The 54,042-nt window shown below is 35.8% G+C and carries 72 protein-coding genes, 3 pseudogenes and 1 riboswitch (1 of these 76 only partly in view); of the genes and pseudogenes, 49 read left to right on the plus strand and 26 right to left on the minus strand.

Annotation, left to right across the window (positions count from 1 at the left end):
* From AC4NPH_RS16685 to AC4NPH_RS16715, 7 genes are all read left to right on the plus strand, one after another.
* On the plus strand, window positions 1-486 hold the final stretch of the coding sequence (locus AC4NPH_RS16685; protein ID WP_098196844.1) for a putative polysaccharide biosynthesis protein. It extends 1,125 nt beyond the left edge of the window; 486 of the gene's 1,611 nt are visible here — the last part of the coding sequence; its start codon lies off the left edge, out of view; the stop codon is at window positions 484-486.
* A gap of 13 nt (window positions 487-499) precedes the next feature.
* Complete coding sequence (locus AC4NPH_RS16690; RefSeq protein WP_098196843.1) at window positions 500-868, plus strand: hypothetical protein; 369 nt, start codon at window positions 500-502, stop codon at window positions 866-868.
* 147 nt (window positions 869-1,015) lie between these two features.
* Window positions 1,016-1,122, plus strand: a riboswitch (SAM riboswitch).
* A 74-nt stretch (window positions 1,123-1,196) separates the two neighbouring features.
* Window positions 1,197-2,207 (plus strand): BMP family lipoprotein, encoded by a 1,011-nt coding sequence (locus AC4NPH_RS16695; RefSeq protein ID WP_029323627.1) that lies wholly within the window; start codon window positions 1,197-1,199, stop codon window positions 2,205-2,207.
* A gap of 82 nt (window positions 2,208-2,289) precedes the next feature.
* Window positions 2,290-3,822 (plus strand): ABC transporter ATP-binding protein, encoded by a 1,533-nt coding sequence (locus AC4NPH_RS16700; RefSeq protein ID WP_013058480.1) that lies wholly within the window; start codon window positions 2,290-2,292, stop codon window positions 3,820-3,822.
* A complete protein-coding gene (locus tag AC4NPH_RS16705) occupies window positions 3,797-4,864 on the plus strand; it encodes an ABC transporter permease (RefSeq protein ID WP_041816608.1) in 1,068 nt (355 codons plus the stop codon). The genes AC4NPH_RS16700 and AC4NPH_RS16705 overlap by 26 nt, the downstream gene beginning before the upstream one ends.
* Complete coding sequence (locus AC4NPH_RS16710) at window positions 4,851-5,768, plus strand: ABC transporter permease (protein WP_097812705.1); 918 nt, start codon at window positions 4,851-4,853, stop codon at window positions 5,766-5,768. Before AC4NPH_RS16705 ends, AC4NPH_RS16710 begins: the two co-directional genes overlap by 14 nt.
* Before the next feature lie 24 nt (window positions 5,769-5,792).
* The gene (locus tag AC4NPH_RS16715) at window positions 5,793-6,455 is read left to right on the plus strand and encodes a sulfite oxidase-like oxidoreductase (protein WP_055990560.1); all 663 of its coding nucleotides are present in this window, start codon (window positions 5,793-5,795) and stop codon (window positions 6,453-6,455) included.
* A gap of 33 nt (window positions 6,456-6,488) precedes the next feature.
* Here the strand turns inward: AC4NPH_RS16715 and AC4NPH_RS16720 are convergent, their stop codons facing one another.
* Both AC4NPH_RS16720 and moaC read right to left on the minus strand, forming a co-directional pair.
* On the minus strand, window positions 6,489-7,001 hold the full coding sequence (locus tag AC4NPH_RS16720; protein ID WP_491938822.1) for a MogA/MoaB family molybdenum cofactor biosynthesis protein: 513 nt from the start codon (window positions 6,999-7,001) through the stop codon (window positions 6,489-6,491).
* 12 nt (window positions 7,002-7,013) lie between these two features.
* Window positions 7,014-7,502, minus strand: coding sequence for a cyclic pyranopterin monophosphate synthase MoaC (moaC, locus tag AC4NPH_RS16725; protein WP_013058475.1), 489 nt, complete (start codon window positions 7,500-7,502; stop codon window positions 7,014-7,016).
* A 114-nt stretch (window positions 7,503-7,616) separates the two neighbouring features.
* Here moaC and AC4NPH_RS16730 point away from each other — a divergent pair, with 114 nt between their 5' ends.
* Window positions 7,617-8,882, plus strand: coding sequence for a molybdopterin molybdotransferase MoeA (locus AC4NPH_RS16730; protein ID WP_053487630.1), 1,266 nt, complete (start codon window positions 7,617-7,619; stop codon window positions 8,880-8,882).
* A 12-nt stretch (window positions 8,883-8,894) separates the two neighbouring features.
* Here the strand turns inward: AC4NPH_RS16730 and AC4NPH_RS16735 are convergent, their stop codons facing one another.
* Window positions 8,895-9,035, minus strand: a complete 141-nt coding sequence (locus AC4NPH_RS16735; protein WP_013058473.1) for a YvrJ family protein — start codon at window positions 9,033-9,035, stop codon at window positions 8,895-8,897.
* A 431-nt stretch (window positions 9,036-9,466) separates the two neighbouring features.
* A complete protein-coding gene (locus AC4NPH_RS16740; RefSeq protein ID WP_013058472.1) occupies window positions 9,467-9,898 on the minus strand; it encodes a hypothetical protein in 432 nt (143 codons plus the stop codon).
* 151 nt (window positions 9,899-10,049) lie between these two features.
* Between AC4NPH_RS16740 and AC4NPH_RS16745 the strand changes: the two genes are divergently transcribed.
* The 3 genes from AC4NPH_RS16745 to AC4NPH_RS16755 all read left to right on the plus strand — a co-directional run bounded on the left by AC4NPH_RS16745 (window position 10,050) and on the right by AC4NPH_RS16755 (window position 11,579).
* Entirely contained in the window at window positions 10,050-10,571 is a 522-nt protein-coding gene (locus tag AC4NPH_RS16745; RefSeq protein ID WP_097812706.1) for a GNAT family N-acetyltransferase, read from the plus strand.
* A 91-nt stretch (window positions 10,572-10,662) separates the two neighbouring features.
* Window positions 10,663-11,136, plus strand: coding sequence for a GNAT family N-acetyltransferase (locus tag AC4NPH_RS16750; protein WP_308334026.1), 474 nt, complete (start codon window positions 10,663-10,665; stop codon window positions 11,134-11,136).
* Window positions 11,137-11,393: 257 nt separating this feature from the next.
* Window positions 11,394-11,579: a hypothetical protein gene (locus AC4NPH_RS16755; RefSeq protein ID WP_013058469.1), complete on the plus strand. Its 186-nt coding sequence runs from the start codon at window positions 11,394-11,396 to the stop codon at window positions 11,577-11,579.
* Window positions 11,580-11,703: 124 nt separating this feature from the next.
* Here AC4NPH_RS16755 and AC4NPH_RS16760 read toward each other — a convergent pair whose 3' ends face one another.
* The gene (locus AC4NPH_RS16760; RefSeq protein WP_029323601.1) at window positions 11,704-12,081 is read right to left on the minus strand and encodes a winged helix-turn-helix transcriptional regulator; all 378 of its coding nucleotides are present in this window, start codon (window positions 12,079-12,081) and stop codon (window positions 11,704-11,706) included.
* A gap of 119 nt (window positions 12,082-12,200) precedes the next feature.
* Here AC4NPH_RS16760 and AC4NPH_RS16765 point away from each other — a divergent pair, with 119 nt between their 5' ends.
* The 6 genes from AC4NPH_RS16765 (at window position 12,201) to AC4NPH_RS16790 (ending at window position 16,890) form a co-directional block, all read left to right on the plus strand.
* Window positions 12,201-12,794, plus strand: coding sequence for an NAD(P)H-dependent oxidoreductase (locus tag AC4NPH_RS16765; RefSeq protein ID WP_098314763.1), 594 nt, complete (start codon window positions 12,201-12,203; stop codon window positions 12,792-12,794).
* A gap of 160 nt (window positions 12,795-12,954) precedes the next feature.
* A complete protein-coding gene (locus AC4NPH_RS16770; RefSeq protein WP_013058466.1) occupies window positions 12,955-13,146 on the plus strand; it encodes a hypothetical protein in 192 nt (63 codons plus the stop codon).
* Between the two features lie 119 nt (window positions 13,147-13,265).
* Window positions 13,266-14,132: a pentapeptide repeat-containing protein gene (locus AC4NPH_RS16775; RefSeq protein WP_255286313.1), complete on the plus strand. Its 867-nt coding sequence runs from the start codon at window positions 13,266-13,268 to the stop codon at window positions 14,130-14,132.
* Window positions 14,133-14,282: 150 nt separating this feature from the next.
* Complete coding sequence (locus AC4NPH_RS16780; RefSeq protein WP_013058464.1) at window positions 14,283-14,741, plus strand: AraC family transcriptional regulator; 459 nt, start codon at window positions 14,283-14,285, stop codon at window positions 14,739-14,741.
* A gap of 445 nt (window positions 14,742-15,186) precedes the next feature.
* Window positions 15,187-15,756, plus strand: a complete 570-nt coding sequence (locus AC4NPH_RS16785) for an MEDS domain-containing protein (RefSeq protein WP_064472004.1) — start codon at window positions 15,187-15,189, stop codon at window positions 15,754-15,756.
* A 261-nt stretch (window positions 15,757-16,017) separates the two neighbouring features.
* Window positions 16,018-16,890, plus strand: a complete 873-nt coding sequence (locus tag AC4NPH_RS16790) for an AraC family transcriptional regulator (RefSeq protein WP_013058462.1) — start codon at window positions 16,018-16,020, stop codon at window positions 16,888-16,890.
* A 236-nt stretch (window positions 16,891-17,126) separates the two neighbouring features.
* Here AC4NPH_RS16790 and AC4NPH_RS16795 read toward each other — a convergent pair whose 3' ends face one another.
* Entirely contained in the window at window positions 17,127-17,471 is a 345-nt protein-coding gene (locus tag AC4NPH_RS16795) for an SPW repeat domain-containing protein (protein WP_098314762.1), read from the minus strand.
* A gap of 190 nt (window positions 17,472-17,661) precedes the next feature.
* On the opposite strand from AC4NPH_RS16795, the gene AC4NPH_RS16800 reads away from it, so the two are divergent.
* The gene (locus AC4NPH_RS16800) at window positions 17,662-17,928 is read left to right on the plus strand and encodes a DUF3973 domain-containing protein (RefSeq protein ID WP_097812707.1); all 267 of its coding nucleotides are present in this window, start codon (window positions 17,662-17,664) and stop codon (window positions 17,926-17,928) included.
* Between the two features lie 43 nt (window positions 17,929-17,971).
* Here the strand turns inward: AC4NPH_RS16800 and AC4NPH_RS16805 are convergent, their stop codons facing one another.
* The gene (locus AC4NPH_RS16805; protein ID WP_013058460.1) at window positions 17,972-18,613 is read right to left on the minus strand and encodes a DUF1232 domain-containing protein; all 642 of its coding nucleotides are present in this window, start codon (window positions 18,611-18,613) and stop codon (window positions 17,972-17,974) included.
* Between the two features lie 119 nt (window positions 18,614-18,732).
* On the opposite strand from AC4NPH_RS16805, the pseudogene AC4NPH_RS16810 reads away from it, so the two are divergent.
* A pseudogene (locus tag AC4NPH_RS16810) lies at window positions 18,733-18,861 on the plus strand (sporulation membrane protein YtaF); the annotation flags it as partial.
* A 101-nt stretch (window positions 18,862-18,962) separates the two neighbouring features.
* Window positions 18,963-19,460 carry an ankyrin repeat domain-containing protein gene (locus AC4NPH_RS16815; RefSeq protein WP_097812708.1) on the plus strand — a complete coding sequence of 166 codons (498 nt, stop codon included), beginning with the start codon at window positions 18,963-18,965 and terminating at the stop codon, window positions 19,458-19,460.
* Window positions 19,461-19,536: 76 nt separating this feature from the next.
* Here the strand turns inward: AC4NPH_RS16815 and AC4NPH_RS16820 are convergent, their stop codons facing one another.
* Complete coding sequence (locus tag AC4NPH_RS16820; protein ID WP_098314761.1) at window positions 19,537-19,764, minus strand: hypothetical protein; 228 nt, start codon at window positions 19,762-19,764, stop codon at window positions 19,537-19,539.
* 280 nt (window positions 19,765-20,044) lie between these two features.
* Between AC4NPH_RS16820 and AC4NPH_RS16825 the strand changes: the two genes are divergently transcribed.
* Together AC4NPH_RS16825 and AC4NPH_RS16830 are read left to right on the plus strand one after the other, a co-directional pair.
* Window positions 20,045-20,563, plus strand: a complete 519-nt coding sequence (locus tag AC4NPH_RS16825) for a YfiT family bacillithiol transferase (protein ID WP_013058457.1) — start codon at window positions 20,045-20,047, stop codon at window positions 20,561-20,563.
* Window positions 20,564-20,879: 316 nt separating this feature from the next.
* Window positions 20,880-21,284, plus strand: coding sequence for a hypothetical protein (locus AC4NPH_RS16830; RefSeq protein WP_098314760.1), 405 nt, complete (start codon window positions 20,880-20,882; stop codon window positions 21,282-21,284).
* A gap of 479 nt (window positions 21,285-21,763) precedes the next feature.
* Here the strand turns inward: AC4NPH_RS16830 and AC4NPH_RS16835 are convergent, their stop codons facing one another.
* The 4 genes from AC4NPH_RS16835 to AC4NPH_RS16850 form a co-directional block, all read right to left on the minus strand.
* The gene (locus AC4NPH_RS16835) at window positions 21,764-22,234 is read right to left on the minus strand and encodes a hypothetical protein (RefSeq protein ID WP_098196837.1); all 471 of its coding nucleotides are present in this window, start codon (window positions 22,232-22,234) and stop codon (window positions 21,764-21,766) included.
* Between the two features lie 4 nt (window positions 22,235-22,238).
* A complete protein-coding gene (locus tag AC4NPH_RS16840) occupies window positions 22,239-23,027 on the minus strand; it encodes a hypothetical protein (protein ID WP_013058454.1) in 789 nt (262 codons plus the stop codon).
* Between the two features lie 549 nt (window positions 23,028-23,576).
* Window positions 23,577-24,089, minus strand: a complete 513-nt coding sequence (locus AC4NPH_RS16845; RefSeq protein WP_013058453.1) for a DUF3231 family protein — start codon at window positions 24,087-24,089, stop codon at window positions 23,577-23,579.
* A gap of 331 nt (window positions 24,090-24,420) precedes the next feature.
* Window positions 24,421-24,630 carry an alpha/beta-type small acid-soluble spore protein gene (locus AC4NPH_RS16850; RefSeq protein ID WP_013058452.1) on the minus strand — a complete coding sequence of 70 codons (210 nt, stop codon included), beginning with the start codon at window positions 24,628-24,630 and terminating at the stop codon, window positions 24,421-24,423.
* Between the two features lie 596 nt (window positions 24,631-25,226).
* On the opposite strand from AC4NPH_RS16850, the gene AC4NPH_RS16855 reads away from it, so the two are divergent.
* The 4 genes from AC4NPH_RS16855 (at window position 25,227) to AC4NPH_RS16870 (ending at window position 28,112) form a co-directional block, all read left to right on the plus strand.
* Entirely contained in the window at window positions 25,227-25,490 is a 264-nt protein-coding gene (locus AC4NPH_RS16855) for a DUF1292 domain-containing protein (RefSeq protein WP_013058451.1), read from the plus strand.
* An 18-nt stretch (window positions 25,491-25,508) separates the two neighbouring features.
* Window positions 25,509-25,895, plus strand: coding sequence for a hypothetical protein (locus AC4NPH_RS16860; RefSeq protein WP_013058450.1), 387 nt, complete (start codon window positions 25,509-25,511; stop codon window positions 25,893-25,895).
* Window positions 25,896-26,062: 167 nt separating this feature from the next.
* Entirely contained in the window at window positions 26,063-27,058 is a 996-nt protein-coding gene (locus tag AC4NPH_RS16865) for a DUF3231 family protein (RefSeq protein ID WP_231101769.1), read from the plus strand.
* A gap of 421 nt (window positions 27,059-27,479) precedes the next feature.
* Entirely contained in the window at window positions 27,480-28,112 is a 633-nt protein-coding gene (locus AC4NPH_RS16870) for an esterase/lipase family protein (RefSeq protein WP_013058448.1), read from the plus strand.
* 220 nt (window positions 28,113-28,332) lie between these two features.
* Here AC4NPH_RS16870 and AC4NPH_RS16875 read toward each other — a convergent pair whose 3' ends face one another.
* The 4 genes from AC4NPH_RS16875 to AC4NPH_RS16890 all read right to left on the minus strand — a co-directional run bounded on the left by AC4NPH_RS16875 (window position 28,333) and on the right by AC4NPH_RS16890 (window position 29,512).
* Window positions 28,333-28,491 (minus strand): hypothetical protein, encoded by a 159-nt coding sequence (locus tag AC4NPH_RS16875; RefSeq protein ID WP_013058447.1) that lies wholly within the window; start codon window positions 28,489-28,491, stop codon window positions 28,333-28,335.
* Window positions 28,492-28,574: 83 nt separating this feature from the next.
* Complete coding sequence (locus AC4NPH_RS16880) at window positions 28,575-28,784, minus strand: alpha/beta-type small acid-soluble spore protein (RefSeq protein WP_013058452.1); 210 nt, start codon at window positions 28,782-28,784, stop codon at window positions 28,575-28,577.
* A 314-nt stretch (window positions 28,785-29,098) separates the two neighbouring features.
* Window positions 29,099-29,290 carry a hypothetical protein gene (locus tag AC4NPH_RS16885; RefSeq protein WP_035439093.1) on the minus strand — a complete coding sequence of 64 codons (192 nt, stop codon included), beginning with the start codon at window positions 29,288-29,290 and terminating at the stop codon, window positions 29,099-29,101.
* A gap of 57 nt (window positions 29,291-29,347) precedes the next feature.
* Entirely contained in the window at window positions 29,348-29,512 is a 165-nt protein-coding gene (locus AC4NPH_RS16890) for a hypothetical protein (RefSeq protein WP_013058444.1), read from the minus strand.
* Between the two features lie 186 nt (window positions 29,513-29,698).
* Here AC4NPH_RS16890 and AC4NPH_RS16895 point away from each other — a divergent pair, with 186 nt between their 5' ends.
* The 8 genes from AC4NPH_RS16895 to AC4NPH_RS16930 all read left to right on the plus strand — a co-directional run bounded on the left by AC4NPH_RS16895 (window position 29,699) and on the right by AC4NPH_RS16930 (window position 33,555).
* A complete protein-coding gene (locus AC4NPH_RS16895; protein ID WP_013058443.1) occupies window positions 29,699-29,905 on the plus strand; it encodes a hypothetical protein in 207 nt (68 codons plus the stop codon).
* Between the two features lie 132 nt (window positions 29,906-30,037).
* The gene (locus AC4NPH_RS16900) at window positions 30,038-30,220 is read left to right on the plus strand and encodes a hypothetical protein (RefSeq protein WP_098239091.1); all 183 of its coding nucleotides are present in this window, start codon (window positions 30,038-30,040) and stop codon (window positions 30,218-30,220) included.
* A 223-nt stretch (window positions 30,221-30,443) separates the two neighbouring features.
* A complete protein-coding gene (locus AC4NPH_RS16905) occupies window positions 30,444-31,187 on the plus strand; it encodes an HAD family hydrolase (RefSeq protein ID WP_098399917.1) in 744 nt (247 codons plus the stop codon).
* Window positions 31,188-31,324: 137 nt separating this feature from the next.
* Window positions 31,325-31,513, plus strand: a complete 189-nt coding sequence (locus AC4NPH_RS16910) for a hypothetical protein (protein ID WP_013058440.1) — start codon at window positions 31,325-31,327, stop codon at window positions 31,511-31,513.
* A gap of 182 nt (window positions 31,514-31,695) precedes the next feature.
* Window positions 31,696-32,034: a CotD family spore coat protein gene (locus AC4NPH_RS16915; protein ID WP_055990533.1), complete on the plus strand. Its 339-nt coding sequence runs from the start codon at window positions 31,696-31,698 to the stop codon at window positions 32,032-32,034.
* Between the two features lie 201 nt (window positions 32,035-32,235).
* Window positions 32,236-32,343, plus strand: coding sequence for a YjcZ family sporulation protein (locus AC4NPH_RS16920; RefSeq protein WP_016766356.1), 108 nt, complete (start codon window positions 32,236-32,238; stop codon window positions 32,341-32,343).
* Window positions 32,344-32,629: 286 nt separating this feature from the next.
* A complete protein-coding gene (locus AC4NPH_RS16925; RefSeq protein WP_013058439.1) occupies window positions 32,630-32,782 on the plus strand; it encodes a YjcZ family sporulation protein in 153 nt (50 codons plus the stop codon).
* A gap of 302 nt (window positions 32,783-33,084) precedes the next feature.
* Window positions 33,085-33,555, plus strand: a complete 471-nt coding sequence (locus tag AC4NPH_RS16930) for a DinB family protein (protein WP_013058438.1) — start codon at window positions 33,085-33,087, stop codon at window positions 33,553-33,555.
* Window positions 33,556-33,731: 176 nt separating this feature from the next.
* Here the strand turns inward: AC4NPH_RS16930 and AC4NPH_RS16935 are convergent, their stop codons facing one another.
* Both AC4NPH_RS16935 and AC4NPH_RS16940 read right to left on the minus strand, forming a co-directional pair.
* Window positions 33,732-33,899 (minus strand): hypothetical protein, encoded by a 168-nt coding sequence (locus tag AC4NPH_RS16935; RefSeq protein ID WP_013058437.1) that lies wholly within the window; start codon window positions 33,897-33,899, stop codon window positions 33,732-33,734.
* A 31-nt stretch (window positions 33,900-33,930) separates the two neighbouring features.
* Window positions 33,931-35,121, minus strand: a complete 1,191-nt coding sequence (locus AC4NPH_RS16940) for a DHH family phosphoesterase (RefSeq protein ID WP_491938823.1) — start codon at window positions 35,119-35,121, stop codon at window positions 33,931-33,933.
* A gap of 331 nt (window positions 35,122-35,452) precedes the next feature.
* On the opposite strand from AC4NPH_RS16940, the gene AC4NPH_RS16945 reads away from it, so the two are divergent.
* Window positions 35,453-37,168, plus strand: coding sequence for an NAD-dependent malic enzyme (locus AC4NPH_RS16945; protein WP_055990530.1), 1,716 nt, complete (start codon window positions 35,453-35,455; stop codon window positions 37,166-37,168).
* A gap of 236 nt (window positions 37,169-37,404) precedes the next feature.
* On the opposite strand, the gene AC4NPH_RS16950 is transcribed toward AC4NPH_RS16945, so the two are convergent.
* On the minus strand, window positions 37,405-37,815 hold the full coding sequence (locus AC4NPH_RS16950; protein WP_013058434.1) for a DUF2512 family protein: 411 nt from the start codon (window positions 37,813-37,815) through the stop codon (window positions 37,405-37,407).
* Window positions 37,816-38,052: 237 nt separating this feature from the next.
* On the opposite strand from AC4NPH_RS16950, the gene AC4NPH_RS16955 reads away from it, so the two are divergent.
* The gene (locus tag AC4NPH_RS16955; protein WP_041816603.1) at window positions 38,053-38,466 is read left to right on the plus strand and encodes a general stress protein; all 414 of its coding nucleotides are present in this window, start codon (window positions 38,053-38,055) and stop codon (window positions 38,464-38,466) included.
* Window positions 38,467-38,566: 100 nt separating this feature from the next.
* Here the strand turns inward: AC4NPH_RS16955 and AC4NPH_RS16960 are convergent, their stop codons facing one another.
* The 3 genes from AC4NPH_RS16960 to AC4NPH_RS16970 all read right to left on the minus strand — a co-directional run bounded on the left by AC4NPH_RS16960 (window position 38,567) and on the right by AC4NPH_RS16970 (window position 40,670).
* Entirely contained in the window at window positions 38,567-38,806 is a 240-nt protein-coding gene (locus AC4NPH_RS16960; protein WP_229754550.1) for a YrhK family protein, read from the minus strand.
* A gap of 97 nt (window positions 38,807-38,903) precedes the next feature.
* Entirely contained in the window at window positions 38,904-40,073 is a 1,170-nt protein-coding gene (locus AC4NPH_RS16965; RefSeq protein ID WP_063672447.1) for an MFS transporter, read from the minus strand.
* Window positions 40,074-40,154: 81 nt separating this feature from the next.
* The gene (locus tag AC4NPH_RS16970) at window positions 40,155-40,670 is read right to left on the minus strand and encodes a cyclophilin-like fold protein (protein WP_063672445.1); all 516 of its coding nucleotides are present in this window, start codon (window positions 40,668-40,670) and stop codon (window positions 40,155-40,157) included.
* Between the two features lie 178 nt (window positions 40,671-40,848).
* Here AC4NPH_RS16970 and AC4NPH_RS16975 point away from each other — a divergent pair, with 178 nt between their 5' ends.
* On the plus strand, window positions 40,849-41,751 hold the full coding sequence (locus tag AC4NPH_RS16975) for a LysR family transcriptional regulator (protein ID WP_491938824.1): 903 nt from the start codon (window positions 40,849-40,851) through the stop codon (window positions 41,749-41,751).
* Window positions 41,752-41,900: 149 nt separating this feature from the next.
* Here the strand turns inward: AC4NPH_RS16975 and AC4NPH_RS16980 are convergent, their stop codons facing one another.
* Window positions 41,901-42,329: a MerR family transcriptional regulator gene (locus tag AC4NPH_RS16980; RefSeq protein WP_491938825.1), complete on the minus strand. Its 429-nt coding sequence runs from the start codon at window positions 42,327-42,329 to the stop codon at window positions 41,901-41,903.
* A 319-nt stretch (window positions 42,330-42,648) separates the two neighbouring features.
* Here AC4NPH_RS16980 and AC4NPH_RS16985 point away from each other — a divergent pair, with 319 nt between their 5' ends.
* The 6 genes from AC4NPH_RS16985 (at window position 42,649) to AC4NPH_RS17010 (ending at window position 46,712) form a co-directional block, all read left to right on the plus strand.
* A complete protein-coding gene (locus AC4NPH_RS16985) occupies window positions 42,649-43,500 on the plus strand; it encodes an aldo/keto reductase (protein ID WP_491938826.1) in 852 nt (283 codons plus the stop codon).
* Between the two features lie 321 nt (window positions 43,501-43,821).
* Window positions 43,822-43,977, plus strand: a complete 156-nt coding sequence (locus AC4NPH_RS16990; protein ID WP_013058429.1) for a hypothetical protein — start codon at window positions 43,822-43,824, stop codon at window positions 43,975-43,977.
* A gap of 274 nt (window positions 43,978-44,251) precedes the next feature.
* Window positions 44,252-44,581: a PadR family transcriptional regulator gene (locus AC4NPH_RS16995; RefSeq protein ID WP_013058428.1), complete on the plus strand. Its 330-nt coding sequence runs from the start codon at window positions 44,252-44,254 to the stop codon at window positions 44,579-44,581.
* Window positions 44,568-45,131, plus strand: a complete 564-nt coding sequence (locus AC4NPH_RS17000; protein ID WP_013058427.1) for an HAAS signaling domain-containing protein — start codon at window positions 44,568-44,570, stop codon at window positions 45,129-45,131. The genes AC4NPH_RS16995 and AC4NPH_RS17000 overlap by 14 nt, the downstream gene beginning before the upstream one ends.
* Complete coding sequence (locus AC4NPH_RS17005) at window positions 45,121-45,984, plus strand: DUF4097 family beta strand repeat-containing protein (RefSeq protein WP_491938827.1); 864 nt, start codon at window positions 45,121-45,123, stop codon at window positions 45,982-45,984. The genes AC4NPH_RS17000 and AC4NPH_RS17005 overlap by 11 nt, the downstream gene beginning before the upstream one ends.
* A gap of 341 nt (window positions 45,985-46,325) precedes the next feature.
* Entirely contained in the window at window positions 46,326-46,712 is a 387-nt protein-coding gene (locus AC4NPH_RS17010) for a hypothetical protein (protein WP_013058424.1), read from the plus strand.
* A gap of 152 nt (window positions 46,713-46,864) precedes the next feature.
* On the opposite strand, the gene AC4NPH_RS17015 is transcribed toward AC4NPH_RS17010, so the two are convergent.
* Window positions 46,865-47,977, minus strand: coding sequence for a type II asparaginase (locus tag AC4NPH_RS17015; RefSeq protein WP_013058423.1), 1,113 nt, complete (start codon window positions 47,975-47,977; stop codon window positions 46,865-46,867).
* A 290-nt stretch (window positions 47,978-48,267) separates the two neighbouring features.
* On the opposite strand from AC4NPH_RS17015, the pseudogene AC4NPH_RS17020 reads away from it, so the two are divergent.
* Both AC4NPH_RS17020 and AC4NPH_RS17025 read left to right on the plus strand, forming a co-directional pair.
* Window positions 48,268-48,538, plus strand: a pseudogene (locus tag AC4NPH_RS17020) (hypothetical protein).
* A 19-nt stretch (window positions 48,539-48,557) separates the two neighbouring features.
* The gene (locus tag AC4NPH_RS17025) at window positions 48,558-49,091 is read left to right on the plus strand and encodes an SMI1/KNR4 family protein (RefSeq protein WP_098196911.1); all 534 of its coding nucleotides are present in this window, start codon (window positions 48,558-48,560) and stop codon (window positions 49,089-49,091) included.
* A gap of 135 nt (window positions 49,092-49,226) precedes the next feature.
* On the opposite strand, the gene AC4NPH_RS17030 is transcribed toward AC4NPH_RS17025, so the two are convergent.
* Window positions 49,227-49,445 carry a hypothetical protein gene (locus AC4NPH_RS17030; RefSeq protein WP_013058420.1) on the minus strand — a complete coding sequence of 73 codons (219 nt, stop codon included), beginning with the start codon at window positions 49,443-49,445 and terminating at the stop codon, window positions 49,227-49,229.
* A 951-nt stretch (window positions 49,446-50,396) separates the two neighbouring features.
* Here AC4NPH_RS17030 and AC4NPH_RS17035 point away from each other — a divergent pair.
* Together AC4NPH_RS17035 and AC4NPH_RS17040 are read left to right on the plus strand one after the other, a co-directional pair.
* Entirely contained in the window at window positions 50,397-51,317 is a 921-nt protein-coding gene (locus tag AC4NPH_RS17035) for a CPBP family intramembrane glutamic endopeptidase (RefSeq protein ID WP_013058418.1), read from the plus strand.
* Window positions 51,318-51,360: 43 nt separating this feature from the next.
* Window positions 51,361-51,507: a hypothetical protein gene (locus AC4NPH_RS17040; RefSeq protein ID WP_014458831.1), complete on the plus strand. Its 147-nt coding sequence runs from the start codon at window positions 51,361-51,363 to the stop codon at window positions 51,505-51,507.
* A 50-nt stretch (window positions 51,508-51,557) separates the two neighbouring features.
* On the opposite strand, the gene AC4NPH_RS17045 is transcribed toward AC4NPH_RS17040, so the two are convergent.
* Window positions 51,558-52,271, minus strand: coding sequence for a hypothetical protein (locus AC4NPH_RS17045; RefSeq protein ID WP_098314747.1), 714 nt, complete (start codon window positions 52,269-52,271; stop codon window positions 51,558-51,560).
* 226 nt (window positions 52,272-52,497) lie between these two features.
* On the opposite strand from AC4NPH_RS17045, the pseudogene AC4NPH_RS17050 reads away from it, so the two are divergent.
* Together AC4NPH_RS17050 and AC4NPH_RS17055 are read left to right on the plus strand one after the other, a co-directional pair.
* Window positions 52,498-53,099 (plus strand): annotated as a pseudogene (locus tag AC4NPH_RS17050) (type 1 glutamine amidotransferase family protein).
* A 307-nt stretch (window positions 53,100-53,406) separates the two neighbouring features.
* Window positions 53,407-53,580 (plus strand): hypothetical protein, encoded by a 174-nt coding sequence (locus AC4NPH_RS17055; protein ID WP_255286315.1) that lies wholly within the window; start codon window positions 53,407-53,409, stop codon window positions 53,578-53,580.
* Window positions 53,581-54,042: the final 462 nt, after the last annotated feature.

Genomic DNA, 54,042 nt, shown 5'->3' on the forward strand with positions numbered 1-54,042 from the left:
CAATGGTATGCGCCTGCTGCGATTCTCTTTGCTCTTTTTACCGTAACAGCCGCGATTCTTCAAGGAATTAATCAGCAAAAGAAATTAATTTTGGGCTTGGGCTTAGGAATTGTTGTGAAGATAGTATTAAACGTACTGTTGGTTTCAAGCTTAAAAGAAATTGGACCTGTTGTCGCGACGTACGGAGGATATGGTGTATCGGTTATCTATAACTTTTATTTAATTGAAAAATCCATTTCTTACCGAGTTCAATCACTGGGAAAAGCCGCGTTGACGCCTGTTTTATTAGTAAGTGTGATGTCAGCCGCTGTGCTTATTGGCAATTATGCTTCTCACTATTTTCTAGAAAATAAGCTGTCTGCATCTTCACTTGCGATTAGCACATCTTGTATTTCAATTGCTTTAGGTGCTGCTGTGTATCTAGGACTAGGCGTAAAAACAAGTTTAGGGCAATCTGTTGTATTAAATAGAAGAAAAAGAATGTAAAGGAGAGAAAGAAGTGTCAAAACGATTTGTACTAACCGTAGCCGCTGGAGGATGTATCATAATTTTCGGCGCGCTGCTGCTACTAAACTGGGAAAAGGTGTTTGGAGACTACCGTCCCATTCAAACAGCAAAAGCTGTCTTTAAATTAGAAGTGGGAAGTCAAGATGTAGCAAAGACTACGGATTCAGATAATGTTCTTTACTATATGGTGAAAAAAGGACATCTAGATGAATATATTCAACTGATGAATGAAAAGGGATACGTGTTAAAAGAGAAAGATATCGATCATAACCGACTTGTTTTTAACGATGGACAAGAGGATGAGCAAATTTACTACAAGCGCTTTGCTAGGAAGTATACGATGATTGATGGAGAAGGGTAAAGGCCTTCACTTGTATTTTAGTAGACTAAAACCGTATAATCCTATCTGTTTTTAAAGTTTTTTTGTATGAAAAAGAAAAATAATATTGACAATTGTTAAAAAACTATTAATATTGACTATATTACATAAAACAAATAGCTATTGTTTTCCTTATCAAGAGAGGTGGAGGGACTGGCCCTGTGAAACCCGGCAACCGCTGTCTATGACAGAATGGTGCCAAATCCTTAAGAACAGTATGTTCTTGAAGATGAGGAAGAGACGTTTGGTTAACGAGCTCTTCCTTTATATAAAGGAAGAGCTTTTTTATATTATGGGGGGAGTAAGTCAAATGAAGAGATTTCTTGTTTTAGCAGTTGCGCTTGTACTACTCGTAACTGGCTGTCAGTCAAAAAGCACAAAAAGCAGTGGAAGCGAAGAGAAAGGAAAGAAGCGAATAGCTCTTGTTTTACCTGAAAAGATTGGAGTTAACCCGTTTTTTCAACAAATGGATGATGGAGCAAAACGCGCTGGGAAGAAGTATAACATTGATGTAAAAACAATTGAGTCTACGGATCAAGCAGCCATTGAAAGTAACTTGCGTGCTGCCGTAGCAGAAAACTATGACTTGATTATTACATCTTCTTTTGAATCCGAAGATGCGTTGAAAAAAGTAGCTCAAGAAAACCCGCAGCGTCAATTTGCGATTATTGATACAGTGGTCGATTTACCAAATGTAAGAAGCGTTGTATTCCGTGAACAAGAAGCTTCATATTTATTAGGAGCAGCGGCAGGATTGGTTACAAAAACGAATAAAGTAGGAATGGTTGCAGCTGATGATATTCCATTATTAAAAAAATGGACCGTAAGTTTTAAAGAAGGATTACAATCAACAAATCCAAAAGCAGAATTTCTAGTAAACTATGTTGGAAGCTTCTCCGATCCAGCTAAAGCAAAAGAACTTGCTATTTTACAGGCTTCAAAAGGAGCTGACTTTATCGCCGGAGCTTCAGCGGTAGGCGACTTGGGTGTATTTGAAGCAGCAAAAGAAAAGGGTTTTTATACGGCAGGCCAAGATATTGACCGTACGGAAGTAGATCCTGAGCATATCGTTTTATCGCAGTTGAAAGGATCTGATGCGGCTGCTTATGAAACGGTAGAAGCACTCGCAAATGACAAATTTAAATCCGGTGTAGTGACATACGGCTTAAAAGAAAAAGGTGTTGGGTTAACGTATGTGACTCAAGACAGCAAGACGCCTCTTAATGACTTTGTAGGGCAAGATGTAATTGATCAATTAAAAGAAATTAAAGATTCGATTATTGATGGAAAAACAGTGGTAAAAGATCCGTTAGCAAAGTGAGTTGAAAAGAGAAGTCGAGTAAGGCTGGCTTCTCTTTCTTATTTTTGAAAAAATCCTAATGGGGAAAGGAGCAATGAATAGAATGAGTGAGCTGCTGCAGTTAACGAATTTGACGAAGAAATACGGTTCATTTTTAGCAAATAATAACGTGTCCTTTAAACTGAAAAAAGGCGAGGTCCACGCGCTGGTTGGAGAAAATGGCGCTGGAAAAACAACGTTGATGAGGATGCTTTACGGAATGGAAAAGCCGAGTTCAGGAAATATTCAGCTACATGGGAAAACCATCTCGTTTTCATCTCCTGCAGATGCGATCAAAAATGGAATAGGCATGGTGCATCAGCATTTTATGGTTTTTCCTCATTTTACAGTGGCTGAAAACATTGTCTTGGGGCATGAGCCAAAGAAAGGTCTCTTTTTTAATAGAAGGCAGGCGAAAGCAGATGTACAGCAATTAACCCAAACCTATCAAATTTCAGTAGATGTTCATAAGAAAGTAAAACATTGCTCAATTGGAGAACAGCAAAAAATTGAAATTTTAAAAGTGCTGTATCAAGGAGCAGAAATTATTATTTTAGACGAGCCTACCGCCGTTCTTACTCCTCATGAAGTGAAGGAACTATTAAAAACAATCCGTTTTTTAGCTTCTCAAGGTAAAAGTATCATTATTATTACACATAAGCTGCAAGAAGTGATGGAAGTAGCGGACCGCATTACGGTTCTTCGAAATGGTAAAGTAGCCGGCGTCACAAGTAAAGAAGATACCAATGCTCACCACCTAGCCAGGCTGATGGTAGGGCGAGAATTAAAAGAGCGTCCTGCAAGAATACCATCACAAGGTACCTCTCATTTAAACGTACAAAATCTCTTTTTAAAAGGAAAAGGACAAAAAAACGTATTGCAAAATGTGTCTCTTCACGTTTCTGCAGGCGAAATTGTCGGTATTGCAGGCGTTTCGGGAAATGGACAATCGGAGCTGCTTCAAACAATTTCTGGATTAGTAGAAACAGGTAGCGGAAGTATTAAACTTGGAGATGAAGATCTTACAGGGCGATCTGTGCGTGAAAGAAGAGAGGCAGGAATCGCTCATATTCCAGAAGACCGCTATATGTGGGGAGCCTCTAAGGACGATACGATCGAAGAAAATGCACTAATGGGCTATCAGTATAAAGCTTCTTACTCGAAGATGGGCTGGCTGAAAAGAAAGATATTCAAGTCGAGCGTGGAGGAATGGATAAATGAATTTTCGATTAAAGCCACTTCATCTAAGCAAAAAGCTGGAGAACTGTCAGGGGGAAATCTGCAAAAATTGATTGTTGCCAGAGAGCTTGGGCAAAACACTTCTTTTCTACTTGCTGCTGAACCAACGCGAGGAGTGGATATTGGGGCAATGGAACGTATTCATGATGCCTTGATTCAAAAACGGAATAATGGCTCCGCTATTTTACTTGTGTCTTCGGAACTGTCGGAGATTATCTCACTATCAGATCGAATTTTAGTTATGTACGAAGGCAGTATTGTTGGAGAGCTTACAAGGGAAGAAGCAACAGAAGAGAAACTAAGCATATTAATGGCAGGAGGAACGGTAGAAGGTGATACAGTTGCAGAAACTTCTTAAATCATTAATCCAGCCGGTTATTGCAGTCATTTTTGGCTTAGCAATAGGAGGCATTATTATTTCCTTAACTGGTGGTTCGGTTCTTCAAACATATACAGAGCTCTGGAATGGAGCGTTTGGTAATTTTTATTTCTTCAGCACTACGCTGGCTCGCGCTACGCCTATTCTTTTAATTGCGTTAGGTGTCGGGTTTGCTTTTAGAGCAGGTGTGTTTAATTTAGGGGGAGAAGGGCAGATGGTCGTTGGAGCTATCAGTGCAGCGATTGTTGCTTATTACCTGCCGGCTCCAGGGATAGTCAAGCTGATAGCAGCGATTGCCGCTGCTGTTGTGGCAGGAGGTTTGCTTTCCGTTTTAGCAGGATGGATGGAAGCCGCGTTTAAAATTCAGCTTGTCATTTCGACGCTTTTATTGAATTATATCGCTGTTTTATTTGCAAGTTATTTAGCAGGTCACCCGTTTCAAGATAAAACAGGCTCAGCAGCTCTCGCTCAAACGCCTATGATTGAGCAAGGGGCGTGGCTTGGAAAACTGTTTCAAGGAATGCCTCTTCATATCGGATTTATCATTGCTTTAATCGGTGCGCTGCTGCTATGGACGGTGCTTCGCTACTCTGTGTTTGGCTATGAAGTAAACGCATCCGGGAAAAATCCGTTGTTCGGAGCGTACGGAGGTATTCATCAAGTAAAAGTCATGCTGTTCAGTATGTTTATTAGCGGGAGCTTGGCTGGATTAGCAGGAGGGTTTGAAGTGCTTGGTTCACAGTACCGATTTGTAGACGGTGCGCTCACCGTTCCTGGATATGCGTGGACTGGGGTGATGGCTGCTCTGTTAGCAAATTCAAATCCAATCGGTATTATTTTTACGTCTCTTTTACTTGCCGCTTTGCAAACAGGAGCGATGGGGCTAGAGCGTAATACAGACATTCCGTTAGAAATTGCGAGTATTATGCAAGCTGTACTCATTCTATTTATCTCAGCAAAGTTCACAAAGCAGTGGTGGAAAGCCAAAAAGAAAGGAGCTGATATTCGTGGAGCTGCTTGATTGGTCACTGTTAAATGCAACGCTGCGAATGGTTGCGCCTATATTATTAGCGGCCCTTGGCGGAATGCTTTGCGCGCGCGTAGGCATATTTAATGTAGGGCTAGAAGGTCTGATTTTGATTGGAGCTTTTAGCGGAATTGCGGGCAACTATTATACTCACAATGTCTTTTTTGCGATCGTGATTGCGGCTGGAGCAAGCTTACTTTTTGCGTTGCTTTTTGGAATGATGGTCGTGGTGTTTAAAGCAAATGAAATTGTTGTTGGGGTGTCTATTAATTTTTTAGCACTGGGCTTAACGACATTTTTACTCCGGACTATTTTTCATACAAAAGGTGCCTATTACGATAAAAATATGCAGGGAATAGGCACATGGGATATTCCTTTGATCAAAGATATACCTGTCATAGGCGACATTGTTTCCGGGCAGTCACCGCTTGTCTATTTTGCATTTTTAGCAGCTATTGCTTTTTATATCTTTTTTTATCGAACGATTTTTGGTTTTCGTCTTCTAGCAGTAGGCTACAATCAAGTAGCAGCGAGTACGCTTGGGTTAAAAGCAATAAGATATCAGCTGTTTGCGATTGCAGCATGCGGAATCCTGTGTGGGATTGCCGGAGCACAGCTTTCATTAGGACAAGTCACGATGTTCTCAGAAGGCATGACTTCAGGACGTGGATTTATCGCACTTGTGGCGATGATGCTTGGTCAGTCTCATCCGCTTGGTATTTTAGCATCAAGTATACTTTTCGGCTTAATGGATGCTGTGAGTACACGGCTGCAAGGTTTTTCAATACCGACCGAGTTTACGATGATGGTCCCTTACGTGCTGACATTAGCAGCGATGTTTTTCCTGCGAGATAAAGGAGTCGAAACGAATCAAACAAGTCAGCAAAGTGCACGCTGATAAAAAAATAAAGAGGTGGTACCTATGAACAAAGCAGACCGTATTAAACGAATGAAAACACCAGAAATTGATCCAAAGTACGAAGGACGAGTGCCTCCGGGTCAGGTAGTAACAGAGCGCTTTCCTATTTTACATGAAGGAGACGTGCCGGAGTATAACCTAGGGGAGTGGACGCTTCGCGTATTTGGATTAGTAGACAAGGAAGTGACCCTTTCATATCAAGAGATATTGGACATGCCGCAAACGACGGTGAAATGTGATATTCACTGCGTAACGAGATGGACAAGACTTGATAATGAATTTACGGGCGTGCTGTTTACAGACTTTTTAAAAGCAATCGGCGTAGAGTTAAAAAGTAAATACATCATGCTGCACGGAGACAATGACTATACGTCAAACATTGAGGTAGAAGATTTACTGAGAGACGATATTCTTCTTGCTCATTCCTTTAACGGAGAGCCGCTTACAGCTAAGCATGGATATCCGCTACGATTGGTTGTTCCGCATTTGTACTTTTGGAAAAGTGTTAAATGGCTTCGAGGCTTTGAAGTCATTGATGAAAATCATCCTGGCTTTTGGGAGCAAAACGGCTTTCATCTTAGAGGAGATCCGTTTAAAGAAGAGCGTTTTTCTGGAGAAGATTTAGGCATTCCAGAAGATGAGTGGGTACATAAAGACTATGATTAATGAAAATGCCTATGCGCGCGCATAGGCATTTTGTTAGCGCTGGCGTTTTAATTCCCACACAACGTGGCGAAGCTCAGGTAAAATCAGCTTGGTCATGGCTAGACGAACAGCACCGCTTGATCCCGGTGTAGAGAAAACGGCTTTTTCGTTAATCGTCCCGGCAATTGCCCGGCTCATAATTGCTGCGCTGCCAATGTCTTCGATGTAGCTCAGCATGCGAAACAGCTCACCAAATCCAACGATTTCTTTATGAATCAGCGCTTGAACGGCTTCAATTGTGACGTCTCGTTTTGTGATGCCTGTCCCTCCATTTGTCAGAACAACGTCGATGCCATCATCACTGCATCCGGCAAGTATCGCTTGTTGAATCGACGTTTGATTGTCTTTTACAATTTCATAGGAGGCGACTTGCATGTCATGTTCTTTCAGAAGTTCCATCATCAGCGCGCCGCTTTTATCGGTTTCTTTTGTACGCGTGTCTGATACCGTAATAACTTTGCAGCGAACAGGCTGCGTTGCTTTGGATTTATGTTCGTGTACGCTCATTATGTACCTCCTTTACGCTTCTGTGCGTTTGTAGTCACCGTTTTTGCCGCCTGATTTTTCAAGCAAATATGTTTCGCCGATAATCATTCCTTTATCAATGGCTTTGCACATATCATAAACGGTTAGTGCACAGGCGGAAGCAGCGGTTAAAGCTTCCATTTCAACACCCGTTGAGCCTTCGGTTTTAACCGTTGCTTCTATTAATAAACGGTACTGATCATTGCTTGTGTCCCAGTCGAATGAAAGGTTTACGCCTTTTAATAGAAGAGGGTGACACATCGGAATAATGTCAGACGTACGTTTTGCTGCCATGATTCCCGCTACTTGCGCGACAGCAAGTACGTCGCCTTTTCCGATTTTATGTTCTACAATGGCTTCGTGAATTTCTTTGTTAACAAGTATACTTGAACGAGCTGTTGCAACGCGGCGAGTAATAGATTTTTCGCTAATATCGACCATATTGGCACGGCCTTGGTCATTAAAATGTGTAAAAGAAGACATCGGTGTTTTCATCCTTTTTCAGTAAATTTTGTTGTATGATAGAAATAGTGAGATATGCTATGATTTTACACCATAGCGTAAAAAGTGAACAGACATAAAGGAAGTGAAGAATGTATGTTAGAAAGCAGAACACCTATTTCAATTCCTGAAGCAATTGAAAAAGTTATGACATATAAAAGAAAAGGCAGCATTGAACGCGTATCAATCACCGAAAGCTACGGACGCTATTTAGGAGAAGATATTATCGCCGACCAAAACGTTCCTCATTTTAATAAATCGCTTTATGACGGCTTTGCAATTCGAGCGCAAGACTGTGTAGAAGTCTCAAGTGAACATCCTGTCGAGTTCGAAGTAGTAGGTGAAATTGGCGCCGGCTCTGTTTTTGAAGGAGAAGTAAAGCCGTTTCAAGCGGTGCGCATTATGACAGGAGCGCAGGTGCCTCATTCATGTGATGCGGTTGTAATGCTTGAAGTAACGAAGTCTTATGAAAAAGAAGGAAAGACGTATATGGCGTTAAGCCGGCGGGCTTCAAAGTGGGAGCACATTGCATTAAAAGGAGAAGAAACGAAAAAAGGAGACGTGCTTGTTTCAAAAGGGACGCGAATCAATCCGGGCGTCACGGCTTTTTTAGCTACGTTTGGCTATGCCGATGTCGCTGTCGTGAAGCAGCCGGTTGTTGGGGTTTTAACAACGGGCAGCGAACTGCTTGATGTGAACGAGCCGTTAGAACCAGGAAAAATCCGCAACAGCAACTCCTATATGGCACTCGCGCAAATTATAAGAAGCGGCGGGGTTCCGAAATACTTAGGAAAGCTTGAAGACGACTTTGACCGCTGCTATGAAGCGGTAGAAAAAGCGCTCGAAGAAGTGGATATTTTACTGACAACCGGTGGGGTATCCGTTGGGGACTATGATTATTTGCCGGCTATTTATGAAAAGCTTGGTGCGAATGTGCTGTTTAACAAAATTGCGATGCGGCCGGGAAGCGTCACAACAGTCGCAGAACGAAACGGGCAGCTGCTGTTTGGACTATCAGGAAACCCATCTGCTTGCTATGTCGGGTTCGAACTGTTTGTTCGTCCAATTGTTCGCAGCTTTTTGCATTCACCGGCGCCCCATTTACATAAAACAAAAGCGGTGTTAAACGGACGTTTTAAAGAGCCTAATGCATTTACGAGAATGGTGCGAGGAGAAATTACAGACGAAGGCGGAAGGCTTGTTGTAACTCCAGTTGGAATGGACAAGTCAGGCGCTATTTCGTCATTAGCTGCAGCAAATGCGCTGGTTGTTCTTCCAGGTGGAGAGCATGGGTATGATAAAGGAACAGAAGTGAACGTGCTGCATCTTGAAAACGAAGGCACGAGTTCGCTTTGGGTATAAATAGCAGTCTGCTTATTGCTTGTCCTTTTTTTCAATAAGAACTTGAAGCAGCTCTGTAATTCGATCTAATTTGCTTTCAATGCGAACAAGTAAGTAAAAAGATAGGGCAATTGGAAAGCCTAAATCTTTAATATAGCTAACTAAGTTTTCCATAATAGCATACCTCCTTCACTTAGAAGATATATTATAATATGTGATTTCTAAGTATTTGTTCGCGGGGCAGACGTCCATTTTTAAGACAAAAGTCCTTAAAAAATAAGAAAAAGCAGCCTCGGCATTGGCAAGCGAGGCTGCTTTTTTGTAAGGGTTCATTTATACGTATTCAAGTATGAACGATTATTGGAATTAAACTATAACATATTTTTAAATATAAATAATACTTTTGATGTGTTCTAACATATGAATAAGAGGTGCACTTTTGATTCATCGATTTAATTGGTCCTCCTAATGAAAAACCAACTAAATTAAGGATGTATAAAAAGCTGCATATTCTATAAAAGTGACTTTTTCAGAACTCTTACTTCCCTAAGGGTTCTCTTTTTTGCTGTGTGTCTAAGAGAGTGGTTGTGTACACAGTTTATATTTTAATCCTGAGATAAATAAATCCAGTTCATTTCATCAAATTCTTCAATACTATAATTTGAACCTATATTCTTTAACATTTTATTGAAGAATTTTAGATTAACCTCATGATCATACAAATCTTCTTGAATGTATTCCTTAATAATAAAGTTTGTTAAATTTGTATTATTAACAAAGTCTGAAAAGAACGACGTTATAAGGTCTGAATCTTCTTCGTTTAATTTTTCATCATTAATGATCGAAATCCTAAAAACGTTTAAAATCGCGTCAATATCTTCTGCATCCATATAACATAATGGATCTAGTTTTTTATCTTCTTCTGTAAATGGATTTCGAGTGTCTTCAATAACTACATAAGATATAATTCTTCCATTCCTTGATACATGGAAGATTTCTAAATCACGCAATTTTAAAATTCTATGAAGCGATATCATAAGTTCCTCCTATTAAAGTGTTGATTTACGATATTTTAATAAATTAGATAATGTTAAATCTAAAGAGTATAGTATTCAGTTTACAGTAAAATAATCTTGTGTGGTATTAATTAACAAATATATAAACGTAAAAAGAGAAGAGGATACGTATATGAGAGAGTATTTCTTGAAAACGGAAAGGTTAGGATTTTCCATTTGGCATAGTGATGATGTTAAATATGCAAACTCTCTTTGGGGAGATGAAAACGTAACGAAATTTATTGTGGCAAATGGAAAAATGTCTGTGGAGGAAGTGCAAAATAGACTTGATAGAGAAATAGATATGTATCGTCAACATAACATTCAGTACTGGCCTGTTTTTTTACTCCAGACGAACGAACATGTAGGTTGCTGTGGTGTGCGACCTTACAATATTCAAGGTAAAACTCTGGAGTTTGGCATACACTTAAAACGTGCTTATTGGGGAAAGGGAATAGCTCAAGAAGCAAGTCAAGCAGTCATAGATTACTCTTTTACTAACCTTGAGGTAAGCAGTTTATTTGCGGGGCATAACCCTAAAAATAGAGACTCTGCAAAATTACTTAATAAATTAGGGTTTAAATACACACATGATGAGCTTTATAAACCTACGGGGTTGCAACATCCTTCTTATTTACTTACTAAAGAAGGATAGCGGCAGTTAATTTTTTAAATAGCCTATGACATGTTTTGTGTTAACTAGAAAGAAATAGATAAACAAATACTTTATTAAGGAGGGAGATCAAATGCATTGTTTAGAACCAAAAGATTATCATAAGATACACAACATTTTAAAAGCATCATTTAAGACTCCTACATTTGCTTTTTCTGTTGTTAATCGTTTGATTCAAGGGTCTGTGTACGTAAATGATAGTATGAAGCCAACGTCAGGATTTCTTAGAATACGTGCAGGCGACTATTATGTATTTGGTCAAGGAAATGACTTAGTGTTTAATAATTCTCTCTATCGTTACTTCGTTGAGAAGGTTTATGGCAAGGAAAAACGTTTTACTGTTTTTACTCCATCGACCGATTGGGAGGCTCTTTTTGACGAGACTTTCAAACCGTACGTAAAGAAAATGATACGTTCTAAGTATAGATTTGTTCCTCCAAAAGTTCCTTCTAAGTATAACCTTCCCGATCTTTATGAGTTAAAAGATTTTAACTCTGATTTTTTAAGGGGAAGTGAGAATTTCAATGAATCATATTATATGTGTTAAAATGAAAAGCCCTAAAAGTAGGGCTTTTTTGTACCGGTTATACTTTTAAAGCAACAAAGTCTAGATAGAATAAGCATGTGTAAGCACTGTTCTAAAAGTATGTTACAATGTAATTATAAGGAATAAGAGGGGGATATAGGGATGTTAACGGCAGCAGTTGTAACTGTTTCAATTTTATCTTTAGCTTGGATTGTTGGGCAAAAAGAGCAGACAGAAAAACAATAATTTAGAAGAAAAAGCAGGTGAGGGGGGCATATATGCAAAGACAGCAAAGCATTACTGTACTTTTATTAATGCTAGGAATAGCAGCCATTTCTTTAGGGCTGGCTTTGAAAGATGTATTCGAGCACTCTCCTACGGTGGGCTGGCTTCTAGGAACCGCAATATTAATAGGTAATTCTATTTATACAGGTGTACAAATTAAAAAGAAAAGTCATACATAATTAATTTTTAAAGTGCTTGGATAATATTTATCCAAGCACTTTTTTAGCTTATTACATTACAGTAACTACTCGTGTATAGGCCATATCTAAAGTGCACTAATCTATTAATAAATATAATTTATATTTAAATTTCTTCTTTTTCCATTGCTCTCGCATTAATAATTCTGTTCTTATGCGTTTCTCCCCAGTCTTTCATAAGCAAAATGATTGGTTCGAGAGATCTTCCGAATTCGGTTAGGGAGTACTCTACTTTTGGGGGGATTTCTTTATAGATTTCACGGTGAACAATCCCGTCTTTTTCTAACTCTCTTAATTGTAAAGTCAGCATGCGCTGTGTAATGGCAGGATATAGTTTTCGGAACTCATTAAAACGCTTCTTTCCATCAATGAGATGATAAAGTATAATTCCTTTCCATTTTCCACCTATTACGTCTAATGTGGTTTCGACCGGGCACCCGACTTTACTGGGGGAATAATCGAAGCCTACTTTTTGGTTTCTCATCCATTTTCACTCCCTGTAGTATACAGTTTTATACTATGTTTAATTAATGTGCGTACTTCCTCTAATTTATTACAAAATATACAATATAATCATACCAAAAATAACAAGGAGGTCTATATATGAAAACATTAGTACTCATTGCACATCCACATATTGAATCTTCTCGAGTAAATAAAAAATGGAAGGAATCAGCTTTGAATCAAACGGATGTAACGGTTCATGATCTTTATGAAACATATTGTGATCAACCCATTGATGTGAAAGTTGAACAGCAGCTGCTTCTTGCTCATGATCGTATTGTTTTTCAGTTTCCATTATACTGGTACAGCAGCCCGCCACTTTTAAAACAGTGGTTTGATGAAGTGTTTACCTTTGGGTGGGCTCATGGCCGTGGCGGAACGAAGCTTACGGGAAAGGAGTGGGTGTTGGCTATTTCCATCGGTTCGCCTGAACATTCTTATCAAGCGGGTGGGTATAATTTATTTTCAGTAAGCGAAATAACAAAGCCATTCCAGGCATCTGCTAGTTTAGTTGGCATGACCTACCTTCCTCCTTTTATTGAATATCGTTCAAATAAAATCAGTGACTATGATATCACTCAAAGTTCAATTGGCTATGTAAAGCATATTACAAATACAGAATTAAATCCGAAAATTCGTTTTCGTAATTATTTAAAACAGCTAGACGAAAGTACCTTGTCTGTTAATGAATAAACAAAGGGAAAAAGAAAGAGCATCTAATGTGGTAATTAGATGCTCTTTTTAATACTTAGAAGCAGCATATGGCATACATTCTATTTTCTGAATAATTGAAGGTTTTGAGAGGACATAATCGTATAAATATCGAACTTAGTAGTAAGTCACTGCCTGTTATATGATTAAAGATTCTTGGTTTACAGTGCAAACGATTGATGATAAAACTTATGCCATTAGCGAATGTGGGCATTGGGAAAAAGTCCATTCTTTTTTGCTTATCGGAGAAAATAAAGCTGTGCTTATAGATACAGGGCTTGGGATTGATAGCATAATGTATTTAGTAGCAATAGAAGGTACTGTAAATAGGTAACTTTCTTTAAGGTTTACGAAAGAATTTACTAAAAAAATTTGTATTTTACACACTAAATATAAGTGGGAATTAACTTTATTTTCCTTTTGGTCGCTATTAACATGAGAGGAATGGTTGTTTTGTCTAATAAATTAGAAATAAATAATGATATTCGAGATAATTTACGTTCCGACTGTTCAAGTTGTTTTGGTTTGTGCTGCGTAGCTTTACCTTATGCACAATCTGCTGATTTCGCATTTAATAAAGATGGCGGGACTCCTTGTCGTCATTTACAGCCAAACTATTCATGTTCCATTCATAAAAACCTTATCACTACGGGATTCAAAGGCTGTGTGGGGTATGAGTGTTTTGGTGCAGGTCAAAGAGTTTCTCAAGTTATATATATAGGAAATGATTGGAGAGCTAACAAAACAAGGACTAAAGAAATGTTTGAGGTATTTCCTATTGTTCAGCAGCTGCATGAAATGCTGTGGTATTTAAGTGAGGCACTCCAATTTCAAGCTACAAAACCAATTCACAATGATTTAAAAATTTCTTTTGAAGAAACTGAAAGCCTGATCAAACAAAGCCCAGAGGATATTTTAAAAATTGATGTACATGAACATCGAATGAAAGTGAAGGACTTGCTTGTACGTACAAGTGAATTGGTACGTCCTAAAACATCTAATAAAAAGTTGGGAAAGAAATTCAAGCGTAGTAGTGACTATATCGGTGCTAACCTAAGAAGAGCTAATCTTAGAGGAGCTAATTTAAAGGGAGCGTTATTTATAGCTGCTGATCTTAGAGATGCTGATCTCCGGTTAACTGATCTTATTGGTGCAGACTTTAGGGATGCTGATTTGAGCGGTGCCGACCTGACAGGAAGTATTTTTCTTACTCAGGCACAGGTGAATGCGGCAAAGGGAAATGTACATACAAAGTTGCCGTCTGCTTTAGCAATCCCAGAACATTGGGTAAAAGGAGGAGCTCAAGAACTAGTTCAATAGTTCTTGAGCTCCTTTTTTATGCTTAGAACCGCGCTTATATAAACTGTATTTGTATAAATGGTAAATTTTTAAAAATTTAAGTGATTATCTTTTTAAATAGTGATAACTTTTTCATTGTAGTAAATATTGATGAAAAAGGGGCAGAGTGAGATGAATATGAAGATTGATACTTTACCAAATTACCGAATTGCATATGTGAGACAAGTTGGGCCATATGGTCCTCATAATGTTAAAGTGATGGAGAAGTTAAAACGTTTGGCTAAAAAGAAGGGATTGTTTACTAAAGATTCAATAATTCTGAGCATCGCACGGGACAATCCTGAAGAAACAGCGCCTGAGAATTGTCGTTATGATGCTGGTATCGTCATTTCTAGTGAATATTACGTTGACGATGATTTTAGTGAAGATCAATTAGTAGGGGGACAGTATGCAATATACAAAGTTAAGCATACTGCAGAAGAAATTCAAAAAGCGTGGGCTACCATTTTTTCTGGCTTGTTAGAAGCGGGTTATGAAGTTGATCCAAGGCCAATCTTTGAACGATATTATGGTGACAATAATGAGATTGATTATTGTGATATTTGTGTACCTATAACATTAAAAAAATAAGAGCTTTTTATTTGAAGATCCTGAACTTCCCTAGAAGTTTAAGATCTTTTTTCTACTTGTAACGCGTGTTATGATAGCTATTTTGTAGGCTATACAAACTAAAAAATAGATGGGTGATGCTTCTATCCATGCTACGCGAAGATTTATTTGAAAGAATAAGTAAACTTAATTCTGTCATTATTTCTTGTTAGGCTTTAATCGTATTTGAAAAGGGGTATAGTATTCTTTAGTCAAGACGCCAGAATAATTGCCGCAAACGTTATACCGTTTGCAATCAATATAGCTACACTGCTCTAAAAACAGCTGTACACCCCAAAATAAATGGGAGAACATCCAGTTTTGACAGATAAGAATGCAAAGCGTAGAATTGTTCTAACGAATAGACAATTTACTAGTTTAAGATTCTTGAAATTTAGGTTGATTTTATATAAGGGAGCGTACACACTTGAAAAATCAGTTTGCTCAATTAATACAGAATAATGAAAGCGTTCATATTTACTATAATATTGACGACATGAGAAGTTACTTAGATAATCTTGTGTCTTATATTGTGTCGGGAATTGAACAGGAGAGGCATACGTTAGTTATAGAAAGTGAAAGATTAATTCCATTAATTTTTGAAAAGTTAGAGGAAATTCTAACTGAAGACCAATTAACATATATACATACTATTAATAATTTTGATTATTACTGTTCAAGTGGAAGTTTTCAGCCTGCTATAATCTTTGAACATCTCTCTCGACACTTAGATCCCTTCTATAAAAACAATAGATCTTTTCAAATATGGGCTCATGTAGAATGGGGACAGCAAGAAGGAATTGTACCTATTTTAGAAGAGTTTGAAAATGAAGCAGACAAATTAGTAAATAAAGGCGGATTACATTTAGTATGCGCTTATGATGAAGAGAGAGTACCAGAAGTTCTTAAACTTGCTTTAATGAAGTGCCATCCATACTTAATTTTAGAAAACAAAATTATCCCATCCAATTTATATATAATGACAGATGCAGTGTAATTGATATTTTAGTTGGGATTTACTCATAAAAACCAAGGCAAGTCCACAGGTAAATAGAGAACAAATAAAGAGGCTTATAATTTAAGGCTCTTTATTTGTTGTTTTCTAAAGTTATTATGCTAGCTGAAATTGCATTTTGAATAGCTTGTTTAAGTTTGTAGGAACTTATGAACAGAAGGAAAAAGCCTGCATAACTGTGCATGAAATGTCGGATAGCCTTATTCAAATCCTGCTATTCTGATAATAAGGGAGGTCATACAAATGGATTTGCTTAGAAATATGAATAGAGCTTTACACTATATTGAGGAGAATTTAACCAATGATATCGATTTTAGAGAAGTAGCAAGGCTGGCTCTTTGCTCTGAGTATCACTTTAAAAGGATGTTTTCTTTTCTTGCAGGCATTACTTTATCAGAATATATTCGCCGAAGACGTCTTACACTTGCAGCATTTGAACTTAAAGATAGTAACATCAAAGTCATTGATGTTGCGATCAAGTACAATTACAGCTCACCGGATTCGTTTACAAGGGCTTTTCAAAATCTACACGGTATAACTCCTTCGGAAGCTAAAAAAAATGGGAGTTCACTTAAAGCATTTCCAAAAATGACCTTTCAGTTATCAATTAAAGGAGGAAATGAAATGAATTATCGAATTGAGGAAAAAGAGGCCTTTCATATCGTTGGTATTAAAGAAAGAGTTCCGATAATTTTTCATGGAGTTAACCCAAAGATTGCTGCTATGTGGGAAAGCTTGAACGATGAAACAATACGTAAATTAAAAGAACTTTCTAATGTTACACCATTAGGTTTGCTTAGTGCATCTGTGAACTTTTCTGAAGGGAGAATGGAGGAAAAAGGGCAGCTGGACCATTATATCGGTGTAGCCACAACTAAGGATTGTCCCGATCATTTAGTACAACTTGAAGTGCCCGCTGGAACATGGGCTGTATTCGAAGCAGTCGGGCCATTTCCTGACACATTACAAGATGTATGGGGACGAATTTATTCAGAATGGTTTCCATCCTCAAATTATGAACAAGTAGAAGGACCGGAAATCTTATGGAATGAACATAAAAATGTAACGTCGCCAACCTTTAAAAGTGAAATATGGATACCGGTGTTAAAAAAGTAATGATGACTCCGTAATGGAGAGAAAAGGTAGATCGCAAATGTGATCTACCTTTTCTCTTTTATAGCTTTCTATAAAATACATTGCGTTGACTAAATCTGTACAAGCCTTACATAAAAAGCAGAAAAAGCTCCCTATTTCCGTAGGGAGCTTTTCTGCTAGGAGAATTATTTCTCACATAGTCGATACGTTGCGGTATCTTGAGTAGTTTAAGCAAAAAGTGGAATATTATTCGCTTTTTAACTTACAGCTTTTAATTTTAATCTTGCTTTAGAGTTCAAGCTCCATAAACTAAGTAATACGGTCATTAACCCAAGTACGACGCTAGACCAAAGCACCCCGTCTGTTAATGAATAAATAAAGGGAAAAAGAATAAACCATAATCCGGTAATGAGCGAAATCCAATTTTGCCATGAATTCCATCCGGATTTAGTAACTCCCCAAAAAGACATAATCACTTGAAGGCTGCCAAATACAATACTTGCTGAAGTAGCCCCTGCATCGTATGAAAACCCAAGCATCCAAGGGGCAATAACAAACCAAATACCGATTACAGCGTTAATAATACCTCTTGTTTTCACCATTATCCCTCCTCGATGTATGACACTCTGTATGATGTCATACTTAAACCACATGTTTGTAAGTAACGTGTGTTGAGTATTCTTCAACGTTTGTTGAGATTTTTTCAACTTTCCATGTAGGAACAAGCACTTCTGTTGATGAGTTCTCATAAGATATTTCAAAATCAAGTATAAGAAAGAGAGTGAAAAACAAATGTACTATTGTGTTAATTGCTGCAGATTGCAAAATGAAAATTTTATTAAAAGTAAGTTATTTGAAAATGGAGTCTATATAGATCCATTTGTAGGAGAGAAAATTCCTTTAGGTATGTGTGCGCATAGATGTAACCATGAGTCATGCAAACCATGTGAAAAAGAAAAAATCATCAAAAAGATTGTGCCAAAGGAATTATCTAAATTAAAGAAAGCAATAGAGTATTTACCTGCTCATCGTCCAGAAAAAGTTCCGTTTTCACAATAAATAGCGGTATGCCGCGTTCAGTTCCCTTAATAAAACGCAGTCTTTATTCCGTAAGTTGATTCATCACTAGTTGTACAGCTATTGCATCGTCTAGATATCCAATTGGAAAGACGTAGTCTGGGATAATATCGGTAGGCAAAATAAAATACAATAGCGCACTTCCCAAAATAGAGCGCTTGGCAGCCGAGGTTTCTTCGCTACAATATTCAAGATACATTTGCTTTAATTGATCAATAAAGGTACCAACGCTGCCTACTTGCTCTATTTTGGATTGAAAGTTATCTAGAATCATGCTGTGTCCTTCGTCGGTCTGTGCATATTGCTTGTATTTTGTTAGTTCTTGTTTTACACGTTCAATCGTAAAGTTTGTATCCACTATATCAAAAGATTTAAGTATTTCTTGAATTTTATCAATGGAGTAATGAATGCCTGTTTCTACTTCATTTTCTGTATTGTTTGAAGCAGCTCCAGCAGGGTCAATTAATGCTTCAAGAGGCGTATTTAAATAATGCGCAAACTGCTTTAAATGATGTAGATTTGCTTGCTGCTTTCCATTTATAATCCGTGAAACAGTCGCCGTATCAATCCCCGTAAGTGAGCTGAGCTTCCGCATAGATAAAGCATTTTTCTTTAATAAAGACCTCAATAACAGACCAAGGTTTTGTTCATTTTTGGTGTTAGACATTGCGATTCACCTCTTTATATTTTTCAACGCGCAGTATTTATTTTATTGAAGGTTTATCAACAATATATGCAACAAGTAAGCAAATTTCCTCAATATTATCATCAAAAGGAGAATACAAAATGGAATGGTTATTCATTTTAGGTTTTGCCCTATCATCAAGTATAGATAACTTTGGCGTAGGAATATCTTATGGAGTACGAAAAATCAGGATAAGATGGCTTTCTAATTTACTAATAGCAGCTATTTGTTGATTTCTATGGTAACTACTTTTGAATATCGTGTTCATCCACAAAATTATGATAAAATGGAAATATAATCAAGGTATTTCTATATATTAGGGGGATGTAAAGTGGAATATATTGATCAAATAACAAATGCGGCGGTGAATGGAGAAAGTGAAGAGATAAAAGCGTTATTAAATAAAGAGCCATCTTTACTTAGCGCTTTTAATTCAGATGGGTGGACACCTTTACATTTAGCTTGTTATTTTGGGCAAGTGGATAGCGCTAAGTTATTGTTGTCGCTAGGGGCGGATATTCATATTAAGGCTAAAAATTCGAATGAAAACATGCCTCTTCATGCAGCAGTAGCAAATAAGCAAATTCAAGCTGTAGACTTGTTGCTTACAAAAGGCGCAGATGTAAATGCAAAACAAAGCGGTGGATGGACGAGTCTTCATGAGGCCTCGTTGCTAGGAGATGAAAATATGATTAAACTTCTCATCGAAAAAGGTGCAGATATCGAGATAAAAAAAGATGATGGGAAAACACCTTTAGAGGTTGCAGTAGAGAAAAAACAAGACAGCGCAGTTCATTTACTTACTCAGTATTTAAATAATAAAGCTTAATATATAATAGGAGATTTTATGTTAACTAGAAACATATATAGTATGTATTTTCTATTTCCAATCTTTAATTAATTACTTATCTTTTTTTCATTTTCGATAATAAGTTTGCAATGAATGCACTAAAAAAGCCAATAGCAATTAAACAAAAACCAATTTGATATAAAATGAAATTCCAGCTGTCTCCCAAAGAAAAAAGTGTAATTCTTCCTGATTCTACGATATCAACGATAATAAATAATGAAAGTGTAATAAAATATACTAAAAAGAACTTACTGTAGAAATAGCTTTTATAATTATTGCTCATTTTAATCACCTCACCTTAATCTTACGGAATGTTTATCTATACGGTTATTATTTTAGTTGAAAGTGGCCTTAATTTAGAGGAATACTTATCATGAACCATAGTAAAGGGAGACTACATTATTTTTTATTGGGGATAAACGGCAATATGCTAACTGAAAGTGTACACTGTATTCATAATTTGGAATACTTTATCGGGAAGTATGGATTCTGAATATTTAAACTCATATGCACCTAAAGTTGCTATAATAGATATTGATAGCAATAGAAAGGGATGAGGGTGTATGTTTAATCAATATCCGATTGGGAAATTTACGGTGAAAGAAGATATTCAAAAAGAGGATATTCAAGGTTGGATTCATGACATTGGAGATGCACCAAAGCAATTAGCTTATGCTGTAGAAGGGCTGACAAACGAGCAGTTAGCTACGCCTTATCGAGAAGGCGGTTGGACATTAAGTCAAGTTGTCCATCATTTAGCTGACTCCCATATGAATGCTTATACCCGTTTTAAATTAGGGTTAACAGAGCAAGAGCCTACTATTAAGGCATATGATGAAGTGGCTTGGTCGAATCTTCCTGATAATGAGTTACCGATAGAAATTTCTCTCCAACTTTTTTCAGCTTTACATAAGCGTCTTCATAAAGTGTTAAACTCACTTGATGAAATAGATTTAAAGAAAACGATCCACCACCCTGAAAACGGGGAAGTGACGATTGAGCAATTAATAGCCACTTACGCTTGGCATGGAAAGCATCATATTGCTCATATTACCACATTAAGAAATCAAAAAGGATGGTAGAACAACATTTAATATATGTGACTTCTGAAAAGAGGCTGGGACAAAAGTATTTTAGTTGAAGAAAAATCAGAACAGTTAATCAATAGTATCGATTAATTGTTCTGATTTTTTATTGTTAGGGTGAACGTAGGTTTCATTTATCCCATTTGTTCGTCTGTAGATTCGATTGATTTAGCTATGTCTCAATCTCTTTTTTTATTAGTACCAATAGCGGTAAGTATGCTAACTAAGAATGTATGAAGTATACAATACAGAAATTTTGTTTTTATGCGTAGAATTGTTACTCAACCTTAATTTTGGAAAATGGTGATTATAAATGAAATACGGTGAGAGAGAATTTACATTACAGCTAAGAAACAGAATCAATAAAATCGAACAAGAATTAAGAGATGTCACGATGAAACTCGAACAAATATATACGCCTTTATTTCAGAAACAAAACTTAGACCTTTTTGTGAAGTTTGAGGTTACGAACGGTGATCATTTTGATGAAGGGTATGAATCTGTAGTCATTATATTTATCAATGATGATATAGAAGGAGGTATGCTTGATTTTTATAACGTAGTAGTTTGGAAATGTAGCCGTACGTTTTTAGGTATACCACTCTCGAAAAAAATCTTTGGAAGCAAAGTAATAGGAGAACTAGTTGGTGAGTCACTTAGCGATATAAAAGTTGAGCTTGAAACACACTTAGATGATTTTTTAGAACTTCCCGATTAACAGTGTTTTTTCTTGAAATATTTCAATAGGTTGTCTAAAAGTAGTTTTATAATTTGTTTTTAATCTTTTGATTTTAATTAGAAGGTTGTGAGAAGCAAATGTTATAGAACATGATTAGTTTATTTTTAGACAGAATAAGTCCTCTTTTAGAATTAATTAATACTGTTGCTTTGATATCGATTGTTATTTTATTAAGAAATAAAAGGAAATTGTAATGACATTTAATAAATTCAAATGATATGGGAAAATATGCAGAAGTTAGAGAGTCGCAATCAATAAAATTTTAAACAGAAGACTGCCTGAATAAGATTCTTCATACAGCTTTTTTGGTTCTAATAAATGACATTATGCTAACTAAAGAGTATACAGCTTAAAAACAGAAAAACTTCCTCAATGTGTTAAGGAAGTTATCTCTAATCCTGAATAGTAATTCATTCATCCTGTATCTGGCCATTATATTGTACGGTGATGACTTATTTTTATAAGCCATCAGGTCTAACTTTTGAAACACCTAAGGCAAGATTTTTCCACAAAGTTTGTTCAACCGCTTCGGCGTCCGCAGCATGACAATCAACAATGAGTATGACTTCGGAATGTTTGCCACGTAGAAGCCGTTGATTTTTCCTGATTACTTTAAACATAAATATTTTAATTCCTAATCCTAAGATAAATCCGCTAAAAGCACTAATAATCCCCCAATAAATAGGTCCCCAGCTTAGTTTAAAACCAATACTTGCACCAATGACTGAAAAGGCTGTGGCTAGAGCCATTCCTAAATCAATAAGAGAAACACCATCTGCTCGATGAAGGCTATCAAAAATCCGGCGGACTTCCGTTCTATTATTAAGAGGAACGATAAATATGTCCTCTTTCTTTATTCCTTTTTTTTCTAGATCGGAAATAGCTAATTCTATGTAACTGGAGTATTCAAATGTAGAAAAGATTTGCATATTTTCACTCCACCTTTTTTCCTTTCACAATACAAAAGCTTGGGTGTTGATACATTTTCTCGAAGAAGTTTTTCTGCACTCTTTCAACAAGTTTATTATTCTCAACGGTATTCATATAGGAATCAAAGGTAGCAAAACCATATAGAGAAGGAAAAAATAACAACCATTCTTTATTTAAAACGGAAGTAGCCTGTTGTATTTCTCCTAAAAATAGAAGAGAAATACCCTCAAGTAGATGAGAATAATAAAAGAAAACGACTGCCCAAATGATAACAAAGAAAGCACCAATGATCCGATGAATATAGAGTTGTCCTAGACCTGGCATCAACAAGGACCAGATAACGGATAAGATGGGATTCCGTTTATCTAAATAGTTTATTTCCATGGATCCTATACTAAAGGAGTTGAACTGATGATTTTCTCTTTCAGCTAACACGTATATTTTATTTAAATCAACGGTTGTTCGGTAACTATCCCATATAGCAAAAATATAAACGGGAATATAAATAAGAAGCCATCTTGTATCAAGCACGTCTTTGGCCATATCAATGTTTCCTTGAAAAGAATAAATCATGGCTAAATTCACATGAGATTTAAGGTTTATAATGACCTCCCATATAAATAATACAAAGCCGCGAAGGTATTTAGACAGTAGTAAGTGCCCAAACCCTGGAAAAGCTGCTGACCACCAAGCAACAATATAGGGGTTTCTTAAATGAATTTGAGTCGTTCCAAAGGTACTAACATGAGCAATATAGCGTCTTGCAGTATTGTCATTTTTATAATTATCCATATACAATCTCCCATAATTTGGAATGGACTATACTTTTCATACCTATCATTCATATTTAATTTTATACCTAGTATTCATATTTAATATGGTCTTGTTTACTTATTTTATGCAATCCATTGATATACACTTAATCTTTATCAAAATGGAGAATTCGTTGACGAGAAAAAGCTCTTTATTTTTCCATAGAGAGCTTCTCTACATGTTATTTTTGAAAATTGGTATTATGTTAATAAAGAAGTAGTTAGATGCTTCATAGCGTCTTGACTCGTTTGTTCATGATCTAGCATTATGTTCACTATGTTTTTATATTCTATACAACATAAAAACGGAAAAAACTACTGCTCCTGTGCAGTAGTTTTCCTAGTCGTTGAAATATAGATGTTGTGTTGATAATTCTCTATTGCATCTTGAGTAGTTTGCTCAAGTTATCAATAACTCATGTACTAAAAAGAAAAATACACCTTAAATGAGGATTTCCAAGCAATGTTTCGTAGCATGTGGTATGGTTCACTTAAAGTGAAATCTTCACGTTTTATAGTAATTTCATTATCAACAATCCGTGTTTTTTGACTTGTGAAGAGGTGGTGGAACTAACCAGCCTTTTTCTTTGTTAAGTCGCAAAAACTTTCCACCAAGAGCTACTTTTTGCATGTGAATTTGACCAAACATTGCTGCGATATCTTCACGAATAGATTGGCCAATCAGTTGACTACAAGCAACTAGACCAGCAGCTATATCCAGTGAAATAGCCGCAGCAACTTCGGGATCTTGAACACGTGCACCTACTGGAATATCATCTAAACAAGCTTCTGGACGTTCAGGCGGAGTTGGAGGTAAAGCCACTCCATTTTCTTTTAATAGCTTTTCTACACCTTTCATTTCCTGCTGACATTGTTCAATCGTTTCTTGTACCAACTTATGTAGATCCTTGTCTCCTACATGATTTAGAAACGTTTGATAACCAGCTACTAATCCTTTTGAAGCAGAAAGAAACGACCATGTTCCAAATACTTCACCATAATGCATCGGTTCATCTGTAGGATTTCCACTTAAAATACCCATTGTTATCCTCCTTAACATATTCATAATAATGTGCCACCTTTCTTACTATGCACACACTTAACGTCTCCATATCATGTTTCATTATTCTTCTAGATATAAAAAAAGAATTTTATCAGTGAATACAATCTACTATTTTACGTATACTATTCAAGCTGCCTATAAGGGCATAAGTCACAATACCCTTGTTATACAGAGAGCTGCCTTCTTTGGCAGTTTTTTGTTTTGTCATGCTTTATGTGGCTTTCTGCTTATGACGATAAATAGAAAATGTCCATAATAAAAGGAAGAGTGGATACCCACTCTTCCTTCAGCCATCAATTATAAAGTTGTCTTAGAAGCGTCCGCCGCCAAGTTGTTGCTCAGCTAATTGCACAAGACGCTTTGTGATTTCGCCACCTACTGATCCGTTTGCACGTGCAGTTGTATCAGCACCAAGGTTTACACCAAATTCGCTAGCGATTTCATATTTCATTTGATCGATTGCTTGTTCAGCACCGTATACTAATAATTCATTGTTGTTGCTGCTTTTGTTGTTTGCCATGTTGTGTCACCTCCTTGTTTTTCTTAAGTTTCCTAGGGGCCAAGAAGTATATACATGGTAAATTATGGATGTTTATTTCTTGATCAGGGTGACATACTAATTTTTAGAAACAACCGACACTGTAAAAAGTGGGATTAGATGTTTCATTTCCTTGTTATCTAAAAGTTGCCATGTGAGAAGAGGATTGCAATTGCTATTGCAATCCTCTTTAGGTACCGTATCAATGGTTATTTTTATACGAAGCATAAAATTAAAAATGCAAGAGAGGAAGGGGTTATATTGTCAAAGACACGTCAGAAAAAAGAATACTGTAAAAAGTGCAGAAAAGAAACTATACATACCCTCACAGAAGATGCTTTAGAAATTAATTGGTACTGCCATGAATGTCATTCACAACACGATATTGTAAAAACATTTTTTTAATCATTTCTTAAAGTTTCATTCTCCAATAGACGAATAAATAACTATTTTTTTAGATATATCCATAACTAAACTCCCTATTCGCCTTCGCTATTGAATTTCATTTTGTACGATTATAGAAGCAGAGAAGAACGGGTAAAGTAACCGGGAAGATTTTTAGTGGAGGTGAACGAAAAGTGAGCAGTAGGGAAAGAGATCTTATAACCATTGAAGATGAAAAAGGTATTGAAAAACAATACGCAGTTGAGGCTTTATTTGATATGAGAAATCAGACTTATGCTTTGCTGCAATCGAACGGGGAAGCGCTGTTGATGCGCGTTGAAGATGAAAAGGGTGAACAATATCTTGTTGGATTGACCGATCCTGAGGAACGCGACTCCATTTTAGATGCTTATCAAATCGCTGTAGAGGCTACGCCTGCTGACGAAGAATTTCGCTAATGTGATGAGGAGTGCGTTATGAAGAAGAAAATTGTAGATGCAGCTCATTTGGAGCAAAAAACGCAGATTGAAAAAGTGATCAACGGAATGACCTTTACGAAAAATTTCCGGTCTGCTACAGCAGAAGAATGGTACGTATTTCTTCCAGGTTATGAAGATCCAAGAACAGGTGGAGCTGCAGGAAAAGCAATGATTCATTATAACCTTTATGGAAATAGAGATGTGTTTATTAACACTACAGTCATCTTAGATGATCCAGCACTATTTAGAACAGAAATCCACCCTCTTGTTTATGCAATTGCAGATGAGCTGGTCAACAGGCTAGTTGGCTATGCTGATACCTTGCTGTCTGTTCATGCCGGTGAAAACTCTTTTGATGCAGAATATAAACAAAAAAATAATTAATCTTGATTTATTCAATATCTTTCCTTAAGTATGTGTTTTTAAAAAGTTGCTCATTTGAGCAGCTTTTTCTTTTTTAGAGGAAATATTAGTATGAAAGCTAACTTGTATGAAAGCTTAAAAGGAGGGGAAACTAAGAAAAAATGGCTTTGATACGGAGGAACAGAAAATTGCAAAAAAAGAATCGATTAACATCTCCTGAAATGGCAAATTTATGGACACACTATATCCGTGAAACATTATCTATATGTGTAAATAAATATATGCTTCACACGATCCAAGATCCTGAGATACATAGCCTTTTTCAAACAGCTCTTCACTATTCACTTAAACACATAGATACTTTAAAAGCATTATTTAAGAAAGAGAAGTTTCCTATTCCTAAAGGATTTACAGAAGAAGACGTAAACTTAGAAGCTCCTCCTCTATTTACGGACGTTTTGTGTCTTAAATCCCTTTATATGATGAGCACACACGGACATAATGAAATGAGTTTATCTTTTACGACTTCCTTACGTCCAGACATTGTTGATTTTTATTATCAGTGCAACCTTAATGCGATGGAGATTTATAAAAAAACTAAGGATCTTCTTATTTCAAAACAACTTTATCAGCAACCACCTACTTACATAACACCGAACAAGGTGGAAATGATTAAACAATACCACTATGTAACAGATGTGTTCGGTAAACAGAGACCGATAAATACAATAGAAAGTGGACATGCTTATTTTAATTTACACAGAACATTTATTGCGAAAGCGATGATCCTTGGCTTTTCACAAGTTTCAAAAAATCAAAACGTACGAGCATTATTAGAAAAAAGCCTGCAAGTAAAAAACAAACACATTGATGTGTTTTCATCCTTATTAACCAAAGACAACCTTCATCTACCTCAATCATGCGAAACAGAGGTTACAAATTCCAATATTTCTCCTTTTTCAGATCGGCTTATGCTTCTTCAAACAGGTTTCCTTTTTGGTGTAGCAGTTACTTATTATAACGCAGCTCTCATTGCAAGTATGAGAGCTGATATTTCAGCACACTGTGAAAAGGCGGCCTTGGATAGCTTGTGGATTTATAGCCGTATTGGGAAAGATATGATTGATAATCACTGGATGGAACAGCCTCCTCAAGCAGATGACCGTAAAAGGTTAGATGATTAGAAAAACGTTCTTAATAAATAATGTTTCATCCTCCGAGCATGCTACTGAAGGTGTTTTAAAATATTACGTATAAAGAGAAAGAGCTACTGTTCAGGAGCAGTAGTTCTTTTGTGTTTAGGTTGTATGTAGTATTTTAGTTAACATAAAACGGACAGTAATCAAGAAAAGAAAACAAACTATAAGCCTATTTTTCGTACGGTCTCTCAAAATTATTTCCGGGGGGATTTTTTTAACTATAAAAAGGATCTAACGTAATAGAAGTAGGTGATGCTCATTATCATATAAGCTACTATAAAAAAATACCACAGATAACAAATGAATATAACTTTTAATTCCTTATAAGTATAAGTTTACCATATTAGGATTTTTATATATAATCTATAGAGGTTGTTACTTACACATTTTGAGGAGGAGAAAAGAAATGAAGAAAACGTTTGTCGCATTAATTTTTGCTTTATCCCTGGTTGTATCTGCATTAGGAATTCAGCCTTCGAATGCTAAGGCCGAAGCAAACCATAATCCGGTTGTTCTTGTTCATGGAATCAGCGGTGCGTCCTATAACTTTATTGCTATCAAAAACTATCTAATCGCTCAAGGGTGGGATCGCAATGATCTTTATGCTATTGATTTTATAGATAAGACAGGCAACAATTTGAATAATGGACCTCAGCTTGCTCGATACATTGATCAAGTGTTGAAAGAGACGGGAGCTAAGAAGGTAGATATTGTTGCTCATAGTATGGGGGGAGCAAACACGCTGTACTATATTAAATATCTAGGGGGAGGGAATAAGATTGAAAATGTCGTGACGTTAGGAGGGGCGAATGGTTTAGTTTCTTCGACAGCACTCCCAGGTACAGATCTCAATCAAAAAATTCTTTATACGTCGATCTACAGCATAAATGATCAAATTGTTGTTAATAGTCTCTCTAGGCTGCAAGGAGCAAGAAATATTCAACTTTATGGCATTGGACATATTGGATTGCTTTCGAATAGTCAGGTTAACGCGTACATAAAAGAAGGGCTGAATGGCGGGGGACAAAATACAAACTAATTATTTTTCAGTTGGACAAGACAGGCTCGACTTTTATATATTGGGGATTACACTGTTTGCCTTTGTTTTTCAACAGCATGTACCCGATGAAACACAACCGAAGTCAAAGCAGCTCCCACGTCGAAATAGAGCAAACTTAAAAAAGTACCTTAGTTAATCGAGGTACTTTTTTAAGTTTTTGTACAAAGAATCGAGGATTAAAAACCGCTCAAATTGATTTTCAATCGCGCATTGCGCCTGCTTCTCGAGAAGTCATTGCGCCTTGTCCTTCACTTACGTCTCTTTGGATTTCTTGTTTTACCTTTTGTGCATTTGTTGCAGAAGCTGCTGGTTTCTCAGTAAAACCTGCCTTTTCTTTAGCTAATTGATGTTGCTGCATATACTCTCTCCTTCCTTTTTTATTCGTACAAAAAGGAAGAATGGGGACCCATTCTTCCTTCAGCCATCAATTATAAAGTTGTCTTAGAAACGTCCGCCGCCAAGTTGTTGCTCAGCTAATTGCACAAGACGCTTTGTGATTTCGCCACCTACTGATCCATTTGCACGTGCAGTTGTATCAGCACCAAGGTTTACACCAAATTCGCTAGCGATTTCATATTTCATTTGATCGATTGCTTGTTCAGCACCGTATACTAATAATTCATTGTTGTTGCTGCTTTTGTTGTTTGCCATGTTGTGTCACCTCCTTGTTTTTCTTAAGTTTCCTATTGTGGAAGAAATGTATTCGTGGTAAATAATGGATGTATATTTCCTTGTTAGGATGACATACTAATTTTTAGAAACAACCGACACTGTAAAAAGTGGGATTAGATGTTTCATTTCCTTGTGACTAAAAACTAAACGCTTGCCATGTGTAGGAGAGAGAATGACAACTCGTTTGTCATTCTTTTTTCACGTTCATGGGTATACTATTTGAATGACAAAGGACTAACTCTGTAAAGAGTTAGTCCTTGGCTTAATAAAAATGATTGCTTTTTATAGCTATTTTAAGAATTGTGTTTAGTTATTCTATCCATTGCTTCTTGAACTGCATTTACAACAAAAGGGTCTTTTTCTTTCAAATCATTCACGCTGATTTCACCTGATTGTAAACCTCTGCAAATTTCATGGATATCTTCTTCAATTGTAATCGGCAGCTTACTTTCTGTAAGCATGTTACTTAATTCATTTGCTAACATTTTTTATTGATCCATGAGACGCCCTCCTCGTCATGTAAAAGTATAAAATGCCCAAACTTATTTATTTTCTCTTCCTTCTTGCTGATTCTGTACTTTTTCAATTCCAGTGTTTGATTCAAATCCGACTCGATAAGTTCCTGATTTTTGTTGCTTTACTGACTCTGGCATTTGATACTGCTTAAAATCATCCTGAAACTGTCTTGTGCTTGGATTTCTTTCCACTTATATTCCTCCTCAGTAAATTAAATTTTGACGTTTTAGTTTCCCCATTTCGTAAAATAATTAAGCATGTTGTACATGTCTCTTAGCAACAAGTATCTATTTAATTCTCGGGAAATAAAAATATAACTTAACCTTCCACTTATTTTATCTTCAAATTTTCAAACAATATGGCTAGGAGGTGTTTTTATGCCAAAGAAAGACTTTAAAGGCGTTGATAATTCAGGAATTGCAGAAAGAGTTGATTATAACAACTATAAAAATAAAGATAGCAATAATGATCCTACGCTTAACCGTATTGTCGAAGAAGATGGGCGTGCCCTTGACCCGAGGGAAACCTTAGAAAATTTCTTTACTGACCTTGAAGGTGAAGAGCCACAAGAAATTACAACTTAATAAAAAAAGTAGAAAACGGCGGATCTTTTTTAGCGAAAAGACCTACGAAACGTAGATATTTTCATTAGAGAACCTGCTGTAAACGAGTTAACATGGTTTAAAAAATGAGGACTATTAATAGAGGTGAAGTTAATGTCGCATACAGAAACTGAACGAACAACGTATATGTATGATCCTTTCACTATACAAGGTCTTGAAATGAATATACCTAAAGAAGACGAAGGCAGCCAACTGCTAATAAATCGTTCAGGACTGAGTACCTCTACGTTCAAAACAAATATGAATAGAGAACATTTTGAACGTTATATTTATTAGCAGGAGTATCCTGCTGCTTTTTATCTTATAAAAAGATCCTTCTATTTTATATGCTAGAAGGATCTTTCCACTAAATATTCTCATTTCAGTATAGTAAATCAACTGCTTATTCCTAACGTATTGGAGATTTCATCTTGGTTTTAGGTGTGGATAGGTAATAAAAGTGGTTAGTGTTTTTTCATATATACTGTCTGTACATCGATTGTAGAAAGGATTTAACGAAATGCAGAAGCAAACCTTAATTTTTAATTTAGACGATACGCTTGTTCACTGTAATAAATATTTTAGAGACACCATAAATGCTTTTGTGGCTCAATTGCAGGAATGGTTTGAGAATCTGACTAAGGAAGAAATAAAACAAAAGCAGTTAGAGATAGATTTAAAAAGTATAGAAAAGTATGGCCTTCACTCTTCTCGTTTTCCAGAATCATTAGTAGCTACTTATTTATTTTTTAGTGAACAAAATCATCAAGATATCCATGAAGATAGAGTCGAAAGAGTCAAGAAAATTGGTCAAAGTGTATTTGAAGTACCGATAGAGCCTTTGCCAAATATGTATGAAGTATTAGATAAGCTTAAAGAACAAGGACATAATCTCTATTTACACACAGGTGGAGACGAGGAAAATCAAGGTAGAAAAATTGTTCAGCTAGAGCTAGCTAAATACTTTGAAAAAAGAGTGTTCATTTCTGAACAAAAAGATACACCTGCATTAAAAGAAATACTAAACCAAATTAAGTACGATCCAAAAAAGACTTGGATGATTGGCAATTCATTAAAAACCGATATAAAACCGGCAGTAGAAGTTGGAATACATGCGATTCACGTACCTTCTGAACTGGAATGGAGCTACAACCAAGTTAAAATTGATATTGCGCCAAAAGGTAAATTGATAACCGTTAATTCATTGCTGGAAGTTCCAGAAATCATCCAAAAGCATGCTCAAGAAACGGTTGTGTCCACTTAATACTAGGTCATATGTAAACACAATGCACAGAAGCAGCTAACCGTTGATATAAATCTAAACCTTACTCAACAATAAGCAGATAAAGTTCTTATGTTTTTCTTAATCAACTCACATAATATACAAAGGAGGTGACTGATATGGCAGATCAATCCAAAGAATCAGAAAAAATGATATGTGAAGATCATAATTCTCCAGTTGATGAAAGAAGTTACGATTTATACGAAGCGACGCGTAATTCACTTTTACGCAATGAATTAGACGATAAAAACAAAACCATTTTAAATAATATTGATAACGCAGCGATGGATGTGAATCTTGAGGAATAATGGACATAAAAAAACCTTCTATTTCTTAATATCATAGCTAACTAAGGATACACATTTCTTTTTCTCTTAGTAAAGAAGACCTTAAATAATTAGGGTCTTTTTTAGGTATTTCCCAAAACATTCTATGGTTGTTTCAGATACAGTAATAGGAGTCTACTAACAGCAAGGAGAAGATTTTTAATATGAGAAACAACTATCCTTATCAGCACTCTAATTACGGTGATTATCAAGGGGCTATGTATCATCAGCAAGGTAACTGCGGTTATCCTCAATCTAAACCTTGTGGTCAATTGCCTCCTCAAACCATGCCTGCTCAGTATGACCCAGTTAAGCAAAACACATCTTTTACTGGTCAAGATGTGTTTGTTCCAGTGGTGCATCCTAGCCATACCACAAATGTTTATCAAAAAAATTATAAATATATGCACTCATTCCCGCATACAGAATCCGTTGTATATCAGGAAACGCATCAACATTTTTGTGCTCCAAGCTGTCCTCCTAGAACTCGGCCTTGGTGCTAATAGCCAAAAAAGCCCCTTCATTTTAACAATGAAGGGTTTTTACTATGTGAAATTTATGATGTTATTTAGCTGTCGCTAAACAAAGTAGCCTATTTTAGACCAAAATCCAATCGATATGAGCTATGTCTACATATAATACCTTAACCCATGTATATTTAAAGTTTTTTCCTTTAGTTAAATACAACGAAAAGAGGTGTTTGTATGTCTAGTTATGGTGGAGCTGGTTCTGGTTTTGCTTTATTAGTTGTCCTGTTTATTCTTCTTGTCATTATTGGATGCAGCTGTTACGGCCGCGGATTTGGCTATTAATAAGAATAAAAAAGTCTTTCTCTAATTTGAGAAAGACTTTTTTATTCTAGGTTGTGCGGGGTTGCTTTTATACGCAATAGAACTGATTGGGCGGAATTCAAACAATCTATTGCAGAGGGAGTAAAACTCATATATGGGATCTGGGGATGCTTCATTGTATGTAAAAGAAACTAAAAGGTTATTATTTTTTATTTATAGTGATATAAAACGTAGTCTATCCACTTCGTGGAGCAAATTTCGTTTTTCATCATATGCTAAATGTATGAACGAGAAGGAGGTGAAGTTTATGTTCTTTGGAGGTTATGGCGGAGGTTGTGGCTATGGTTATGGCGGCGGCTGCGGTTACGGCGGTGGCAGTGGTTTTGCTTTAATTATCGTGCTGTTTATCTTATTAATCATTATTGGCTGTGCTTGTTGGGGAGGATTTGGCGGTTGCTAATTATTAGCCTGCCTTTATCTCTAACTTAAAAAAGTTAGCTTTATGCTAGCTTTTTTTATTTGTTAAATGGGGACATGTATAGTGATTAGTACTCACATCTGCTGCGTTGACCAATGGTTTACAGCTTGTTACTAAGCGTTTATGGAGTTTTTTACATAAAAGAATTGAATATACGATTCCTAAAGTATGAAAGTTATTATACTCAGCATAAGAACCATGAATATTTGAAATAAGTTTAGTTGAAAATTCACCTCTTTGTTTTGGAGAAATCATGTAAAATAATGATAAGAGGAGGGATGGAAATGAATGGAACAGACACAGTAGTATTAAATATAAAAGAGATTAGAAGAAGAAGTATAAAGGTTTGGCAAGCAATTCCTGATGATAAACTCGATTGGAAGCCAGATAAAGAAGCTATGACATGCGTAGAAATGGTTCGTCATGTCTTGGAGTCAGAATACTATTATCATCTAGCTATCAAAAATTTGGGCAGCTTAAAGGAATTTGATTCTCCTTTTGAAAAAAGACCATTACAATCTATAAAGGATGAATTGGAGTTTGCAGCATCATACCACCAACAATTTTTAGACATGATTACTACTTTTTCTGAAGAAGATTTAACTAACATTCAAATAGACCGTTCAGATGTTGGTTATATTCGTTCTTTAGGGGATATGTTGATGCGGATAGGCTATCATGAATCCGTACACGCTGGACAACTCTTACAGTATTTGAGAATCATGGAGGTTGATCGACCTAGAATATGGGATTAAATCAATTAAATAATATGTATATCATAGATAAAGTTAGTTATCGTAATGTCCCTATTTGCTAAGAAATATTTTTTGTATTTATAGAAAGCTCATTGTTTGTAATCTGTGCTTTTTGCATGTCAATTTTACCAAACATCGCTGCAATATCTTTCCGAATAGACGAGCCAATTAATTAGCTATAAAACTATACCAGCGGCTATCTCCATGGAGATAGCCGCTGCGACTTCTGGATCTTGAAAAAGTGCTCTGCATAGAATATCATCCAAACCTGCTTCTAAACGTTCAGGCGGAGCTGGGGGGAAAGCTACTTCATTTTCGTTTAATAGCTTTTCTGGGTCTTTCATTCATTAGATGAATCAAAATATGTTTCGGTGCTTATTCTTCGTGCTTTAGTTTTTTTATATACCTTATTAAGTACTTTACAAAGATATCATCTCTTACTAACCAAGCGGCATAATTCCTTTTTAAAAAGATTTCTGCTTCCTTAAAGCTTTTAAATGTATGAATCGATAGCCCTTTGCTATTTTCAATTATCCATTCATCTTCATTCTGAAGAGAAACAAGGAACATATCATCATTTTGAGTTTCGTAGAGAGAACCAGATGAAGATTCTTTCAAATTATATCGGTTTCTTCTTGCATCCTCTCGCACAGGATCCAGATGAAATGTATCTGTTACAAACTGGTTATAAGCCTCATTAGTTAACGAACATCCAGCAGCTTTTGCGTGACCTCCGCCTCCATAGTGACCAGCAACTTCTGATACATCCACATGATCATGAATGGTCCGAAGACTAATTCTTTTTCCTCCCATATTTAACATGGCAATGTAATCAAGGTGAGGATATTCTTTTCCTAATTCGTTTCCAAGTTCTGAATGATACGATTCAGCGTACACGATTCCTGCTAAATAGTCACCTATAGAGGTTTGCACCAATTCTCGTCTTTTTCGACGAATATAACGCTCTACTTTATCTTCTTCCATATCTAATATCTTCTGTTCAAACTCGTCAAAAAAGAAGTGGTCACTGTTTTGAAGCCTATTAACCATTTTTTCTTCAAACTCGTCAATAGATATTAAAAAGAAGAGAGCATTTAGCCTGTGTGCCTCTTGGTTGTTGTTCTTTTCCCATTCCCAAGTATCATACTGCCTTACTAGTTCTACAAATTCATCAACCGCATTGGAAGTCTTTATAAGTTCATTTTCTATAAGGTATTCATAAAATAAGGACGTTCCTGAGGCTAAGTTTCCTTCGTTATCTTCCACGACAACGTGTCCCCATTCATATTCGTTGAAATGAAGAGCTGTTTTATGATGATCAAGCAGCTGGACTTTTCCTCCTGTTTGATAAAACTCTTCAAGTCTTTTTTCATTCTCTTCGTTTACTGATAAATCCGTAATAAATAAATGTGTATTTCTTTCTTCATTTTCTAAAAACCATTCTACTTCACGGTTAAGCGATGCAATAGAGTTATAACGAATTTTTATTCTGTCTCCAAAAGCTAACTTTGCTAAAACTCCGCATCCAACTCCATCTAAATCCGTATGCGATAACAGTTTATACATATCTTTCACCTCGAAATTATTATGATACGAGAGAAAGATTTTTAACCACTGAAGCTTTAGATTGCTGGAGAGCACTATCGTATGTAAAACTAATTTTTCTTTAGTTAACTATGTTAGCCTCCCGAGGACATAACATATAAAGCTTCTTTCCACTTGATCTATCTGAACACAAACTAAAGTGCCGCCTTAATTATATGTTTAAGGAAGAGCTTCTTCGTTTAAAAGTATTGTATGCAACAAGAAAACATCTTGGTTAACCATAATGATATCTATGGTATAAGAAAAATATTGTTTTTTTTACATTCTTTTAAGAACGGAAAGGGGATAATATATGAGATCTTCTGCTGAAGTACAAAAGAGTTTCGTTCAAACACCATTAAAAGGGAAAAATATTTTATCGAGACCTTATCTAAACAAAGGGTCTGCATTTACAAAAATAGAAAGAGAAGAACTCAATTTAGATGGATTATTACCGCCCACCGTACTGACATTAGAAGAACAGGTACAACGTGCTTATCAACAGTTTAAGAATGCATCAAATGATCTGCAAAAAAATAATTTATTAAACGATCTGCATAATCGAAATGTGGTATTGTTTTATCGATTATTAAAAGATCATTTAAGTGAAATGCTACCGATTATTTACACACCAACCGTTGGAGAAGCTATTCAAGAATATAGCCATCAATATCACCGTCCTGATGGTCTGTATTTGTCTATTGACGAAGCGGATAAAATGGACATAGCGATAGGAAATGTAGAATTAAGCTCAGAGGATATTGATTTAATCGTGGTTACAGACTCTGAAAGTATTCTTGGGATAGGTGACTGGGGAGTAGGCGGAATTAACATTGCAGTGGGTAAATTAGCAGTATATACAGCTGCTGCTGGTATTGATCCGAGCCGTGTTCTTCCCATTGTGTTAGACGTAGGAACCAATAATAAAGAATTACTTAAAGATCCGCTTTATTTAGGTAATCGCCATGAGCGTGTGACAGGCGAAGCTTACAATCAATTTATCGATCAATTTGTAAATAAAATAATAAATAAGTTCCCAAAAGCATTGTTACATTGGGAGGACTTAGGGAATAAAAATGCCAGACGCATTATAGAAGAGTATGGGGATTATCTTTTAACATTTAACGATGATATCCAAGGTACGGGTGTGATTACATTAGGTGCTGTATTGACTGCTTTAAAAATTACAAAGACCTCCCTAAAAGATCATCGTATTGTTGTCTTTGGACCAGGTTCTGCAGGTATTGGAAACGCTGATCGAATCCACAGTGCAATGGTTCTTGAAGGTCTTTCGGAAGAGGAAGCATATGATAGGTTTTGGGCCTATGATTATAGAGGACTGTTAACGGAGGAGATAAATGATTTAGCTTCATTCCAGCAGCTTTATGCCCGTAAATTAGAAGAAATAAAGAATTGGAAAAAAGATAAGGAAAATAAAGTACCTTTGTTAGAAGTAATCAAACAAGTAAAACCTACTATCCTAATTGGAACATCGGGGGTAACAGGGGCATTTAAGGAAGAAATTATTAGAGAAATGGCTCGCCATGTAGAAAGACCTGTGATTATGCCTTTATCTAATCCTACTAAGTTAGCTGAAGCTATCCCGAAAGATATTATAAATTGGACAGATGGCAAAGCATTAATTGCAACAGGAAGTCCATTTGATCCAGTGGAGTATAGAGGAAAAGCATATGAAATTGGCCAAGCTAATAATGCATTTGTATTTCCCGGTCTTGGTCTAGGGGCAATTGCTGTAAAAGCTGAAAAATTTACAGAGACGATGTTCGCTGAAGCTGCAAATGCAGTCGCCCATATGGCCGAAACTCAAACCAAAGGTGATACGTTACTTCCTCATATTAAAGATCTTCAAAGCGTATCCAAAACAGTGGCTATAGCTGTTGCAAAAGCTGCTATTAAAGATGGTGTATCTAGAGTTCAAGAACAGGATGTAGAAAAATTAATAGAAAAAGCTATGTGGAAACCAGAATATAAGACTATCCGACCAATAAGTAAGGCAGAAGCGAATTGATCTCCAAGTAAGTTTTTTTAAGGTTATTCCTTTCGTGAGTTGATGTAAACATATACATCCAATGTTAAGAAGAGCCCATCTCTTTCAGCTGAAAAGGAGTGGGCTTTTTCTTATATGATATATGAATTCTCTACCATAATTGCATCTCTCAGAATTACAAAAGAGCCGTTTATTTATATATACGGCTCTCTTTACTAATCTGTCTATTTTTGAGGTTTGCTCTTCTTGTTAATAAGTTATTTATTATATGTCGCATCGGTATGTTTATAGTTATCAGTGTTAAGAACATGTTTATCTAGATACTTATGGAAGAACCATTCACCGATGGCTATAACAATAGCTGATACTACAGAAGCCTGAATAACAGTTATGGTATTTCCAAAAAAGGATGCCCCCATTATCCAGATGACTAAAAAAGATAAAATAAGATCAGAAATTGTAGCAACAATGTTTCTTTTTTTGTAGTCTGAGTCATCAGCAGCATTGCGGTATACTAACAAATCACCAAGGGCATAAGCGAGAACTGTGAGGACTAAACCGATTAGTATGCTGTCACTAAAATCGTAATTATAAATGCCTGTAAATACTGTACCTAAGACCACAGCGCTCATTACAAACTTCATAATAAGAGCCTTTACATGTTTCATCCTTTTCTCATCTCCCCTTTATTATCTTTTAATGAATATATACCCAGTCCGAGGGGAGGTAATCTTTTTTAGATAAACGTTTTGCTTTAAGTAAGCTAGCATTTATTTAATCGAATTCCTTAAAAAGGGAAAATCATTTTATTCACTCTTTTAACTACGGGTCTATTGTTAATAAGGGTAGAATAGTGGGTACATAAAAAGTAAGGAGAAAAGATCTTAATGAAGGAGGAAAGCTCTATGAGTAAAAGTATTATAGGTGTATATGAGTCACCAGAAGAAACATTAACTAGAATTGAGAAATTAAGAATGATAGGGTATGAGGATAATGAAATTACAGTTCTAACTAATCAAGAGACCGCAGCGGGCAATCTAGCTTATAGAACGAATGTAAACGTGGATAAGCTATCTGCTGTTGACCAAGATGAAGTCACTCATGAAGATATGACTGGAGGGGCCCAGCCGGATTCTTTCTTAGATAAATTAAAGAAATTTTTTGTGGTGCAAAATTACTCAAATGAAGAAGACCGTGCAACAAATTTAGGTATTCCCACAGAGGAGCTAACCTCTCATAAAAAAGACTTAGATGATGGAAAGTTTGTAATTGCTGTGACTTCTCATAAATTGAATGAAAAAGGGTTAGACCTAGAGTGATATATTTGATTTAAAAGTGAAATCAAAAGGGGGTGTAGGCGTTAGCCTACACCCCCTTTTGATATATAGAATTCACAAGAAAAATTTTTCACAAAGAAGATTATTTATTACGATAACCTGCCTTTAAATATTTTCGTAAGTGAAAATCATGCACTAATTTAATCGTTGAACGAATGAGCAATTGCACGCTCCAAAGAATAAATAACCAAACCCCTATATTTTTTAAGGAATCATAGAAGAATAAAATACTGCCAATTAGGAACCAGATGCCTATCAAGAAGTCATTAATCGTATTTATAACTTTATAATGACCAATAATTTTTACGGTGCAATTAATCACTTTAATTTATAGGCAGATTAGTAAGCACTCTCATCATGTAATAAAAGAAAACAAAGGGAACCTGCTAGGGATCCCGAAAGAAAGTTGCGCTGATGTCTTATTTTGAAAGTTGCCTTACAGGACGCTGCATGTAGCTTCTTGGTAAAATGAATAGTACACTCAATATTAATGACAAGATCCCCACTAGTACAACATATTGTGTACCCATTCCTGATATAAATAGTCCACCCACAGCTGTACCAATCGTTGTTCCTAAGTTAACGGATGATAAAAATAATCCATTCGCAAAATCAGGTGCTTCTGGAGCTGCGGAGGAAATCCAATATTGATTAATATTCGTTCCTATACCAGCGAATATTCCCCAAACTAAAGTCATGATAGCCATAGGCCAAGTAAACTGTCCGATGAAGAATAAAATGATGTAAACGACTCCCAATGCGAAAGGGAAAACGACTACAGTTTTAATGGCATTTTTCGTAAGTAACTTCCCTGCGATAATATTTCCGAGAATATTTGCCCCACCGAATAGAATCAACATGAAACTAATTAATTGTCCAGAGATGTTCGTAACGCTTTTAAGATACTCAGCAAGATAACTGTAAACCCCAAATACTGCTGAATTCAGTAAAAGGACGGCAATAATAGAAAGCCAAGTAATAGGTTTTTTTAATACGCTTAGCTGCGCTCCGTATGAAAGTCTTTCTGTAACAGGCATAGAAGGGAAGAATGCCCACGTAGCAATAAATACAATAGCATTAATAACAGCAAAAAACGTCATTGATAGTTGAAACGAAACTGTGCTTGCAAGAAAGCTTGCGATTGGTACACCAAGTACCATGCCTGCAGATACGCCAATAAAGACTTTGGAAACAGCTTTTGGAGCGTCTTCCTTGCTAACGGAGTTCGCTGCCATTGTAAAAGCTGCTGAAAAATAAATTGGATGAAAGATAGCTGGAATCACACGCGCAATTATGGCAATAGCAAAGTTAGTGGTGAATATAGAGATAATGTTACCTAAAACAAAAATACCAAGTACAAGTAACATTGCTTTCTTACGGTTGACTCCTGAAAAGAGTAACGGCATCGTTGGACCAGATATTGATACAGTAAGCGCAAAGAGACTCACCAGCCATCCGGCCTTTGATACACTGATATGAAAGTGATCCGCAATGTAGGGCAGTATCCCTATAACCCCCATTTCGGTATTTATAATCCCGAAAGCTCCTAAGGTTAAGACAAATATAAGTAGCTTATTTTGTTTAGACATAAAATCAATTTCCTTCTTTCTAAAAAGCGTTATGTTCTAGCTGCTTCAAAGCGGGCTGTTTAAAGAGCAATTGTCATGTTTTTACTTAGTCACTTTTTTAATGGTAACTGTAAAATCACCATGAATATTTTCAACGTTTTCTTTTCCAGACTCAATCTGACCTAGTATGATAAGGTCATTTGTGGCATCCTCAAAACCTTTATAAAAAATAGCTACATTGCCCCAAGGAGCGTAATAAGCAAATTCGCCTTTTTTTGATAGATCTCCAGCTTGTACATCATCTGCTGATAATCTTTTTTGCAAAATACTAATTTTTTCTTTACCTATATAATCTTCAAAAGCTATGGTTAAAGGCAGTTGGGCTAGAAAAGCCATACTTGCTGGGTTATCGTACATCCTAATCAAGACTTCTTTATCGTTAAACGTTAATTTGATTCTTGTATCTGAAATACGGTCTTCTTTTGGCTGTTCTGGTGCTTGGTTTAAAGGATTACTTGTATTATGATCTCTGTCCGCTGCAGATGAATTATTGTTGCTACAAGCAGCGAGGCCAAGACTTGTTACTAAGATAGAAGACAGACATAAGAAGTTTTTCATTTTAAGCTCCTTTCCACTTTGAATCATTTAAGGTGTTGCTTGTGTGACATGAACTTCGTTGGTATTTATTCTACCGGCTTCTTTTGAATATAAAAAATACTTATATCTTATATCATGATATGTTTGATAAGCATTTCTGGAGTGTATATACTAAAGCTTATGAAAGGAGGAGGGGGATATGGAAATTCGAGTTTTGCGCTATTTTCTTGCGGTTGCAAGAGAAGGAAACATCACGAGAGCTGCTGATGTTTTGCATGTGACACAGCCAACTTTGTCTAGACAATTAAAAGACCTTGAACAAGAGGTAGGTAAAAAACTATTTATTCGCAGCAGTCACAGTGTCTTTCTGACAGATGAAGGAATGCTTCTGCGAAACAGGGCAGAGGAAATCGTTAATATGGTGGATAAATTAGAGGCAGAATTTAGTTCGATGGAAGAAACAATAGGTGGTGATGTCTATATAGGCGGCGGGGAAACTGAAGCAATGAAACACATTGCACGAGTAGCAAAAGATGTACAGGTACGTTATCCTAATATACGATATCACCTCTACAGCGGAAACGAAGAAGATATAACGGAACGGCTTGACAAGGGATTGCTTGATTTCGGTATTTTAATTCAGCCAGCCGATATTTCAAAATACAATTATCTTAATATGCCTGCCAAAGATGTTTGGGGCGTTGTGATGAGAAAAGACAGTCCTCTTGCCCTCAAAGAAAGCATTCAAGCTGGGGATTTATTAAACGTTCCACTGATTTGTTCACGACAGGCCATGAAACAGACGTTTTCCAAAAATGAATTTGCGGATTGGTTTGGCGAAGACTTTCATAAATTAAACATCGTCACTACATACAATCTTGCATATAATGCGGCCATTATGGTTGAAGAAGGCATCGGATATGCAATAACACTTGATAAAATAGTCAATACGTCTACTGCTAGTAATCTTTGTTTCAGACCCTTACAGCCAAGACTTGAATCAGGCTTAAATATTGTGTGGAAAAAGCATCATGTTCTTTCAGCTGCGGCGAATGCGTTTTTAAAAGAACTGCAGGAAGAATTTGCACACACTCTAAACTGACAGGGTATCGGTCTAGCTCAAACAAATGGAGTAAAGCGGCTGTAATCGCCCAGGATATTTTAAAGAGAGTTAAAGTTGAAAACCGAGGACAGTAAAAAGACTTGTCTATACGGTATGCTAGATAAGTCTTTTTACTGCTAGAGGTGATGTTAAGATCCTTTGAATGTTTTATTAGCATGTATTAACTCCCATTCGCCAGGGTTAGTGTCATCTGGCGATAAAACGTTAATAATATCAAGATAATGATTTGCTTTTTCGTCCATATATTTTACAGTTCTTTTAGCTTCCTCTAATTGAGCTTTAGCGATCTCTTTTTGTTTTAAAATGATTTGATAGCGCTCATGAATGGTACTTCCACCTTCTAAACACAAATCTACGTAGGTTTTAATGTCTTCCACTGTCATCCCACATTGTTTTAAATATTTAACATCTGTCAGCCAATTAATGGACTCTTGATCAAAAAGACGAATATTGTTTTTATCACGCTGTACGCTCGGAACTAATCCTTTATCCGTGTAGAAACGAACGGTATGTTCCGTTATGTCAAGCAGCTTTGCCACATCTTTCACCGTATACATTTTGGCCACTCCCATAAACATTTTTTCTTTATTACTGTTTAAAATCTATCACATTCGTGTAACACGAAGGCAAGAAGATGATTATGGTTCAAGTCAATAAATTTGTTAGTACCATCAAAGTAATCTAAACAAATACCCAGCTGAACATAAAGCTGAAGGTATAGTTTATCCACTTCCTTCACCGTATACGCTTTAATTCATTATTGAAAGATTTAACTTAATTTATGTAAAGTTCTTGACCTCGTGTTACACGAAGGTATTAGGATAATATTTGTGCAAGATTAACGAAACTTACGATGTAAAACAGGAGGAATTTTATATGCAAAAAGTTACTTTAAACAATGGTGTCGAAATGCCAATCTTAGGCTTCGGTGTATTTAAAGTTCCTGATTCAGCTCAATGTGAACAAGCAGTATCCAACGCGCTTGAAGCAGGGTATCGTCTAATTGATACAGCGGCGGCCTATATGAATGAAGAGGCGGTTGGTGCAGCTATCAAAAAAAGTGGTATTCCAAGAGAAGAGCTTTTTATCACAACAAAGCTTTGGGTTCAGGATCAAGGTTATGAAAGTGCTAAAAAAGCCTTTCATGTTTCTTTGGACAAACTAGGGCTTGACTATCTTGATTTGTACTTAATTCACCAGCCGTTTAATGATTATTATGGTTCTTGGCGTGCAATGGAAGAGCTTTATAAAGAAGGGAAAATTCGTGCTATCGGTGTATCCAACTTTTATCCGGATCGTTTAGTTGATTTAATCTTAAATAATGAAGTTGTGCCAGCTGTAAATCAAGTGGAGAATCATCCTTTTTTTCAACAGAAAGCTGCAAAGAAAGTGATGGAAGAATACGGTGTGCAAATACAATCATGGGGACCATTTGCAGAAGGTCAAAATAATATCTTCCAAAATGAATTACTTTCCGGTATTGGAGCGAAATATGGAAAAACAGTGGCACAAGTTATTTTGCGCTGGCATATTCAACGTGGTGTCGTTACCATTCCAAAATCTGTTCGTAAAGAACGTATCGCTGAAAACTTTAACGTCTGGGATTTCACGTTAAGTGATGAAGATATGGCAGCCATTACTGCTATGGACAGCGGGAAAAGTGAAATCATTGATCATTTTACCGCCGATACGGCTAAAGCCTTAAATGGATGGAAAATTCATGAATAATGAAAGATTTGCACCACCTAGAAAATGAAATTTTTGATAGCGCTCTACTTTAAAACAGCCATAAAATTGGCTGTTTTTTATTGTTTGAAAATGTAAAATAACGGTTTCTTTTTTCTTTAATTTATTACAAAAAAATCAAATGTATTTAAGGCATTTCTATCAATTATAGTAACAATTGTTAAATTTTATCTTAAAGGTGATATTCTTATAAATAGTCAATCAGTATACTTTCAAAGCTATTTATGGATTTGATTTTACAGTATAAAAAAATATTGAGAGCCACGATTGCTTTATTACTCTTAGACGAAGGATGAGTGATGTATGAACAAACTTATAATACCAGCCATACTAGTGATATTCGCTTTATGGATCTTATTACAATTGGCTTTAGGCGGAGACGTTTTCAAAAACCCGCTAAACTATTTTATCTTAATAACGGTTTTCTTTTTATTTATCAAACAAGCAAAAGAAAAATAGCCTGGCTTGATCGCTGCTGTGGAGTCTATAGTTATAGGCTGCTTTTTCTTTTGGCCGCGTTAAAAATAATTCCATATATAAGCTAATTAGAAAAAGAAGGTTGAACCTTGCTTTATAAAAAATACCTTACGATTGTAAAAATGGTTAAAAATTATTAAACAGTACCTTGCAATAAACAATAGCTGGTGATATATTGTAATTATTAGGAAATCATTATGAATCTGTACTATACAATAAACAGTAGTGGGCTGTGAAAAGAAAAGGGTGAAGAACAGTGAACGTGCAATTTAAAAAAGGAGTTTTAGAACTTTGTGTCCTTGTGTTACTTGATAAGAAAGACCGCTATGGATATGAATTAGTTCAAAAAATCTCCGATCAAATTGAAATATCAGAAGGGTCGGTATATCCTCTTCTGCGCCGATTAACAAAAGAAGAATATTTTACAACGTACTTAAAGGAATCTACAGAAGGTCCCTCAAGGAAGTATTATCAGCTTACAGCTAAAGGAAGGGATTATTTATACGAACTTATCGATGAATGGAACGAGTTTTCAAGAGGTGTTAATCAATTAATTAAAGAAGGTGTGAACAATGTCGAAGAGTAAATTTTTACAGCAATTAAATGAATCCTTAAAACCATTGTCTTCAAAAGAACGTGCAGATATTCTACAAGATTATGAAGAACATTTTTCCATTGGCTTAGAAGAAGGAAAAACAGAAGAAGAAATTGTAACGTCGCTAGGTTCTCCGAATCAAATAGCCAAAGAATTGCTGGCAGATTATCACGTTGAGCAAGCAACAGCTAAGGCAACAACTCAAAATATTTTGAGAGCCACTTGGGCCGTAATTGGTTTAGCTTTTTTTAATGTAGTGATTGTGCTTGGGCCCGCCGTCGCATTAGCTGGCTTCATTTTGTCAGCTTGGGCCATAGGTCTATGTTTCTTGCTATCTCCTATTCTAGTTCTCGGTGAGGCTATTGTACATTCGAGCGGCTTTTTTCTCTTTAATTTATTCATGTCTTTAGCATTTTGCGGAATTGGATATTTTATTATGTTAGGTATGTTAGTTGTAACGAAGCTAGCTATAAAAGGCTTTGTACGTTATCTAAAATACAATGTATCACTGGTGAAAGGCGGTTTAAAACGTGCTGAATAAAAAGAAACTCTCCATTCTTGCAGGTATTCTCATCCTTGTTGGGATTATAGGAAGTCTCCTTACTTATCGTGCGATTGATCCTGAACCTATTTCAAAAGAAAAAACGATCAACAGCAATCAAGTATCCAAGGTAAACATCGATACGGATAATACCCGTGTTCATGTGTACCCTATCAAAGGCGATAACATCAAAGTAACATTAAAAGGCGAAACATCCCCTAACATAAAAAGAGACTTCACTACTGACGTTAAAAATTCAACACTTTTCATCTCTTATAATGAACAGCAGCGAAGCTGGGTCAATTTTGATATTGTTAGTGTATTAAAACCGCTATCCATCAACGTTTATCTGCCTGAAAAACAGTATAATTCATTGGGGATTTCCAGCCACAATGGGTATGTGTCTGTTAAAAAATTACGCGCAGCGGATGTTTCCATTCGCGCAAACAATGGACGTGTAGAATTAGAGGACATTGATTCACAAAACCTGAACACCAGCGTACACAATGGACTTACAAGCATAAAAAATGCTGCAGCAAAAACGGTTCAAGCAAAAGGGAATAATGGAAAAATAACGCTGAGTAACGTGCAAGGTAGTTTAAAAGGGGAAACCCATAACGGAAGTATCGCTTTAGAAACAAAAGAACTTGATCGAGATATTGACTTTAAAACGAACAATGGAAAGATTAAGATTACGACGAAAAAAGAACCAAGTAACGTTCAATTTAATGTTTCCGTGGACAATGGAAAAGTCGATATTCTAAATAAATATGATAGTAATGCTGTTATTGGAAAAGGAAAGAATATCATTAAACTAGCCACTCATAACGGCAGTATTTCAGTAATAAAGTAACTGTTTGTTATCATAAGCTCCCCTACAAAAAAGCAATGGCACAGCTAGCCTGAGATAATCCAAAAAGGTTTCACTCATTGAACGTTGATGAGTGGAACCTTTTTTAATTTAGTTTATGGCGAAGTAATAGTGGCAGCTAAAAACGAGCCGTATACAAATCTCTCTTGGTTCATGCAATTTGAGCAGGGAAGGCCTATAAAAAATATAACTTCTTTTATTTTTTCTTAAAAAAGGAATATTTCTTAAAGTGGTACGATACTATTTTCTGATACAACCTATCTCCTTAACAGGGATGTTCTTCGCTTTACCTATCAGCCACTATCAGAAAGGAGCAAAAATAAATGAAACGATATGTTGCGTACGGCTTGTTACTCACAGTGTCTTTAGTATTTGCGATTTTTTTAATTGTTGATTGGCGCCAATACGAAACTGGGTTAGAACAGGCTATTAAGCCTGCTGATAAGAACTACGAGAACAGCAAAAACTATGTCTCTGACAAACGTATGATAAATGTCATTGTAAAGCTAACGGAAGAAAGTCCTGCAACATTTGGAACAAGATTAAAAAGTGCGCAAAGAATAGATGAGAGACGTTTCCATGTGAATACCAATAAGCTAGAGGGCATTATCGAGTTAAAGGATATAGAAGGCAAGACTTTGGTGTGGCGTGTACTAGACGGCACCTCAAATCATTTAATTATGGAAAGCAAGAACTGGGGAAATGAATAAGGAACCTGCTGATAGTTTCTTTCATTTTTAAAAGAGGGTGAGGCAAAAGTATGTTAGTGATGTCTCAACCTCTTTATGTCCTTCTTATAAGCTGTCGTTAACGATTGTTTTAAAAAAATTAGTCAAAACAGAGGATGAAAGATATTTTTGATTTAATACTCATTAAAATATTCTTGAATCTTTTGAGGATCCTTCGTTCTCGTTAAGGCAAGCATTAAAAGAATACGGGCTTTTTGTGGATTTAGCGAATCGGATGTAACAAACGTATCTTTATCATCTGATTCTTCATGTGTCACAACTCCGCTTCCTACCCGGCTAGACCTCACAATAACTACGCCTTTTTTTACCGCATCTCTAGCACCTGTTAGGGCAGCATCCGATAGCAACCCATTTCCTGCTCCTGCAACGACTATTCCTTTTGCTCCAGCTTTTACGGCTGTGTCATAAAAGTCCCTAGAATCGTTTTGATACCCATATATGATGTCTACTTGAGGAAGCTTATCTAATTTTGATACATCGAATACTGATTGTGTTGTATGCTTGCGAGTTGGTTTGTTATAAAATATTACCTTATCTCCAGCTATTTCTCCTACATATCCTTGTTCAGGGGATTTAAACGTATCTACTGCCGTTGTATGTGTTTTTGTTATATAACGAGCTGCACTAATTCGATCGTTGAGCGCTACTAAAACACCGGTATTTCGTGCGTCTTTTGTAGAAGCAATTTTCACTGCATTATACAAGTTTAGCGGTCCATCTGCACTTATAGCGGTAGCTGGTCTCATTGAACCAACCACAACCACAGGTTTGTCACTCTTTACTACTAAATTTAGAAAATAAGCCGTTTCCTCCATCGTATCAGATCCGTGTGTCACGACAATTCCATCAACATCCTTAGAAGCTAATAGTGTATTAATTCGCTTCGCTAACTTTAACAAAATGCTGTTATCTATATTTTGACTTCCGATATTTACGACCTGTTCTCCGCTTACATTCGCTATTTTTTTCAACTGAGGAACAGCTTTGATAATTGTTTTAATGTTAAGAGCTCCTGATTCATATCCAGTTGTGTCTGTACTGCTTTCAGAAGAACCTGCAATCGTACCTCCAGTGGCCAAAATTTTTATATTGGGCAGCTCTTCTTTCACTGAATGTTTTACAGTCATTTTAGAATCATTTACCGATGCATTGACCAATGATAAAGGTCCCGAAAATAAGATAACGCTTGATAAAAAGGTGAGGCCTACTATTCTTTTCAGTTCCATCGTTACTTCGCTCCTTTTACGCAAAAGACATGTAACGATATTATGGGTAATTTGAATTTAAAATATCCAAGGTGCTATTTTATTAAGATCTGTATTTGAAATATCTTTCTCCAAACAAATAAATTAGAAGAAAAGGTACACGCTGTATGGTAAAATGAGTCAATAATATCACAAATGAAGAAATTTATGGAACTGAACTATTCTAATAAACTACTCTAACCAGTTTTAATAATTTTTTATAGAGGATGGAAATATCTAAAATACATAAGGGTTAAAAGGGAGCGGTTAAAGTGAAGCCGACCATTGTAGATGAACTAATAAAGAAGTTTTCCTTATTTGATTCAAAAAAAAGAGAAAGAGTATGTGGAATTAGCAGTTGATTTAAACGACATTTACGAAAGCAGTAATAAAATTGATCGATTAATTAGAGAAACTCTTCGTTCTTCACTAAATCAAGAAAAGCTAATCAAACAATTAATTGAAATAGAGATAGAACTTGATCATATTCATTGGCATTATAAAAGCTTAAAAAAGGAATTAAAACAATTACTTAATACTTAAATTGGAAGAAGGTGAAGTTTTGAAAAAAGAATTTTATCGAGGAGATAGTTTTTGGAGTGACGATAGTGAATATAAGCGTATAGATTATCCGATAAATGATGAAATCATAAAGCAAGCTGAAGCTATTTTAGGTGTTAAGTTACCTAGTTCATTATTGGATTTAATGAAAATAAGAAATGGTGGAGGACTTAACTATCCATACTTTATGTTACCTGATGGAGATACCGAAAGTATTCCTTATGGAGGAAGAGCAAGGATTAGCGATATTGATCCTATACATTTTGAAAAGGAAGATATAAGCATCTTGTCTTCTAAAGAACTATTAAAAGAAGTAAGCCTCACCGGTGAATTTGTGGTATTATGGACAGATTTTCACTATTGGGTCGTGTTGGATTATCGCAATAGATCACAAAATCCTGCTGTTATGTATATCGCAGAAAACTTCTCAACTTCAACGTACGACACTACAGAATGGGAGTATATTAAAATAGCAGATACTTTCGATGATTTTTTAAAGCAGCTATTTGGTGTGCCACCATTAGATCCAAAATAATTAAAAAATGGTTATAGCCGTAAATAATGATTAAGCTAAATCAGTATCAAGGCTGTATATTTGATCATAAAAAGGGTTCCTATCTCTAAATGGATGGAACCTTTTTAAATACAATGAATTATTAATGTTTATTTCTTATAATAAAATGAATCCAGCTATTAATAAAACAGCACCAAGCATAATCCGGAATCCTGAAGATGACACTGGATCGGTTGCTATATCTGATGCTACTGCTAAAAAAACTAAAGCTTTTTTAGTTTTTCCTTTTATATTTTTATCCCTTATAATTATAAAAATTCCTGAAACTAACAGATACAAACCAATTATTAAAGATAATATAGGTATAAAAATCATTTTATTTCCACCTTGTTCTAAAGTGCTATAGCATAGTTGTTTTCTATGCCTTTTTGTTACGGTCTAAACTTCTTGACTATGGCAGTAGTACTTTACACCACTAACTTGTTCAACCATATTAAACCTACCTTTTTCACCAGCCTCTTTAGTTTACCTTCACTATTATAGAATATAAAACTAAAAATTCAATTAAAATCCAAAATTATACTATAAGATCAGTCCATAATGAGATGAAAAGAGTTAAAAACACTCTTATTTAATATTTAAATATTCCTGCCAGAAAACGTGTGCACTTTTGCACAATGTTTTGATTTATTTAGATGCATTATATTAATCTAGCAATTTTATTTGCGTTACTAAACACTTCATATTGATTATCCTCTTTTTCTTAGTTATAATGTAATTGTTACATTTGTAATAATAATGTAATATATTTGTAACTTATATACGTTTTGCGATGTTAGATAGAATGGTAGCTAATTTTAAAAAATGAAAAGCTGTTTATAGATAAGCCCTTAGCGGTTGTGGTAGCATCCGTGAGGGGAAAACTTTGGATAAAAAGGTGAGGACGATGTTGAAAAAAATATTTATTTTAGTTGTTCTAGGATATATATTCTTGAGTAGCAAGTATTTTCTTCAAAATTATGTGTATGCGGGCACGTATGAGCAAGATATAAAGGTTAACGATGACTTGGTGTCGAGTCTTCTTTTAGAAGAAGCTGTTTTTTAACGGCTTTTAAGGCGCTAAATTTTATATAAAGAGGTAATGGGTAGAGTTGTGATTTCTTCATATTGTCAGTCTCTTTCCTTATCTTCAAAGGTAAAAAGCAGGCGGTAGTTAAAATGATTGCAGGACTTCGGATCCTAATAGATTTTTACATTGCCTAGACAACAACTAAGTAGAGAAGAACTATGTAATTGAGAAGAGAAGGCTGAGGGAGTAAGAAGAAAATGAAAAACTATTTAAATGTGGAAGAAGGAAAAAATAGCTGGAAGCGTTATGTAAGTACAACAATCCTTGCTTCTGTGTTTATGCTGTTAGGATCAATTATTTATATTATTGCTGAAATGATAATGGTTGCAGATGATGAAAGTGGAAAATCATATTTTGATTTTGATAGTGGGGTAGCTGTAGGAATCAATGCTAATCTTGATTTTCTGTTGTCTCATATTATGTACATATGCTGGATTTTTGGTTTATGGATCGGGATTCGTTTTATTCACAAACGAAAAATGAAATCATTAATCACTGCTAACAAACGTGTGAATTGGAAGAAAGTAATATGGTCTTTTGGAGCTTTTAGCCTGTTACTAATCGTTTCACAATTAATTGATGTCGTGTTTAACCATTCGGATTATTCATGGAACCATGTAAGTCTGAAAGAGTATGTACTATTAATACTTATTACATTTTTGTTAGTACCTATTCAAACAACAACAGAGGAGCTGTTTTTTAGAGGGCTTCTTCTTCAATGGGTGAGTAAGAAAGTGAAGCGTCCAATTTTACTTGCTATTATTGTTGGACTAATGTTTTCAATAGGTCATTTTGCTAATCCTGAAATGAATAAATCCATTATATTGGTGGGACTAGATTATATTGTAGCTGGTTTTGCTCTTACATATATCGCGATTAAAACAAAAAGCTTAGAAATTACCATTGGCGCACACGCAGCCAACAACATGTTTCTCGCTCTATTCCTTACAACGGACGATTCTGTTTTCGGATCTATACCGAGTTTGTTTAAGGCAGCTAACACTGAGCCAGGAGCTAATCTTATTTGGTCGATTGTTATGTTTAGTGTTTTCTATATCTTATGTAGAGGGAAGATAAAAAAGGAAGAAGCAGCTGACAAAGATCAGCTTATTGCTTAAATTGGCAGAACCAATAACTAAACAGGATAGGAGATGTAACAGAGTGAGTGGAAATCACGATGAAAATAAACCATTGACTCGTGCAGAAATGAAGCGAGGCCACTTAGCTACTCAACATCGCATTTTGAATGTACTTATCGTTCTTGCATCGATTGCTGCAGTGTATCTAGTAATAAAAACCATACTTTAAAAGAGCAGCCTTTATGGCTGCTCTTTTTATTTTGTCCCAACACCTCGCAACTACCAATTGAAAAAAGCTTTTAACGAAATCATTGTACCGGCGTAGACAAGAGATGAGATTAAAAAGGTTGGCAAGTGCGCGTGTTTTTCAAAAGGGAGTTCTTTACTGATCACGTTAAATAACATTGCACCTGAACTAAAAGCAATCATCGACTCGATAAGCAAGCCGAATGAGGGTCCGAAGACGCCCATGATGCACCCAAGAAAAGTTGCCCCGGCAAGCATATAGCGGCCTCTGCTTTTGTGTAAGCGATTATGTTTTTTTCCTAAATGATAGGACCACCCGATAAAATGAAGGCTGATAGCTAGTCCGTAGAATACTGATTCAACTCGCTTAACATCGGTTGAAAATACGACATAAGAAATGATAAAAGAATAAACCATAAAAAAACTAGCCTGTACCATGTACACGGTCAGTTCCGTTAGGTGTGTGGCTGCTTTTGTCTGAGCAAATGAATACACCGAAAAATAGACGAGTAAGCCGAGAAGACCAAGAAAATATAGTTCAGTATCAAGGGCTAGCGATCCTCCAAATTCTTCTTGTTTCTTATGAAGCGTCGGTAAGATATAAATAAATACGTAGGCAATAGCTACACCGCCTGATAATGAGAGCAGCTTTTGCTCTCCGATTGGAGAACGTTCGACAATCGTTAATGCGTATAGTTGAATGAGGATAAAAACAATACCTATTATGATTGATTCAATTGTAACCATGATGGTCTCCTTTTAAGGTTCACTTTTAGGGTTTAATTCCCTTTAATAGAAGAAGAGAAACCATGATTTAGATGGAAACATTGTTCAATTATAGATAGATGTTTTTAAACGTAATAGTTTGATATTGGTTTTATTTTACACTATATACATAAAGTGGTAAATTAAAATAGGTGATTGATCATGTACTTAGTTATATTTCTAATCAAGAATTAGGGGTGGTGTATGTATCAAAAAAGTGATGGTCTTTATTACAGATGGTTTTGCTGATTGGGAAGCCAGTTATGTGACAGCTGAGTTAAATAAACAGGGAACAGGATTTCAAGTTCAGACAATGGCAATCGACAAACACCCTAAAACTTCAATGGGAGGATTGACCGTTCTTCCAGATTACAGCCTAAAAGACTTTCCTTTTAAACTGGACTTTGCGATGTTAATTATGCCTGGGGGAACGGGATGGAGAGAAGAGAAAAATCATCAGGTAAAGAAACTGGTGAGCTTTTGTTTTGAACATAACATTCCGGTTGCAGCGATTTGTGATGCAACGGCCTTTTTAGGGAACTATGGGTTTCTTGATCAGAATAAACATACAGGTAATTCATTACCTTATTTGAAAGAAGGAGCACCTAATTATCGAGGGATGAAAATTATATAGAAAAACAATCTGTTAGTGATGGCTGTCTAATTACAGCTAATGGAAGCGGTGCATTAGAATTTTCGAAGGACATTTTAAATAAATTAAATGTTTTAAAGAGTAAAGAACTAGAAGAATGGTACGCTTTATTTAAAAATGGTTTTATTAAGATAACAGGAGAACATATTGAAAAATAACTCACTTTAAATTACTTAAAAAAAGGCCAGATAGTAATAAAAATTTACCCAATAGGATAATAAGGCTGCTTTTTTAACGTGTAAGAGGATTCAAAATTGAAAAGAAATTTGTTGTTTTTAGGATTCATGTCTATTCTTTTATTAGTATTGAGTAGCTGTGGGAGTAAGGAAGAAAGCGTGCGTTTTGAAGGGGAAGGGGATCAGTGGAAAGCTTTGTATCTTTTAAATAAAGGAGAGAATACTGAAAACGGACAAGGCAGTATTATCTATAAAGGAAAAGACAAAGAGAAATTAGGAAAAGTTTCTTATGTCGTGGAAAGGGGAAACAAGCAAATTATCAGGTACGGATGACGAGACAGGAGGAAAAATTAATTTAAATGGGAGCTGCAGCGGATGTGCGACTCAAAGCAGCAGCGCTCCTTTTCATGTAACAATAAAATGGAATGGTAAAGAAGATAAATTTGATTTAAAAGCAAAGTAGAACGATAAACTAATAAGTGTCTAGAATGTTTGTTATGTTAGCTTTGCTTTTCACCATACGATTAACACAACAAACGCACTTTATAATTGCTTTCATCATTTACATAACTTGTCCAAAACATTCTATTTATCGTCACTAAGTGCAAGTGTTGAAGCTTCAATAATAACTAAAATACCTTAGTATTTCCAATAAAAAAAGAATCCTTTGCCTACATAGGAAAGGATTTTTTTATGTCCACATTTCCTAAAATACAAACCCTTATAAAATAACTTCCTTTAATTATAATTAATGGTAAAATACTCAATATAAAAGAAGGTTACAATGTATTCACCACAGGAAGCCTTATTGGCTAGTTCTCTTTATTTCGTATTTATTATTCTATCTTTTATAATTAGTTTCTTTATCGGAAGGATACTCATTATAAAATCCGATAGATCAGTAGGGGAAGTTCAGGCAATTTCT

This window comes from Priestia sp. MDV22-iso46, from assembly GCF_058629175.1.

Coding starts and splice junctions, on each gene's coding strand:
- AC4NPH_RS16900 (WP_098239091.1), top strand. CDS start 30,038: ATGTCGCATACAGAAACTGAACGAACAACGTATATGTATGATCCTTTC.
- AC4NPH_RS16805 (WP_013058460.1), bottom strand. CDS start 18,613: ATGTCTAACACCAAAAATGAACAAAACCTTGGTCTGTTATTGAGGTCT.
- AC4NPH_RS16975 (WP_491938824.1), top strand. CDS start 40,849: ATGGAAATTCGAGTTTTGCGCTATTTTCTTGCGGTTGCAAGAGAAGGA.
- AC4NPH_RS16840 (WP_013058454.1), bottom strand. CDS start 23,027: ATGGATAATTATAAAAATGACAATACTGCAAGACGCTATATTGCTCAT.
- AC4NPH_RS16905 (WP_098399917.1), top strand. CDS start 30,444: ATGCAGAAGCAAACCTTAATTTTTAATTTAGACGATACGCTTGTTCAC.
- AC4NPH_RS16875 (WP_013058447.1), bottom strand. CDS start 28,491: ATGCAGCAACATCAATTAGCTAAAGAAAAGGCAGGTTTTACTGAGAAA.
- AC4NPH_RS16925 (WP_013058439.1), top strand. CDS start 32,630: ATGTTCTTTGGAGGTTATGGCGGAGGTTGTGGCTATGGTTATGGCGGC.
- AC4NPH_RS16850 (WP_013058452.1), bottom strand. CDS start 24,630: ATGGCAAACAACAAAAGCAGCAACAACAATGAATTATTAGTATACGGT.
- AC4NPH_RS16955 (WP_041816603.1), top strand. CDS start 38,053: ATGAGTAAAAGTATTATAGGTGTATATGAGTCACCAGAAGAAACATTA.
- AC4NPH_RS16750 (WP_308334026.1), top strand. CDS start 10,663: ATGCATTGTTTAGAACCAAAAGATTATCATAAGATACACAACATTTTA.
- AC4NPH_RS16715 (WP_055990560.1), top strand. CDS start 5,793: ATGAACAAAGCAGACCGTATTAAACGAATGAAAACACCAGAAATTGAT.
- AC4NPH_RS17000 (WP_013058427.1), top strand. CDS start 44,568: ATGTCGAAGAGTAAATTTTTACAGCAATTAAATGAATCCTTAAAACCA.
- AC4NPH_RS16930 (WP_013058438.1), top strand. CDS start 33,085: ATGAATGGAACAGACACAGTAGTATTAAATATAAAAGAGATTAGAAGA.
- AC4NPH_RS16755 (WP_013058469.1), top strand. CDS start 11,394: ATGCAAAGACAGCAAAGCATTACTGTACTTTTATTAATGCTAGGAATA.
- AC4NPH_RS16970 (WP_063672445.1), bottom strand. CDS start 40,670: ATGAAAAACTTCTTATGTCTGTCTTCTATCTTAGTAACAAGTCTTGGC.
- AC4NPH_RS16770 (WP_013058466.1), top strand. CDS start 12,955: ATGATTAAAGATTCTTGGTTTACAGTGCAAACGATTGATGATAAAACT.
- AC4NPH_RS16985 (WP_491938826.1), top strand. CDS start 42,649: ATGCAAAAAGTTACTTTAAACAATGGTGTCGAAATGCCAATCTTAGGC.
- AC4NPH_RS16825 (WP_013058457.1), top strand. CDS start 20,045: ATGTTTAATCAATATCCGATTGGGAAATTTACGGTGAAAGAAGATATT.
- AC4NPH_RS16700 (WP_013058480.1), top strand. CDS start 2,290: ATGAGTGAGCTGCTGCAGTTAACGAATTTGACGAAGAAATACGGTTCA.
- AC4NPH_RS16780 (WP_013058464.1), top strand. CDS start 14,283: ATGAATATGAAGATTGATACTTTACCAAATTACCGAATTGCATATGTG.
- AC4NPH_RS16845 (WP_013058453.1), bottom strand. CDS start 24,089: ATGGGTATTTTAAGTGGAAATCCTACAGATGAACCGATGCATTATGGT.
- AC4NPH_RS16820 (WP_098314761.1), bottom strand. CDS start 19,764: ATGAGCAATAATTATAAAAGCTATTTCTACAGTAAGTTCTTTTTAGTA.
- AC4NPH_RS16745 (WP_097812706.1), top strand. CDS start 10,050: ATGAGAGAGTATTTCTTGAAAACGGAAAGGTTAGGATTTTCCATTTGG.
- AC4NPH_RS16920 (WP_016766356.1), top strand. CDS start 32,236: ATGTCTAGTTATGGTGGAGCTGGTTCTGGTTTTGCTTTATTAGTTGTC.
- AC4NPH_RS16895 (WP_013058443.1), top strand. CDS start 29,699: ATGCCAAAGAAAGACTTTAAAGGCGTTGATAATTCAGGAATTGCAGAA.
- AC4NPH_RS16830 (WP_098314760.1), top strand. CDS start 20,880: ATGAAATACGGTGAGAGAGAATTTACATTACAGCTAAGAAACAGAATC.
- AC4NPH_RS16945 (WP_055990530.1), top strand. CDS start 35,453: ATGAGATCTTCTGCTGAAGTACAAAAGAGTTTCGTTCAAACACCATTA.
- AC4NPH_RS16795 (WP_098314762.1), bottom strand. CDS start 17,471: ATGGTGAAAACAAGAGGTATTATTAACGCTGTAATCGGTATTTGGTTT.
- AC4NPH_RS16885 (WP_035439093.1), bottom strand. CDS start 29,290: ATGTTAGCAAATGAATTAAGTAACATGCTTACAGAAAGTAAGCTGCCG.
- AC4NPH_RS16990 (WP_013058429.1), top strand. CDS start 43,822: ATGAACAAACTTATAATACCAGCCATACTAGTGATATTCGCTTTATGG.
- AC4NPH_RS16870 (WP_013058448.1), top strand. CDS start 27,480: ATGAAGAAAACGTTTGTCGCATTAATTTTTGCTTTATCCCTGGTTGTA.
- AC4NPH_RS16765 (WP_098314763.1), top strand. CDS start 12,201: ATGAAAACATTAGTACTCATTGCACATCCACATATTGAATCTTCTCGA.
- moaC (WP_013058475.1), bottom strand. CDS start 7,502: ATGTCTTCTTTTACACATTTTAATGACCAAGGCCGTGCCAATATGGTC.
- AC4NPH_RS17045 (WP_098314747.1), bottom strand. CDS start 52,271: ATGGTTACAATTGAATCAATCATAATAGGTATTGTTTTTATCCTCATT.
- AC4NPH_RS16835 (WP_098196837.1), bottom strand. CDS start 22,234: ATGCAAATCTTTTCTACATTTGAATACTCCAGTTACATAGAATTAGCT.
- AC4NPH_RS16950 (WP_013058434.1), bottom strand. CDS start 37,815: ATGAAACATGTAAAGGCTCTTATTATGAAGTTTGTAATGAGCGCTGTG.
- AC4NPH_RS17035 (WP_013058418.1), top strand. CDS start 50,397: ATGAAAAACTATTTAAATGTGGAAGAAGGAAAAAATAGCTGGAAGCGT.
- AC4NPH_RS16965 (WP_063672447.1), bottom strand. CDS start 40,073: ATGTCTAAACAAAATAAGCTACTTATATTTGTCTTAACCTTAGGAGCT.
- AC4NPH_RS16915 (WP_055990533.1), top strand. CDS start 31,696: ATGAGAAACAACTATCCTTATCAGCACTCTAATTACGGTGATTATCAA.
- AC4NPH_RS16720 (WP_491938822.1), bottom strand. CDS start 7,001: ATGAGCGTACACGAACATAAATCCAAAGCAACGCAGCCTGTTCGCTGC.
- AC4NPH_RS16880 (WP_013058452.1), bottom strand. CDS start 28,784: ATGGCAAACAACAAAAGCAGCAACAACAATGAATTATTAGTATACGGT.
- AC4NPH_RS17015 (WP_013058423.1), bottom strand. CDS start 47,977: ATGGAACTGAAAAGAATAGTAGGCCTCACCTTTTTATCAAGCGTTATC.
- AC4NPH_RS16940 (WP_491938823.1), bottom strand. CDS start 35,121: ATGTATAAACTGTTATCGCATACGGATTTAGATGGAGTTGGATGCGGA.
- AC4NPH_RS16860 (WP_013058450.1), top strand. CDS start 25,509: ATGAAGAAGAAAATTGTAGATGCAGCTCATTTGGAGCAAAAAACGCAG.
- AC4NPH_RS17055 (WP_255286315.1), top strand. CDS start 53,407: ATGTCGTGGAAAGGGGAAACAAGCAAATTATCAGGTACGGATGACGAG.
- AC4NPH_RS16695 (WP_029323627.1), top strand. CDS start 1,197: ATGAAGAGATTTCTTGTTTTAGCAGTTGCGCTTGTACTACTCGTAACT.
- AC4NPH_RS16935 (WP_013058437.1), bottom strand. CDS start 33,899: ATGAAAGACCCAGAAAAGCTATTAAACGAAAATGAAGTAGCTTTCCCC.
- AC4NPH_RS16790 (WP_013058462.1), top strand. CDS start 16,018: ATGGATTTGCTTAGAAATATGAATAGAGCTTTACACTATATTGAGGAG.
- AC4NPH_RS16910 (WP_013058440.1), top strand. CDS start 31,325: ATGGCAGATCAATCCAAAGAATCAGAAAAAATGATATGTGAAGATCAT.
- AC4NPH_RS16800 (WP_097812707.1), top strand. CDS start 17,662: ATGTACTATTGTGTTAATTGCTGCAGATTGCAAAATGAAAATTTTATT.
- AC4NPH_RS16730 (WP_053487630.1), top strand. CDS start 7,617: ATGTTAGAAAGCAGAACACCTATTTCAATTCCTGAAGCAATTGAAAAA.
- AC4NPH_RS17030 (WP_013058420.1), bottom strand. CDS start 49,445: ATGATTTTTATACCTATATTATCTTTAATAATTGGTTTGTATCTGTTA.
- AC4NPH_RS16760 (WP_029323601.1), bottom strand. CDS start 12,081: ATGAGAAACCAAAAAGTAGGCTTCGATTATTCCCCCAGTAAAGTCGGG.
- AC4NPH_RS16740 (WP_013058472.1), bottom strand. CDS start 9,898: ATGATATCGCTTCATAGAATTTTAAAATTGCGTGATTTAGAAATCTTC.
- AC4NPH_RS17010 (WP_013058424.1), top strand. CDS start 46,326: ATGAAACGATATGTTGCGTACGGCTTGTTACTCACAGTGTCTTTAGTA.
- AC4NPH_RS16735 (WP_013058473.1), bottom strand. CDS start 9,035: ATGGAAAACTTAGTTAGCTATATTAAAGATTTAGGCTTTCCAATTGCC.
- AC4NPH_RS16980 (WP_491938825.1), bottom strand. CDS start 42,329: ATGTATACGGTGAAAGATGTGGCAAAGCTGCTTGACATAACGGAACAT.